The 56,037-nt window shown below is 70.2% G+C and carries 53 protein-coding genes, 4 tRNA genes and 1 riboswitch (2 of these 58 only partly in view); of the genes, 41 read left to right on the top strand and 16 right to left on the bottom strand.

Translation table 11 applies throughout. The annotated features are described in order from the left end of the window. Window positions 1-264 carry the beginning of a fumarylacetoacetase gene (gene fahA / locus ABZ823_RS04680; RefSeq protein ID WP_361653588.1) on the bottom strand. It extends 951 nt beyond the left edge of the window, so the window shows 264 of its 1,215 coding nt (coding positions 1-264); it begins with the start codon at window positions 262-264; its stop codon lies off the left edge, out of view. Between the two features lie 222 nt (window positions 265-486). Between fahA and ABZ823_RS04675 the strand changes: the two genes are divergently transcribed. From ABZ823_RS04675 to ABZ823_RS04665, 3 genes are all read left to right on the top strand, one after another. After that, window positions 487-1,749, top strand: a complete 1,263-nt coding sequence (locus tag ABZ823_RS04675; RefSeq protein WP_361653586.1) for an ATP-grasp domain-containing protein — start codon at window positions 487-489, stop codon at window positions 1,747-1,749. A 52-nt stretch (window positions 1,750-1,801) separates the two neighbouring features. Beyond that, a complete protein-coding gene (locus tag ABZ823_RS04670) occupies window positions 1,802-3,004 on the top strand; it encodes an FAD-dependent oxidoreductase (RefSeq protein WP_361653584.1) in 1,203 nt (400 codons plus the stop codon). A gap of 385 nt (window positions 3,005-3,389) precedes the next feature. Beyond that, window positions 3,390-4,244, top strand: a complete 855-nt coding sequence (locus ABZ823_RS04665) for an HAD family hydrolase (protein WP_361653582.1) — start codon at window positions 3,390-3,392, stop codon at window positions 4,242-4,244. On the opposite strand, the gene ABZ823_RS04660 is transcribed toward ABZ823_RS04665, so the two are convergent. Then, window positions 4,241-4,765, bottom strand: a complete 525-nt coding sequence (locus tag ABZ823_RS04660) for a transglycosylase SLT domain-containing protein (protein WP_361653580.1) — start codon at window positions 4,763-4,765, stop codon at window positions 4,241-4,243. The two genes, ABZ823_RS04665 and ABZ823_RS04660, sit on opposite strands and share 4 nt — an antisense overlap. A gap of 4 nt (window positions 4,766-4,769) precedes the next feature. Then, a riboswitch (cyclic di-AMP (ydaO/yuaA leader) is annotated at window positions 4,770-4,968 on the bottom strand. Between the two features lie 757 nt (window positions 4,969-5,725). Here ABZ823_RS04660 and ABZ823_RS04655 point away from each other — a divergent pair. From ABZ823_RS04655 to ABZ823_RS04635, 5 genes are all read left to right on the top strand, one after another. Next, window positions 5,726-6,736 (top strand): polyprenyl synthetase family protein, encoded by a 1,011-nt coding sequence (locus tag ABZ823_RS04655; RefSeq protein WP_361653578.1) that lies wholly within the window; start codon window positions 5,726-5,728, stop codon window positions 6,734-6,736. Window positions 6,737-7,190: 454 nt separating this feature from the next. Further along, window positions 7,191-8,453 carry a DUF2092 domain-containing protein gene (locus ABZ823_RS04650; protein ID WP_361653576.1) on the top strand — a complete coding sequence of 421 codons (1,263 nt, stop codon included), beginning with the start codon at window positions 7,191-7,193 and terminating at the stop codon, window positions 8,451-8,453. Between the two features lie 37 nt (window positions 8,454-8,490). Further along, a complete protein-coding gene (locus ABZ823_RS04645) occupies window positions 8,491-9,486 on the top strand; it encodes an ABC transporter ATP-binding protein (protein ID WP_361653574.1) in 996 nt (331 codons plus the stop codon). Continuing rightward, on the top strand, window positions 9,473-10,363 hold the full coding sequence (locus tag ABZ823_RS04640; protein ID WP_361653572.1) for an ABC transporter permease: 891 nt from the start codon (window positions 9,473-9,475) through the stop codon (window positions 10,361-10,363). The genes ABZ823_RS04645 and ABZ823_RS04640 overlap by 14 nt, the downstream gene beginning before the upstream one ends. A gap of 365 nt (window positions 10,364-10,728) precedes the next feature. Then, window positions 10,729-12,003: a hypothetical protein gene (locus tag ABZ823_RS04635; protein ID WP_361653570.1), complete on the top strand. Its 1,275-nt coding sequence runs from the start codon at window positions 10,729-10,731 to the stop codon at window positions 12,001-12,003. Window positions 12,004-12,032: 29 nt separating this feature from the next. Here ABZ823_RS04635 and rarD read toward each other — a convergent pair whose 3' ends face one another. Then, complete coding sequence (gene rarD, locus ABZ823_RS04630; RefSeq protein ID WP_361653568.1) at window positions 12,033-13,049, bottom strand: EamA family transporter RarD; 1,017 nt, start codon at window positions 13,047-13,049, stop codon at window positions 12,033-12,035. A 138-nt stretch (window positions 13,050-13,187) separates the two neighbouring features. Further along, window positions 13,188-14,042, bottom strand: coding sequence for an SDR family oxidoreductase (locus ABZ823_RS04625; RefSeq protein ID WP_361653566.1), 855 nt, complete (start codon window positions 14,040-14,042; stop codon window positions 13,188-13,190). Between the two features lie 89 nt (window positions 14,043-14,131). On the opposite strand from ABZ823_RS04625, the gene ABZ823_RS04620 reads away from it, so the two are divergent. After that, window positions 14,132-14,572, top strand: a complete 441-nt coding sequence (locus ABZ823_RS04620; RefSeq protein ID WP_361653564.1) for a helix-turn-helix domain-containing protein — start codon at window positions 14,132-14,134, stop codon at window positions 14,570-14,572. A gap of 87 nt (window positions 14,573-14,659) precedes the next feature. Here the strand turns inward: ABZ823_RS04620 and ABZ823_RS04615 are convergent, their stop codons facing one another. From ABZ823_RS04615 to ABZ823_RS04595, 5 genes are all read right to left on the bottom strand, one after another. Then, window positions 14,660-15,739: a 2-oxoacid:ferredoxin oxidoreductase subunit beta gene (locus ABZ823_RS04615; RefSeq protein WP_361653562.1), complete on the bottom strand. Its 1,080-nt coding sequence runs from the start codon at window positions 15,737-15,739 to the stop codon at window positions 14,660-14,662. Continuing rightward, the gene (locus ABZ823_RS04610; RefSeq protein WP_361653560.1) at window positions 15,732-17,660 is read right to left on the bottom strand and encodes a 2-oxoacid:acceptor oxidoreductase subunit alpha; all 1,929 of its coding nucleotides are present in this window, start codon (window positions 17,658-17,660) and stop codon (window positions 15,732-15,734) included. The genes ABZ823_RS04615 and ABZ823_RS04610 overlap by 8 nt, the downstream gene beginning before the upstream one ends. A 312-nt stretch (window positions 17,661-17,972) precedes the next feature. After that, window positions 17,973-18,632: a response regulator transcription factor gene (locus ABZ823_RS04605; RefSeq protein WP_361653692.1), complete on the bottom strand. Its 660-nt coding sequence runs from the start codon at window positions 18,630-18,632 to the stop codon at window positions 17,973-17,975. Between the two features lie 430 nt (window positions 18,633-19,062). Continuing rightward, window positions 19,063-20,463: a sensor domain-containing protein gene (locus ABZ823_RS04600; protein ID WP_361653558.1), complete on the bottom strand. Its 1,401-nt coding sequence runs from the start codon at window positions 20,461-20,463 to the stop codon at window positions 19,063-19,065. Between the two features lie 257 nt (window positions 20,464-20,720). After that, window positions 20,721-21,905 carry a sensor domain-containing protein gene (locus ABZ823_RS04595; protein WP_361653556.1) on the bottom strand — a complete coding sequence of 395 codons (1,185 nt, stop codon included), beginning with the start codon at window positions 21,903-21,905 and terminating at the stop codon, window positions 20,721-20,723. Between the two features lie 562 nt (window positions 21,906-22,467). Here ABZ823_RS04595 and ABZ823_RS04590 point away from each other — a divergent pair. The 12 genes from ABZ823_RS04590 to ABZ823_RS04535 all read left to right on the top strand — a co-directional run bounded on the left by ABZ823_RS04590 (window position 22,468) and on the right by ABZ823_RS04535 (window position 34,177). Then, on the top strand, window positions 22,468-22,881 hold the full coding sequence (locus tag ABZ823_RS04590) for an NADH-quinone oxidoreductase subunit A (RefSeq protein ID WP_234513543.1): 414 nt from the start codon (window positions 22,468-22,470) through the stop codon (window positions 22,879-22,881). After that, window positions 22,872-23,540 carry an NADH-quinone oxidoreductase subunit B family protein gene (locus ABZ823_RS04585; RefSeq protein ID WP_361653554.1) on the top strand — a complete coding sequence of 223 codons (669 nt, stop codon included), beginning with the start codon at window positions 22,872-22,874 and terminating at the stop codon, window positions 23,538-23,540. Before ABZ823_RS04590 ends, ABZ823_RS04585 begins: the two co-directional genes overlap by 10 nt. Then, window positions 23,537-24,991: an NADH-quinone oxidoreductase subunit C gene (locus tag ABZ823_RS04580; protein WP_361653552.1), complete on the top strand. Its 1,455-nt coding sequence runs from the start codon at window positions 23,537-23,539 to the stop codon at window positions 24,989-24,991. The genes ABZ823_RS04585 and ABZ823_RS04580 overlap by 4 nt, the downstream gene beginning before the upstream one ends. After that, window positions 24,988-25,956, top strand: a complete 969-nt coding sequence (locus tag ABZ823_RS04575; RefSeq protein ID WP_361653550.1) for a complex I subunit 1 family protein — start codon at window positions 24,988-24,990, stop codon at window positions 25,954-25,956. The genes ABZ823_RS04580 and ABZ823_RS04575 overlap by 4 nt, the downstream gene beginning before the upstream one ends. 113 nt (window positions 25,957-26,069) lie before the next feature. Further along, complete coding sequence (locus ABZ823_RS04570; RefSeq protein WP_361653689.1) at window positions 26,070-26,600, top strand: 4Fe-4S binding protein; 531 nt, start codon at window positions 26,070-26,072, stop codon at window positions 26,598-26,600. 23 nt (window positions 26,601-26,623) lie between these two features. Continuing rightward, window positions 26,624-27,229: an NADH-quinone oxidoreductase subunit J gene (locus ABZ823_RS04565; RefSeq protein WP_361653687.1), complete on the top strand. Its 606-nt coding sequence runs from the start codon at window positions 26,624-26,626 to the stop codon at window positions 27,227-27,229. Then, the gene (nuoK, locus tag ABZ823_RS04560; protein ID WP_361653548.1) at window positions 27,229-27,594 is read left to right on the top strand and encodes an NADH-quinone oxidoreductase subunit NuoK; all 366 of its coding nucleotides are present in this window, start codon (window positions 27,229-27,231) and stop codon (window positions 27,592-27,594) included. Before ABZ823_RS04565 ends, nuoK begins: the two co-directional genes overlap by 1 nt. Further along, complete coding sequence (locus ABZ823_RS04555; protein WP_361653546.1) at window positions 27,591-29,582, top strand: NADH-quinone oxidoreductase subunit L; 1,992 nt, start codon at window positions 27,591-27,593, stop codon at window positions 29,580-29,582. The genes nuoK and ABZ823_RS04555 overlap by 4 nt, the downstream gene beginning before the upstream one ends. A gap of 6 nt (window positions 29,583-29,588) precedes the next feature. Further along, window positions 29,589-31,217 carry an NADH-quinone oxidoreductase subunit M gene (locus ABZ823_RS04550; protein ID WP_361653544.1) on the top strand — a complete coding sequence of 543 codons (1,629 nt, stop codon included), beginning with the start codon at window positions 29,589-29,591 and terminating at the stop codon, window positions 31,215-31,217. Further along, a complete protein-coding gene (locus ABZ823_RS04545) occupies window positions 31,214-32,713 on the top strand; it encodes an NADH-quinone oxidoreductase subunit N (protein WP_361653542.1) in 1,500 nt (499 codons plus the stop codon). Before ABZ823_RS04550 ends, ABZ823_RS04545 begins: the two co-directional genes overlap by 4 nt. 211 nt (window positions 32,714-32,924) lie before the next feature. Then, complete coding sequence (gene htpX, locus ABZ823_RS04540; RefSeq protein ID WP_361653540.1) at window positions 32,925-33,788, top strand: zinc metalloprotease HtpX; 864 nt, start codon at window positions 32,925-32,927, stop codon at window positions 33,786-33,788. Then, window positions 33,785-34,177: a YccF domain-containing protein gene (locus tag ABZ823_RS04535; protein ID WP_361653538.1), complete on the top strand. Its 393-nt coding sequence runs from the start codon at window positions 33,785-33,787 to the stop codon at window positions 34,175-34,177. Before htpX ends, ABZ823_RS04535 begins: the two co-directional genes overlap by 4 nt. 538 nt (window positions 34,178-34,715) lie before the next feature. Here the strand turns inward: ABZ823_RS04535 and ABZ823_RS04530 are convergent. Then, window positions 34,716-35,978: an APC family permease gene (locus ABZ823_RS04530; RefSeq protein ID WP_361653536.1), complete on the bottom strand. Its 1,263-nt coding sequence runs from the start codon at window positions 35,976-35,978 to the stop codon at window positions 34,716-34,718. Between the two features lie 175 nt (window positions 35,979-36,153). Between ABZ823_RS04530 and ABZ823_RS04525 the strand changes: the two genes are divergently transcribed. Beyond that, window positions 36,154-36,420 carry a GlsB/YeaQ/YmgE family stress response membrane protein gene (locus ABZ823_RS04525; RefSeq protein ID WP_361653534.1) on the top strand — a complete coding sequence of 89 codons (267 nt, stop codon included), beginning with the start codon at window positions 36,154-36,156 and terminating at the stop codon, window positions 36,418-36,420. Window positions 36,421-36,511: 91 nt separating this feature from the next. Here ABZ823_RS04525 and ABZ823_RS04520 read toward each other — a convergent pair whose 3' ends face one another. After that, complete coding sequence (locus tag ABZ823_RS04520; protein WP_361653532.1) at window positions 36,512-37,000, bottom strand: YajQ family cyclic di-GMP-binding protein; 489 nt, start codon at window positions 36,998-37,000, stop codon at window positions 36,512-36,514. A 226-nt stretch (window positions 37,001-37,226) separates the two neighbouring features. On the opposite strand from ABZ823_RS04520, the gene ABZ823_RS04515 reads away from it, so the two are divergent. Then, a tRNA-Tyr gene (locus ABZ823_RS04515) sits at window positions 37,227-37,308 on the top strand. 367 nt (window positions 37,309-37,675) lie between these two features. After that, window positions 37,676-37,888 carry a hypothetical protein gene (locus tag ABZ823_RS04510; protein ID WP_361653530.1) on the top strand — a complete coding sequence of 71 codons (213 nt, stop codon included), beginning with the start codon at window positions 37,676-37,678 and terminating at the stop codon, window positions 37,886-37,888. Between the two features lie 60 nt (window positions 37,889-37,948). Here ABZ823_RS04510 and ABZ823_RS04505 read toward each other — a convergent pair whose 3' ends face one another. Both ABZ823_RS04505 and ABZ823_RS04500 read right to left on the bottom strand, forming a co-directional pair. Further along, window positions 37,949-38,605: an SDR family oxidoreductase gene (locus ABZ823_RS04505; RefSeq protein ID WP_361653528.1), complete on the bottom strand. Its 657-nt coding sequence runs from the start codon at window positions 38,603-38,605 to the stop codon at window positions 37,949-37,951. Window positions 38,606-38,775: 170 nt separating this feature from the next. Beyond that, on the bottom strand, window positions 38,776-40,023 hold the full coding sequence (locus ABZ823_RS04500; RefSeq protein WP_361653526.1) for an amidohydrolase family protein: 1,248 nt from the start codon (window positions 40,021-40,023) through the stop codon (window positions 38,776-38,778). Window positions 40,024-40,234: 211 nt separating this feature from the next. Here ABZ823_RS04500 and ABZ823_RS04495 point away from each other — a divergent pair. The 6 genes from ABZ823_RS04495 to ABZ823_RS04470 all read left to right on the top strand — a co-directional run bounded on the left by ABZ823_RS04495 (window position 40,235) and on the right by ABZ823_RS04470 (window position 43,007). Next, window positions 40,235-40,307: transfer RNA gene (locus tag ABZ823_RS04495), tRNA-Thr, on the top strand. A gap of 46 nt (window positions 40,308-40,353) precedes the next feature. Then, window positions 40,354-40,426, top strand: a tRNA-Met gene (locus ABZ823_RS04490). An 88-nt stretch (window positions 40,427-40,514) separates the two neighbouring features. Next, window positions 40,515-40,679 carry a 50S ribosomal protein L33 gene (gene rpmG, locus ABZ823_RS04485; protein ID WP_003948671.1) on the top strand — a complete coding sequence of 55 codons (165 nt, stop codon included), beginning with the start codon at window positions 40,515-40,517 and terminating at the stop codon, window positions 40,677-40,679. Between the two features lie 288 nt (window positions 40,680-40,967). Continuing rightward, window positions 40,968-41,423 carry a MaoC family dehydratase N-terminal domain-containing protein gene (locus ABZ823_RS04480; protein WP_361653524.1) on the top strand — a complete coding sequence of 152 codons (456 nt, stop codon included), beginning with the start codon at window positions 40,968-40,970 and terminating at the stop codon, window positions 41,421-41,423. 5 nt (window positions 41,424-41,428) lie between these two features. After that, window positions 41,429-41,857 (top strand): MaoC family dehydratase, encoded by a 429-nt coding sequence (locus ABZ823_RS04475; RefSeq protein ID WP_361653685.1) that lies wholly within the window; start codon window positions 41,429-41,431, stop codon window positions 41,855-41,857. Window positions 41,858-41,951: 94 nt separating this feature from the next. Next, a complete protein-coding gene (locus tag ABZ823_RS04470; RefSeq protein WP_361653522.1) occupies window positions 41,952-43,007 on the top strand; it encodes a UDP-N-acetylmuramate dehydrogenase in 1,056 nt (351 codons plus the stop codon). Window positions 43,008-43,062: 55 nt separating this feature from the next. Here ABZ823_RS04470 and ABZ823_RS04465 read toward each other — a convergent pair whose 3' ends face one another. Next, window positions 43,063-43,695, bottom strand: coding sequence for an NAD(P)H-binding protein (locus ABZ823_RS04465; RefSeq protein WP_361653520.1), 633 nt, complete (start codon window positions 43,693-43,695; stop codon window positions 43,063-43,065). 113 nt (window positions 43,696-43,808) lie between these two features. On the opposite strand from ABZ823_RS04465, the gene ABZ823_RS04460 reads away from it, so the two are divergent. After that, a complete protein-coding gene (locus tag ABZ823_RS04460; RefSeq protein ID WP_361653518.1) occupies window positions 43,809-44,444 on the top strand; it encodes a TetR/AcrR family transcriptional regulator in 636 nt (211 codons plus the stop codon). A gap of 46 nt (window positions 44,445-44,490) precedes the next feature. Here ABZ823_RS04460 and ABZ823_RS04455 read toward each other — a convergent pair whose 3' ends face one another. Next, complete coding sequence (locus tag ABZ823_RS04455; protein WP_361653516.1) at window positions 44,491-45,531, bottom strand: adenosine deaminase; 1,041 nt, start codon at window positions 45,529-45,531, stop codon at window positions 44,491-44,493. Between the two features lie 133 nt (window positions 45,532-45,664). Next, window positions 45,665-46,891: a pyridoxal phosphate-dependent aminotransferase gene (locus ABZ823_RS04450; RefSeq protein WP_361653514.1), complete on the bottom strand. Its 1,227-nt coding sequence runs from the start codon at window positions 46,889-46,891 to the stop codon at window positions 45,665-45,667. A gap of 262 nt (window positions 46,892-47,153) precedes the next feature. Between ABZ823_RS04450 and ABZ823_RS04445 the strand changes: the two genes are divergently transcribed. From ABZ823_RS04445 to rpoB, 10 genes are all read left to right on the top strand, one after another. Next, window positions 47,154-47,226 (top strand) — tRNA-Trp (locus ABZ823_RS04445). Window positions 47,227-47,336: 110 nt separating this feature from the next. After that, on the top strand, window positions 47,337-47,624 hold the full coding sequence (secE, locus tag ABZ823_RS04440) for a preprotein translocase subunit SecE (protein WP_361653512.1): 288 nt from the start codon (window positions 47,337-47,339) through the stop codon (window positions 47,622-47,624). Window positions 47,625-47,704: 80 nt separating this feature from the next. Next, window positions 47,705-48,529: a transcription termination/antitermination protein NusG gene (nusG, locus tag ABZ823_RS04435; RefSeq protein ID WP_361653510.1), complete on the top strand. Its 825-nt coding sequence runs from the start codon at window positions 47,705-47,707 to the stop codon at window positions 48,527-48,529. Window positions 48,530-48,697: 168 nt separating this feature from the next. Continuing rightward, window positions 48,698-49,132, top strand: coding sequence for a 50S ribosomal protein L11 (gene rplK / locus ABZ823_RS04430; protein WP_316750050.1), 435 nt, complete (start codon window positions 48,698-48,700; stop codon window positions 49,130-49,132). Window positions 49,133-49,227: 95 nt separating this feature from the next. Then, on the top strand, window positions 49,228-49,953 hold the full coding sequence (rplA, locus tag ABZ823_RS04425; protein ID WP_361653508.1) for a 50S ribosomal protein L1: 726 nt from the start codon (window positions 49,228-49,230) through the stop codon (window positions 49,951-49,953). 193 nt (window positions 49,954-50,146) lie between these two features. Then, complete coding sequence (locus ABZ823_RS04420; protein WP_361653506.1) at window positions 50,147-51,028, top strand: hypothetical protein; 882 nt, start codon at window positions 50,147-50,149, stop codon at window positions 51,026-51,028. Window positions 51,029-51,160: 132 nt separating this feature from the next. After that, window positions 51,161-52,027 carry a DUF1396 domain-containing protein gene (locus tag ABZ823_RS04415; protein ID WP_361653504.1) on the top strand — a complete coding sequence of 289 codons (867 nt, stop codon included), beginning with the start codon at window positions 51,161-51,163 and terminating at the stop codon, window positions 52,025-52,027. Between the two features lie 290 nt (window positions 52,028-52,317). Next, window positions 52,318-52,848, top strand: coding sequence for a 50S ribosomal protein L10 (gene rplJ / locus ABZ823_RS04410; RefSeq protein WP_361653502.1), 531 nt, complete (start codon window positions 52,318-52,320; stop codon window positions 52,846-52,848). Between the two features lie 111 nt (window positions 52,849-52,959). Continuing rightward, complete coding sequence (rplL, locus tag ABZ823_RS04405; RefSeq protein WP_361653500.1) at window positions 52,960-53,349, top strand: 50S ribosomal protein L7/L12; 390 nt, start codon at window positions 52,960-52,962, stop codon at window positions 53,347-53,349. Window positions 53,350-54,076: 727 nt separating this feature from the next. Beyond that, on the top strand, window positions 54,077-56,037 hold the 5' portion of the coding sequence (gene rpoB, locus ABZ823_RS04400) for a DNA-directed RNA polymerase subunit beta (protein WP_361653498.1). Its footprint extends 1,525 nt past the window's final position; only the first 1,961 of its 3,486 coding nucleotides appear in the window; the start codon lies at window positions 54,077-54,079; its stop codon lies beyond the right edge, outside the window.

The raw sequence follows: 56,037 nt of genomic DNA, 5'->3' as shown, positions 1-56,037 counted from the left end.
GGGCACCGTCACCCACGCCGTCAGCGCCCGGCGCACGTCCGACCAGGCGGTGCGGCCGGCGGCCAGCAGGGGCCCCAGGGAGGGCCGTGCCAGCAGGGTGGCGTACGGCGAGCCGAGCGCCTGGGCGGCCGCGCCCGCGTCGAGCACATGGCCGCCCAGGCGGACGCCGACCCTCCGCTCGACAGAGCCGATCGGCGAGAACACGCCGTAGGGGAGGTTGTGCGGTCCGAAGGGGTCGCCCTCGGGGACGTCGAAGGGGGGCATGGGATGCTGCCTCGCTTTCGTGCACGTCAGGTATGCCGTGCATGGGGGTGCGTTCCATGTGGTCGCCGCACACGTTACGGGTGAGTTCCCTGTCTTGGGCAGTGTCTAAAGAGTTCGCAATGTCCGAATAGGCCTTGTCGGAGTACCCAATTCCGGCTTAGCGTCCTTTGGGGACACGGACGGGGTGGGTCCGGTCCGTAGGGGGGACACGTGGGGGGACCCGTGGCCAGGAGCACCGTCGCGCCGCTCGACGCGGACCGTGAGGTGCCTGGGCTCATCGTGAAATTCGGCGACTATCCACTGCACCACGGCGGGGTGGGTGCCATCCGCAGTCTCGGCCGGCTCGGCATACCGATGTATGCGATCACCGAGGACCGTTACACGCCGGCCGCGGCCTCCCGCTATCTGCGGCGGGCCTTCGTGTGGCCGACCACCGGGACGGAGGAGCCGGAACGGCTCGTGGAGGGTCTGCGGCGCATCGGACGCCGTATCGGCCGGCCGACGGTGCTCATCCCCACCGACGAGGAGGCCGCCGTCCTGATCGCCGAGCACCAGGACGTCCTCGCCGGCCCTTTCCTGTTCCCGAAGGTGGACACCAAGCTCCCGCGCCGCCTCGCCAGCAAGCAGGGCCTGCACGAGCTGTGCGTGGAGCACGGCGTCCCGAGCCCGCAGGCCGCCTTCCCGCAGTCGTACGACGACATCGTGCGCTTCGCCGAGAAGGCCCGCTTCCCGCTGGTGGCCAAGAACCGCGAGGCGTTCGTACGCCGCGAGAGGCCCGCCGTGAACGGCACGACCCGGATCACCACCCCCGAGGGGCTGCTCACCCTGGCCCGCGACTGGGGCGAGCGTCCCGGTGTGATCCTCCAGGAGTATCTGCCGCGGGAGGAGGCCGAGGACTGGATCGTGCACGCCTACTTCGACCAGGACTCCGCCCCGCTCGCCCTCTTCACCGGCGTCAAGGTCCGCTCGTGGCCGCCGCACGCGGGCATGACGGCGAACGCGTACGTCGTCGACAACCCGGAACTCGCCGACCTCGCCGCACGTTTCATCAAACAGATCGGCTTCACCGGCATCATCGATCTGGATCTGCGCTTCGACCGCCGCGACGGCCGGTACAAACTGCTCGACTTCAACCCACGCGTGGGCGCCCAGTTCCGCCTCTTCGAGAACGAGGCGGGGGTGGACGTCGTCCGCGCCATGCATATGGACCTGACCGACCGCACGGTTCCGGAGGGGGAACAGCGCGCCGGTCACCGGTACATCGTGGAGAACATCGACCTGCCGGCCCTGCTCGCCTACCGGCGCAGCGGCTACACGACACCGCACGCACCGGCCCACGCGAGCGGTACGGAGCTGGCCTGGTTCGCGGGTGACGACCCGTGGCCGTTCTTCACGATGATCGCGCGCTTCGTGCGGCCGGGCGCGAAGCACCTTTATCAGCTGTGGCGGACCAACCGCCGCGGCTCCACCACCGGTACGCGCTAGCGCGTACGGCTCCACCACGAAGTAGGCATGTCGCGTCCTGGGGAGGGACTTCGTGATTCAACCGGTAGCAGTCATCGGTGCCGGGCCGTTCGGTCTGTCCACCGCCGCCCATCTAAGGGTGCGCGGTATTCCGGTACGCGTCTTCGGCGAGCCCATGGTGAGCTGGCGCGACCACATGCCCACGGGCATGCTCCTGAAGTCGACCCCCGTCGCCTCGAACATCGACGCGCCCCAGCGCGGCCACACCCTGGTCGACTACTGCGATGCGGCGGGCATCGCCCGCCTGGTAACCGACGAGGACATCATCCCGATCGAGACGTTCATCGCCTACGGCGAGTGGTTCCAGCAGAAACTGGTGCCCGAGCTGGAGCGGGTCAGGGTCGTCTCCGTGGACCGCCGTAAGGGCGGCGGCTTCGAACTGAAGCTGGACTCCGGCGAGCAGTTCGCGGCGCGGGCGGTCGTGGTGGCCACCGGCCTGTCGGGCCTCGCCCACGTCCCGCCGGAACTGGCCGCCGCCGCGACGGACGGCCCCACCCCCACGGGGCCGGTCTCCCACAGCTCCCAGCACCATGACCTGACCCGTTTCTCCGGCAAGGAGCTGCTGGTCATCGGCGCGGGGCAGTCCGCGCTGGAGACGGCGGTGCTCGCGGCCGAGGCGGGCGCGCGGGTGCGGGTGATCTCACGCGGCCAGGGCAAGGTGGCCTTCGGCGCGCCCCCGTGGGACCAGCCGAGGTTCCGCCCCGAATCGCCCTTCGGACGGGCCTGGTCCCTGTGGGCGCTCAGCTACTATCCGCACCCGTACCGGCTCCTCCCGGCCCAGACCCGTCACTACCTGGTCCGCCGGGTTCTCGGTCCGCTCGGCGCGTGGTGGCTGCGCGAGCGCTTCCTGAGCAAGGTGCAGGTGCGCGATGTCGTCGCCGTGGTCGGCGCGTCCGCGGCGGGCGGCAGCCCCGTCCTCACGGTCCGGACGCACACGGGTGGCACGGAGGAACTCACCGCGGACCATGTGATCGCCGCCACCGGGTACCGCGTGGACATCGCGGCGATGGACTTCCTGGGCCACGAGCTGCGGACGGAACTGGCGGTGAGCCGGGGCACTCCGAGGCTCGGCGCGGGTTATGTGTCCTCCGTGCCGGGCCTGTACTTCACGGGCCTGCCCGCGGCGGCCTCGTACGGCCCGGTGATGCGCTTCGTGTGCGGCACGGAGTTCGCCTCACCCAGGCTGGCGAAGCATCTGGCGGCGGCACACGGCTGAGGACGGCGGGGCCAGGTCCTCCGGCCGGGGGTCACGGGTCAGGCGATCACGGGCACGAGGACACACAGCACGAGTTCGCGGGGCACGCGTTCGCGGGACGCGAGGTCGCGTCGCGCGAGGTCACGGGGCACGGAGGGGGCGCGGCGCCGTCGCGCCCCAGGGGCCCTGGGGGCCTGGGGCCGGGTCGTGGGGAGGGGCAGGTTCGTCGGGGCGTGGCCGTACGCCGTCATGCCGGGGACCTGCGTGACGGGGCCGTACGCCTGCGTGTTTCGGGAAGCGCGCGGCAACTCGGGTTCTGTCATACGGGAGTTCGGTGGGCGCGGGATACCGGACGTCGTCCGGTTCGCGCCGAGTCGCCGGGGCGTTCCATCCGTATTCTCTGATCATGGCCGCACCCCTCGCATATTCACTCATCGCCACTGACCTGGACGGAACGCTGTTGCGTGACGACGACACGCTCTCCGACCGGTCAAGGGCCGCCCTGGCGCGCGCCTCGGCGGCAGGCGCACAGCACCTCGTCGTGACGGGGCGCCCGGCGCCCAGGGTGCGGCCGTTGCTCGACGACCTCGGAAGTAGGGGGCTCGCGGTGTGCGGGCAGGGCGCGCAGGTGTACGACGCCGGCGCGAACCGGCTCCTCTTCTCCGTCACCCTGGACCGGGAGTTGGCCGAGACCGCACTCGGCAAGATCGAGGCCGAGGTGGGGCAGGTGTACGCGGCCGTCGACCAGGACGGGGTGGACGGCCTCACGCTCATCGAACCCGGCTACCGGATGCCGCACCCCACCCTGCCGGCGGTGCGGGTCGAGCGGCGGGACGACCTGTGGTGCGAGCCGATCAGCAAGGTGTTGCTGCGCCATCACGCCCTGTCGGACGACGAGTTGGCGTCGGCGGCCCGCGCGTCCGTCGGTTCCCTCGCGACGGTCACCATGTCCGGGCCCGGCACCGTCGAACTCCAGCCGTGCGGCATCACCAAGGCGACGGGGCTCGCACTGGCCGCCGCCCATCTGGGCCTGGGGCCGTCGGAGACCATCGCCTTCGGTGACATGCCCAATGACATCCCGATGTTCGACTGGGCCGCGCATGGGGTGGCCATGGCCAACGCCCACCCCGAACTCAAGGCCGTGGCGGACGAGGTCACCATGTCGAACGAGCACGACGGCATCGCCGTCGTGCTCGAACGACTCCTCGGGGGCCACCGGAGGCCGGCCGACAGCGCCGGCCGGCGGTCCGTCGGCTATTAGTACGCGCTGTTGACGTTGTCGATCGAGCCGTACCGGTGGGCGGCGTAGTTGCACGCGGCCGTGATGTTCGCCACCGGGTCGTACGGGTCGAACGCCGTGCCGGGCACGTGGTACGCGGCGAAGGTCGGGTCGATGATCTGGAGCAGACCCTTCGACGGGATGCCCTTACGGGCGTTCGAGTCCCACAGGTTGATCGCCTTGGGGTTGCCGGACGACTCGCGCATCACGTTGCGGTAGATGCCGTTGTACGTACCGGGGATGCCGTGCTGGGCCATGACCTCCAGCGACTGACGGATCCAGCTGTCCAGGGTGGTGCCGCGGGTCGTCACGGCCTTGGCGGTGGTCGTGGCGGTCACGGTGGCCGTCGCCGGCTTACCGGTCGCGGCGGAAGCGCTGGTCGCTCCCATGACCGGCAGGGCGAGAACGGCGGCACCCGACCCCGCGAGTGCGAGGGCACGGGTGATACGGGCGGCCTTGGAGCCGCGGTCCCGTCGGCGTGCGGGCAGGGCGAAAGCGGGCATGTCGCATTCCTCTCCGGCGCCTGCGAGGTGAGCTGTCGGGTTCGGGCGGGGAGGTGCCCGGCCGTGTCCTCGATGTCGAGGGCACGGCTTCACCCCTAGCCGTTCCGGCGGGTGTCCGGATCGGCGGCCTACCTGGGTCCCCCGCTCCTGCCGTCGTGGTCGATGGGCTCCCGAGCGGCGGCAGGATTCGGCGTTCCGCTCGGATCGAGGGGAAGGTATGCGAGAGCACATGTCCGGAACAAGCTTGCAAGTCACACTCCTTCCGAATTGACCTTGAAATGGGGGAATAAGGTCGGTGATCCAGTTTGTCGAGCGGAGTTCAAGTTGCCATTCGCAAAGGGGTAGTTGGTGACACGCCCTTAATGCCCCGTCTGCCGCGGACGTGAGCTATTTCACTCTGGTCTTCGCGGTCGTCATCGATGGTTAATTACATAGGGGGTTTATTGGGGTAAAACGGTCACATGTCGTGTGTCTTGAGTGGAGCGTTTCGGGTGGGTGAGTGCCCTTCGTCCGGACTTGACTCCGTTGCCCGGCAAGGAGGTTCCCGGGCGAGGGGGGTGGGCGTGGCCGCGAGGCCGACTCGAATGCCTGGCCGGTGTATGCGGCGCGCGGGGGCGGGCAGCCGTAGAGGGAACGGGGGTGACGTCCGCAGGGGAGGGCGGGGGGTGCCCGGGCGTAAGGAGGTCGGTTCCGGCGTGAGGGGTGATTGTCGGGTATGTGGGGGAATATCTGTTCCTATCAGATGATCAGGCACATTCCGTTCGTGATCCGATACCGCCCGGCCTGGAACAGTGGGCGCTCGTGGTGATCGAAACGTGACCGGATACGCTGACTTGAGTGATGGCGACGACAGATCGACAACTCGATGAGCGCGTCGACGGGCGACGCCATCGAGCAAGTGGCCGTCCTTGAGACCGACCGTGTGATCGTCAGCAGACGTCAGCAGACAGGAGACCCCACGTGACCGTCGTCGGGCCGTTCGGGCTGAGCGTGCGGGAGCAGGCTCTGGAGGTCGATGTCCAGGCCGGATTGGCCGCTGTCGAGGAGGGGCTGCTCGAGGCCACCAAGAGTGAGGTGCCCTTCATCACAGAGGCCGCGCAGCACCTGGTGCGTGCGGGCGGGAAGCGGTTCCGGCCGCTGCTTGTGATGCTCGCGGCGCAGTTCGGCGACCCGTACGCGCCCGGAGTCGTGCCCTCGGCCGTGGTCGTGGAGCTGACCCACCTCGCCACGCTGTACCACGACGACGTGATGGACGAGGCCGAGGTGCGGCGCGGGGTGGACAGCGCGAACACCCGCTGGGGCAACTCGGTCGCGGTCCTCACGGGTGACTTCCTGTTCGCGAGGGCCTCGCACATCCTGGCCGATCTCGGCCCGGAGGCGGTCCGGATCCAGGCGGAGGCGTTCGAGCGCCTGGTCACGGGCCAGATCCTGGAGACGGCGGGCCCCCGGGACGGCCGTGACCCGGTCGAGCACTACCTCGACGTCCTCGGCGGCAAGACCGGCTCGCTGGTGGCGGTGGCGTGCCGCTTCGGGGCGATGATGTCGGGTGCCGACGAGACGGTCGTGGACGTGCTCACGCAGTACGGCGAGCGGCTGGGCGTGGCGTTCCAGCTGGCCGACGACGTCCTGGACATCGCGTCGGACTCGCACGAGTCCGGGAAGACGCCCGGGACGGACCTGCGCGAGGGCATCCCCACCCTCCCGATCCTGCGCCTGCGTGAGCGCGCGGAGCGCATGGGGCTGCCCGAGGACATCGCCCTGTGCGAGCTCCTCGGCTCCGATCTCACGGACGACGCCCGGCATGCCGAGGCCCTCGCCCGCCTGCGCGCTCACCCGGCCCTGGAGCAGGCGCGCCGCGACACGGTCCGGTATGTGGAGGACGCCCGCTCGGGCCTGGCTCCGCTGCCGGAGTGCGGTGCGAAGGCGGCCCTGATGGAACTGTGCGACGCGGTGGTGCACCGGGCCGGCTGACGCCCCTCGCTCGATCCGCGCTCTCGATCACCGAGGGCTGTCCGTGACTGTGGCCCGCGCCACACGGTTGGCGATCACGCGGACGGATGCCACGTTCGCGAAGCGCCGCACCGCCCTCATCACCACCGGGGCCGCCATGACCGGGGCGGCCCCGCTCGGCGGCCGCGTCCCGCGCTCCTCGGTCCAGCCGGGCTCCGATGCGCCGCAGTGGGTCGCCGCCCAGGGCCCAGGGGGCCCAGCGCCCGAGGGACCCCTACGGGTTCGGAGCAGTCGCCGCCCCGCGATGTCATACCCCAGGATTACGCGGAGTTGGGTCCGCGGTCTGACGCTTGTTCCCGGCCGATTTGGTCAGATGGACAACACCACCTCACAGGAGTTCGGGTGAAAATGGCGGCACAGGGGTGGACCAGGGCAGGGACGGTAGGCCGCCGCCGATGACGGAGGTAAGGCACACATGGCACCGTACGAATCCGACGGCAGCACGCCCGCCGGCGAGGCCGAGGACGTACGCGACGGGCGGCGCACGGCCGCGCGGTACGTCGTCCCGGTCGCAGTGGTGGGAGTGGCGGCCGCGACCATCGGGCTCGTTCCGGCGTTCGCCGGATCCGGGGACCCCGACCTTCCGAAGATCAGCGCCCAGCAGCTCATCGAGAAGATCGCAAAGTCGGACGTCCAGCAGATGTCCGGCACGGTGAAGGTCAGCACGGACCTGGGGCTGCCCAACCTGGGCGGTCTGGAGAGCAGCCTCGCTTCGGGCGCGCTCTCGCAGGGCGCGGGCGACAAGGGGGGCTCGGCCGCGGACCCGACCTCCAAGCTGCTGGAGCTGGCCTCCGGCACGCACACCCTGCGCGTCGCCGCCGACGGCCAGGACAAGCAGAAGGTCTCCCTGATCGAGAAGGCCGCCGAGTACAGCGTCATCCGCAACGGCGACCAGGTGTGGGCCTACGACAGCGCGTCGAACGAGGCGTACCACGCGACCGGGGCGGGCGACCACAAGGGTGCGAAGGCGGCGCCCGAGGACGTGCCGACCACGCCGAAGGACTTCGCCGAGGAGGCTCTGAAGGCCGCCGACAAGACGACGTCGGTGACGGTCGACGGCACCGCGCAGGTCGCGGGCCGGGACGCCTACAAGCTGCTCATCAAGCCCAAGCAGTCGGGCACGACGGTCGGCGCCATCAGCATCGCGGTCGACGCCACTACCGGGCTGCCGCTGAAGTTCACCCTTACCCCGGCGTCCGGTGGAGCGGCCGTCGTCGACGCGGGCTTCACCCAGGTGTCGTTCACCAAGCCGGCCGCGTCGACGTTCGACTTCACGCCGCCCAAGGGCACGAAGGTCACCCAGGGCGACGACCTCAAGGACGAGGGCAAGGCGCGTGCCGAAGGCACCGAGAAGTCGGCGCGGGGCGCCGAGAAGCGGGCGCAGGAAGGCGACAAGGCGGCCCCCGGCGCCGAGCCCAGGACCATCGGTGAGGGCTGGAACGCGGTCGTCGTCTTCGACACCGGCAGCAAGGGTGGCGTGCCCTCGGACGCCTCGTCCAAGGACGGCGCGGTCGCCGGCTTCCTGGGCTCCCTCGGCGACCAGGTCAAGGGCAAGTTCGGCTCGGGCACGGTGTTCTCCACCCGCCTGGTCAACGCCCTGATGACGGACGACGGCAAGGTGTACGCGGGCGCGGTCACCAAGGACGCGCTGGTGAAGGCGGCCGACGCGGGCAAGTAGACCCCGTACGGCACGGACGGCTGGAGCAGGAGAGTCCATGGACGAACTGTCCGCCGCGGAAGCGGAGTCGCAGGACTCCGGGGCGGCGGTGAGCGACCCGGAAGCCCCGGTCATCGCCACCCGCGCCCTCACCAAGCGCTACCGCGGCGGGCAACTCGCCGTGGACGGACTCGACCTGACCGTCCCGGTGGGCAGCGTCTTCGGCTTCCTCGGGCCGAACGGCTCGGGCAAGACCACCACCATTCGGATGCTGATGGGCCTCATCGAGCCCACTTCGGGCACGGCGCGTGTGCTGGGGCGGCCCATGCCCCGCGCCTCGCGCGCCGTGCTTCCGCAGGTCGGCGCCCTCATCGAGGGCCCGGCGCTCTACGGATTCCTCTCAGGCCGCGACAACCTCGTGCGCTACGACGCCGCCGACCCCACCGCCGACCCGCGCACCCGGGGTGCGCGGGTCGGGGCCGCGCTGGAGCGGGTGGGTCTGACAGCGGCGGCCGGCAAGAAGGCGAAGGCGTACTCCCTGGGGATGAAGCAGCGTCTCGGTCTTGCGGCCGCCCTGCTCCAGCCCCGTCGGCTCCTCGTCCTGGACGAGCCGACCAATGGTCTCGACCCGCAGGGCATGCGCGAGATCCGTTCACTCGTCAGGGAACTGGCGTCCGACGGCACGACCGTCTTCCTCTCCTCCCACCTGCTCGACGAGATCGAACAGGTCTGCACGCACGCCGCCGTGATGGCGCAGGGACGACTGATCGCGCAGGGCGCGGTGGCGGACCTGGCGGCCGGGGCACGCGGGCGTCTGGTCGTGACCACCCCGGACGTGACGGAGGCGGCCCGCGTACTGAAGGAACAGGGCGTCGCCGACGTGGTCATCGGGGAGGACCGGGTAGCGGGCGAACCACCGGAGGGCGAACCGGCGGACCTGAACGCCGCGCTGGTCACCGCCGGAGTCCGCGTCCGCGGTTTCGGCGTCGAACGAGGCTCCCTGGAGGACGCGTTCGTGGCGCTGACAGGAGAGGGCTTCGATGTCGCAGGCTGAGTGGGCGGAACCGGGCCGGACTTCGGCTCCACGGAAGCAGAACCCGCTGTGGACCTTGGGGCTGCTGCGCAGTGAGCTGGTGACCACCCTGCGGCGGTGGCGTACGCTCGCGCTGCTGGCCGTTCTGGCGGCTGTGCCGATCCTGGTCGGGATCGCCGTCAAGATGGAGACGGGCGACGGTTCCGGCGGCGGGCGAGGCGGCGACGGTCCCGCGTTCATCACACAGATCACCAACAACGGCCTTTTCCTGGTCTTCACGGCGCTCGCCGTGACACTCCCGTTCTTCCTGCCGATGGCGGTCGGTGTCATCGCGGGCGACGCCATCGCGGGCGAGGCCGGCTCCGGCACCCTGCGCTACCTTCTGGTCGCGCCCGCGGGGCGCACTCGTCTCCTCCTCGTCAAGTACGCGACCACCATGGCCTTCTGCCTCCTCGCCACCCTGGTCGTCGCGGTCTCGGCGCTCGCGGTGGGCGCCCTGCTCTTCCCGCTGGGCGACCTGACGACGATCTCGGGCACCCGTATCGGCCTCGCCGACGGACTGGGCCGTGCCCTGCTCATCGCGCTGGTCGTCGCCGCGTCCCTGACCGGCCTGGCGGCCCTGGGACTGTTCGTCTCCACCCTCACCAACAGCGGGATCGCGGCGATGGCGACCATGGTCGGCCTGGTGATCACCGTGCAGATCCTGGACCAGATCCCGCAACTGCACGCGCTCCAGCCGTACTTCTTCCCGCACTACTGGCTGTCGTTCGCGGACCTGATGCGTGACCCGGTGTACTGGGACGACCTGGTCCGCAACCTCGGCCTCCAGGCCCTGTACGCGGCGGTCTTCGGCTCGGCGGCCTGGGCGCGCTTCTCGACCAAGGACGTCACGGCCTGAGGGGCACCGATCGGTGTCGAGGCCGGGCATGCGCAACCAGCCCGACCAGTGATCCGGGTAGCGCTCGCTGTGGGCACCTGGGACAGGCCTGTGACGCGGCGGTGACGCCGGAAGCGTATGGCGGCCGGAGACTTCAAGGAGGCGATCCGGTTCGGTCGCCGGGCTGCGGCGAGGAGGGGAAGGATGACGCGTACGGCGCATATGGCGGGTGCGAGGCGTATATCGCTTCTGCCGGGCACTTCCACTGGCAGCCTTTCCTCGACCGGCCGACCCGAGTGAGGGGAACGATGTCCCGACTCAGCCATGCACACGAGCGAGGACGCTCCGCCGCCGGGGTCGTCTCCACGGAGGAAACGGGGGCCGGGATGACGCCTATCGAGGTTCATGTGCCGGCGTGCGCGCGGGACGGAGGTGCGGGCGTCGGTGCCGATACCGGGGCCGGGGCCACCGTCGGCGGAATGCCGGTGGTCGCGGCATCGGGGGAGTCGGTCCAGCAGGCCGTCCTGAACCACCTCCACCGTCTCGCCCTGGCCGCGGGTCACCCTGTCCTCGCGGCCGTCCGTGACGAGCGGATCGGGTATGTGGTGTCGGTACGGGTGCTGGTGGACGGGTCGAGCGAGTTCACGGGGGAGCCGATGCGGGCGGGCTCGCCCGAGGCACCGGCGCACCGAACCCCGGTGGCCCCGCCCTCCGCCCCGGCCAGGCGGCCAGAGCCGGGGCCTGGCTTCCCTCCCGCCGCCGTGGACGCCCCCATACCTCCTGGAGGTGCCGTCGAGGCCTTCATGGTGCGGGCGGTGTCCGAGCAGGCGCCGTTGATCAGCGCGACCTCGGGGCCGGCGCAGGTGCTGCCGAGGGCCGGTGCCGTACCTCCGGGTATGGTCCAGCCCCCCACGGGCACCTTCGGCCCCCCACCGGTGACCCCCGCGACCGCTCCCGTGTGGCCGGCCCCGGCGGCCGGGCCGGACGAGCCGCACACGCCAGGACCTCCCGGCTTCGGGCTCGGGCCGTACTCCGCGCCCGAGGGGAAGCCCACCCCGGCGCCGCGGACCGTTCCTACCGCCAGGGCCGCGGAGGAGGCCAAGGAGCCGCCGGTGCACGAGTTCGCCATCGCCGAGACCGTGCTCGCGCCGGACTCGGGGCCCGTACCGGCGGGCCGCCCGGAGGGTCCCCTCGCCGAGCCCCTGGCGCTGATCAACGAGGCCGTGAAGGAGGGACGGATCACGGAGGCGGACGGGATGGCCGAGCGGACCGTCGCCGAAGCCTCCCGCACCCTCGGTGCCGACCACCCGGACGTCCTGCGCCTGCGGGAGCTCACCGCGTACATCGCCTACCTGGCCGACGACCCGCTGCGCTCGTTCCGCCTCTCGCTCGACCTGGCCCGGCTCCACCACCGCGTGCGCGAGCCGCGCGGCGCATACGGCCATGTGCAGAGCGCGGCCGCCGCCTGGCGTGCCGTCCGTGATCCGCTTCAGGGCCTGCACCTCGGCCGGGACCTCATCGATCTTTGGGGTGAACTCGCCGCCGTCCCCGGCCCCGCCGCCGACGACCTCGAGCAACTGGAGCGCGCCCGTACCCGGATGGGCCGCCTCGCCGAACGCGCCCGCGCCGCCACCGCCGGAGAGCCGCCCAACGCCCGGTGACCACAGGCGGACGGCCGACGTCCGCGGGATTACGGCCTGACGTCCACCGGATCGGGACCGGCCGTCACGCCGTCCGGCTTCCGTGACGGGTTCACCGTCCCGGCGGGCGGGAGGCCTGCGCCCGGCGCGACGGCCGCGCTCCTGAGCGCGCGCGCCGCCGCGTGGGCCGTGCGCAGGGCGTCCCCGGTCAGCAGCGCCAGCGCGAGCCAGACCAGCGCGAAGCCCGCCCACCGCTCGGGCGGCATCGCCTCATGGAAGTAGAGGATGCCGAGCAGGAACTGGAAGACCGGCGCCAGGTACTGCAACAGACCGAGCGTCGACAGCGGCACGCGTATCGCGGCCGCGCCGAAGCAGACGAGGGGAAGCGCGGTGACCACGCCTGTGGCGGCGAGCAGCGCCGCGTGCCCGGCGCCGTGGGAGGCGAACGTCGCCTCACCCCGCGCCGACAGCCACAGCAGATACGCCAGCGCGGGCACGAACTGCACGGCGGTCTCCGCGGCCAGCGACTCCATACCGCCCAGGCCGATCTTCTTCTTCACCAGCCCGTAGGTGGCGAAGGAGAAGGCGAGACACAGTGAGATCCACGGCGGGCGGCCGTAGCCGATCGTCAGCACGAGCACGGCCGCGAAACCGACCGCGACCGCCGCCCACTGGACGGCCCGCAGCCTCTCCTTCAGCAGCAGCACGCCCATCGCGATGGTGACGAGCGGGTTGATGAAGTAGCCGAGTGAGGCCTCCACCACATGGCCGCTGTTCACGGCCCAGATGTACACACCCCAGTTGACGGTGATGACCGCCGCCGCGACCGTGACCAGCCCCAGCTTGCCGGGCTGGCGCAGCAGCTGCCCCGCCCAGGCCCAGCGCCGCATCACCAGCAGCGCCAGGATGACCAGGGCCAGGGACCACACCATCCTGTGGGCGAGGATCTCCATCGCCCCGGCGGGTTTCAGCAGCGGCCAGAAGAGGGGGACGAGCCCCCACATCCCGTACGCCGCGAAGCCGTTCAGCAGACCTGTCCGCCGTTCACCCTTCGACTTCTCGGCCACGGGCCCCTCCTTGTTCGCGTGACTGCTCCCATGCGGCATCCATGAAGGTAACGCGAGCGCCCCCGCCCGTCATACCCGTATCGCCATACGGTCATGACAGCCGGGGGTGCCGTGGTGGCCGGGGGCCGTCGGGCCTGTTCAGCCCTTGAGCGCGAGCCTGATCGACTCGGCGACCGGGGTGGTCGGGCGGCCGGCCAGGCGGGAGAGGTCGCCGGTGGTGACGGCCAGCTCGCCCTTCTCGATGGAGACATCCACGCCGGCCAGGATCGAGGCGAGGGGCCCCGGCACCCCGGCGCCGGTCAGGATCCCGGTGTAGGTGTCCAGTGGGACGGCGTTGTACGCGATCTCCTTGCCGGCCTGCTTGCCCACCTCGGCGGCGTATTCGGCGAAGCTCCACGCGGTGTCGCCGCTCAGCTCGTACGTGGCGTTCTCGTGGCCTTCACCGGTCAGCACCGCGACGGCGGCGGCCGCGTAGTCGGCGCGGGAGGCGGAGGCGACCCGGCCCTCACCCGCGGCCTGGACGACCGCGCCGTGCTCCAGGACGGGGGCGAGGTTCTCGGTGTAGTTCTCGTGGTACCAGCCGTTGCGCAGCAGCGCGTAGGGCACGCCCGACTCCAGGATCAGCCGCTCGGTGGCCCGGTGGTCGTCGGCCAGGGCGGCCGTCAGGCTTCCGAGGGCGCTGGTGTAGGCGAACAGGGCGACCCCGGCCGCCTTGGCGGCGTCGAGGACGACCTTGTGCTGACCGACCCGGCCCTTGTCGAACTCGTTGCCGGAGATCAGCAGCATCCTGTCGCCGGCGGCGAAGAGGTTTTCGAAGGTTTCGGGGGCGTTGTAGTCGGCGACCGCGATTCGCACACCGCGGTCCGCGAAGTCGGCGGCCTTCTCGGGGCTGCGGACGACCGCGGTGATCCGGTCGGCCGGAACCTTCTCCAGGAGCTGCTCCACGACGTGACGGCCGAGGTGTCCGGTGGCTCCGGTGACGACAATGCTCATGACGGAAACTCCTTGTGGGGTGGTCTGGCACTAACCCTAGGAGCGGTACTAACTATTGGAAAGTACCCACTTTGAAGTAAGGTACTGGCATGACGGTAAGTGCCTCGAATGCCTCCCCTGTCCCGGCGGCCCGTGGGAGGGACGCCGAGGCCGCGCTGTGCCCCCATCGCCTGGTCCTGGAGCACGTCACCAGCCGCTGGGGCGTCCTCGTCCTGATCGAGCTGCTCGACCGCCCCCACCGCTTCAGCGAGTTGCGCCGGGCGATCGGGCGGGTGGGCCGCGTCAGCGAGAAGATGCTCACCCAGACGCTTCAGACCCTGGAACGCGACGGCCTCGTCCACCGCGACGCCAAACCGGTGATCCCGCCGAGGGTCGACTACTCCCTGACCGACCTGGGCCGCGAGGCGGCCGCCCAGGTGCGCGCGCTGGCGCTGTGGACGCAGGAGCGCATGCCCGATGTGGAGCGCGCCCGTCGGGCATACGACGAGGCCCGGACGCAGAGCGCCCAGGCCTCGTCGAACCGCACATGAGTCGATGCGAGGACCCGCACCCGTCCCGGGGCCCCGGGGCTCTGGAGATGAGCCGCCAGGCAACCCTCAGGCGAGTCGCCCGGACTCCTAGCCGACCACCGTCCAGGTGTCCCCGCCCGCCAGCAGTGCGGCCAGGTCGCCCTTGCCGTTCTGCTCGATCGCGGTGTCGAGCTGGTCTGCCATCTGCGTGTCGTAGACGGGCCGGTCCACGGAGCGGAAGACGCCGATCGGGGTGTTGTGCAGGGTCTCCGGATCCGCCAGCCGGGACAGCGCGAACGCCGTCGTGGGGGAGGCGGCATGGGCGTCGTGGACGAGTACCTCCGCCTCGTTCTCCGGAGTGACGGCGACCACCTTCAGATCACCGGTCCGCAAGTCCCGGACGACCCCCCGCGAACCCTCCGGCCCGAACCGGATCGGCTTCCCGTGCTCCAGCCGGATCACCGCCTCCTCGGCGGTCTGCTTGTCCTTGAGGGCGTCGAAGGCGCCGTCGTTGAAGATGTTGCAGTTCTGGTAGATCTCCACCAGCGCGGTGCCCGGGTGGGCGGCGGCCTGGCGCAGCACCTCGGTCAGGTGCTTGCGGTCGGAGTCGACCGTCCGGGCCACGAAGGACGCCTCGGCGCCGATCGCCAGGGACACCGGATTGAAGGGCGCGTCCAGCGAGCCCATCGGCGTCGACTTGGTGATCTTGCCAACCTCGGAGGTGGGCGAGTACTGGCCCTTGGTCAGCCCGTAGATCCGGTTGTTGAACAGCAGGATCTTCAGGTTGACGTTGCGGCGCAGGGCGTGGATGAGGTGGTTGCCGCCGATGGACAGCGCGTCGCCGTCACCGGTGACCACCCACACCGACAGATCGCGGCGCGAGGAGGCGAGCCCGGTCGCGATCGCGGGGGCACGGCCGTGGATGGAGTGCATCCCATAGGTGTTCATGTAGTACGGGAAGCGCGACGAACAGCCGATGCCCGAGACGAAGACGACGTTCTCCCTGGCCAGGCCCAGTTCCGGCATGAAGCCCTGGACGGCGGCAAGGATCGCGTAGTCACCGCAGCCGGGGCACCAGCGCACTTCCTGATCGGACTTGAAGTCCTTCATGGACTGCTTGGCCACTGCCTTGGGAACGAGGGAAAGCGCCTCGATCGTGTCCGTGCCTTCCGTGGTCGTCTCAGCCATCGATGGCCTCCTTGAGAGCCGCGGCGAGCTGCTCGGCCTTGAACGGCATACCGTTCACCTGGTTGTACGAATGGGCGTTCACCAGGTACTTCGCCCGGATGAGTGTGGCGAGCTGGCCGAGGTTCATCTCGGGGATCACCACCTTGTCATAACGATTCAGGACCGGGCCGAGATTCCGCGGGAACGGGTTGAGGTGCCGCAGATGCGCCTGCGCGATCGACTCGCCGGCCACGCGCAGCCGCCGCACCGCCGCGGTGATCGGGCCGTAGGTCGATCCCCAGCCGAGGACGAGGGTCCGCGCCCCGTGCGGGTCGTCCACCTCCAGGTCGGGCACCACCATTCCGTCGACCTTCGCCTGGCGCGTGCGCACCATGAAGTCGTGGTTGGCCGGGTCGTAGGAGATGTTGCCCGTGCCGTCCTGCTTCTCGATGCCGCCGATGCGGTGCTCCAGGCCGGGCGTGCCCGGGATGGCCCAGGGGCGGGCGAGGGTCTGCGGGTCGCGCTTGTAGGGCCAGAACACCTCGGTGCCGTCGTCCAGCGTGTGGTTCGGGCCCTGGGCGAACTGCACCCGGAGGTCAGGCAGCTCGTCCAGCTCCGGGATGCGCCAGGGCTCCGAGCCGTTCGCCAGATAGCCGTCGGACAGCAGGAACACCGGTGTTCGGTAGGTCAGCGCGATCCGGGTCGCCTCCAGGGCCGCGTCGAAGCAGTCGGCCGGGGTGCGCGGGGCGATCACCGGAACCGGCGCCTCGCCGTTGCGCCCATACATCGCCTGGAGCAGGTCGGCCTGCTCGGTCTTGGTCGGCAGGCCCGTGGACGGCCCACCGCGCTGGATGTCGACGACCAGCAGCGGCAGCTCGAGGGAGACCGCGAGCCCGATGGTCTCGCTCTTGAGGGCCACACCGGGCCCGGAGGTCGTGGTGACCGCCAGGGAACCGCCGAACGCCGCACCCAGCGCCGCGCCGATGCCCGCGATCTCGTCCTCTGCCTGGAAGGTCCGCACGCCGAAGTTCTTGTGCTTGGACAGCTCGTGCAGGATGTCCGAGGCCGGGGTGATCGGGTAGGAGCCCAGGAACAGCGGCAGGTCCGCCTGGCGGGAGGCGGCGATCAGGCCGTACGACAGGGCGAGGTTCCCGGAGATGTTGCGGTACGTGCCGACCGGGAAGGCCTTGGCGGCCGGTGCGACCTCGTACGAGACCGCGAAGTCCTCCGTCGTCTCGCCGAAGTTCCAGCCCGCGCGGAAGGCGGCGATGTTGGCGGCCGCGATGTCCGGCTTCTTCGCGAACTTCGATCTCAGGAACCTCTCGGTGCCCTCGGTCGGCCGGTGGTACATCCAGGACAGCAGGCCCAGCGCGAACATGTTCTTGCTGCGCTCGGCCTCCTTGCGGCTGAGGTCGAACTCCTTGAGCGCCTCGACGGTCAGGGTCGTCAGCGGCACCGGGTGGACGCTGTAGCCGTCCAGAGAGCCGTCCTCCAGGGGGCTGGCCGCGTAGCCGACCTTCTGCATCGCCCGCTTGGTGAACTCGTCCGTGTTGACGATGATCTCCGCGCCGCGCGGCAGATCGCCGACGTTGGCCTTCAGGGCGGCCGGGTTCATCGCCACCAGTACGTTCGGCGCGTCACCCGGAGTGAGGATGTCGTGATCGGCGAAGTGCAGCTGGAACGACGAGACGCCCGGCAGGGTGCCGGCAGGGGCGCGGATCTCGGCGGGGAAGTTCGGCAGAGTGGACAGGTCGTTGCCGAAGGACGCCGTCTCCGAAGTGAAGCGGTCGCCGGTGAGCTGCATTCCGTCACCGGAGTCGCCCGCGAAACGGATGATCACCCGGTCGAGCTTGCGCACGTCCTTCGTGCTCGCCGGTTTGCGCTGCTCTCCTACGACGGCTCCGTCGGCCTGTTCCGCTGTCCTGCTGACCTGGCTGGTCACTGAACTGGACCTCCTTCGAGGCGACTGTCTGGGAGTGGCCGTCCCGCCGGCCTCCCCGGAATCAACCCTACGTCGGTAAGGGTCGCCTTCCCCCGGTAGTTCGCATGATGGACACGACCGCGAGACAGTCCGACGCCCTGATTTGTCATGGTTTATCCGCCTCCCGGCGCTGCTTTCGAAGACGCTCCCTGCTCAGCCTTTGGTGCTGGTACTTCCGGGGGACTGCTGCGGCGCGGGGGTCGTGCCGACGCCCGGCCCGGCGGACCGTCGGGTCCGCGCACGCTTCCCGTCGACTGACACAGTGTCAGTCGATCAGGAGTTGAGGTAGGTGAGCACGGCCAGAACACGCCGGTGATCCGCGTCGCTCTGCGCCAGGCCGAGTTTCAGGAAGATATTGCTGACGTGCTTCTCCACCGCCCCGTCGCTCACGACCAGCTGTCGGGCGATCGCGGAATTCGTCCGCCCTTCGGCCATCAGGCCTAGGACCTCCCGCTCGCGCGGAGTGAGCGCGGCGAGCACATCCTGTTTGCGGCTGCGTCCGAGCAGCTGTGCGACCACTTCCGGGTCCAGCGCGGTGCCTCCCTGGGCCACCCGCACCACGGCGTCCACGAACTCGCGCACCTCGGCGACCCGGTCCTTGAGCAGATAGCCCACACCGCGACTGGAACCGGCCAGCAGCTCGGTTGCGTACCGCTCCTCGACGTACTGCGACAGCACCAGCACGCCGAGCCCGGGATGCGCCTTGCGCAACTCGACCGCGGCCCGGACGCCCTCGTCCGTATGGGTCGGCGGCATCCGGACATCGGCCACGACAACGTCGGGCAGCTCCCCGCGGTCCGCCAACTCGGTGACGGTCTTGATCAGCGCGCCCCCGTCCCCGACCCCGGCGACGACGTCATGCCCGCGGTCGGTCAGCAGCCGGGTCAGGCCCTCTCTGAGCAGCACTGAATCCTCGGCGATGACCACCCGCACCCTGTCCTCCACGATCCTCGGCCCCCCGTGCCCATCGTCTTCGGCCGTGCGTCTGCGCGGCCGGCGGTTGTCCTGGACCTCCGATGCCCAGGGCATCCTTCGGCACCTCAGTATCGCGCGATCCACAGTTCCACACCGGGCCTGTGGAAAAGCTGCCGCGGCCGTGTTGTGGGGCGTTTTCGCGCCAGGTGGGGAGTGGTCGATACCACTAGCCGGAGACAGCCAGCCACGGCTTGGTCCAGGGCCTCAGGCACCTCGGGCCGGGGCGAACATGGGCCAGGCGTTCGGGCGTCCCCAGCAGGACTCGGGCATCCCGGCCGGGCGTTCGGGCGTTAGTGGTAGGGGCTCGGGCATCCTGGGCAGGCGTTCAGGAGTCTGTAGTAGGGCTCCGCCGTCCTGGGCCAGGCGTCCAGGTGTCTTGGGTCGGGGCTTACGCGTCCGTCGCCGGGTGCTCGGGGGATCGGGGTGGGGCGTTCCGGGCGGACGATCGCCACGGCAGTTCGGCGGTGATCCGGGTCGGGCCGCCGGGCGGCGAATCCACCACCAGGATGCCGTCCACCGCGTCGAGCCGTCCCGCCAGCCCGGCCAGCCCCGATCCGCCGGATGCGTCCGCACCTCCCACCCCGTCATCCGCCACCTGGAGCAGCAATCTGTCCTCCACCCGCCACACATCAACCGTCGCCCGCGTCGCTTGTGCGTGCTTGCTGACGTTCTGCAGCAGCTCCGACACGGTGAAGTAGGCGATCCCCTCGATCGCCGGCGCCGGCCGTGACGGCAGGTCCACCTCCACCCGCACCGGCACGGTGCACCGGGAGGCCACCGCCGACAGCGCCGCGTCCAGTCCCCGGTCCGTCAGTACCGCCGGGTGGATTCCGCGCGCCAGGTCCCGCAGCTCCTGCAATGCCGTCTTGACCTCTCCGTGCGCCTCCTCCACCATCCGCGCGGCCGCCCGAGGGTCCTGCGCCAGCTTTTCCTTGGCCAGCCCCAGGTCCATGGCCAAGGTCACCAGCCGGGCCTGCGCTCCGTCATGCAGGTCCCGCTCGATGCGCCGCAGGTCCGCGGCCGCCGCGTCGACCACCACCCCCCGGTCCGACTCCAGCTGCACCACCCGGGTGGCCAGCCGCGACGGTCCCAGCAGCCCGTGCACCAGCAGCCGGTCCACGGTCGTCAGCCCCCGGACGATCCATGGTGAGGCCAGCGTGATCAACAGTCCCACCAGCGTGGTCACCGTGATCTCGAACGGATTGTCGAGATAGATGCCGTGTGTCTCGTCGCCGTAGAGCTGAAGCCCGCCCTGACCGCCGTACATGGGGAACACCCAGAACCACAGTGGGTACGTGAGCAGCGCCCACCCGCACGTCCAGAAAGTGACCCCCACGATGAACGAGAAGACCGCCCAGGGGAACTGAAGCACCGTGTACAGCATGTGCCGCCACGACACCCCGCTCTTGAGCATCGCCCCGATCCAGGCCATCGGCCCTCGCCGATTCGCCGCCAGATGCTCGGGATCGGCCACCTCCAGCCGCAGCAGCCCCCGGGCCCGCGCCCGCTCCAGCGCACCGAAGCCGCGGCAACCTGCGAGCGCCGCCGCGAGCACCGGTATCCCCAGGAAGGTCACCAGCAGGCCGGCGCCGAGCGAGAACATCGTGACGCTGTACGTGAACATCAGGATCCCGAGGGGCAGGCTCAGCAGCAGGTAGCAGAACTCGCTCCAGCTGCGCGCCTCGACCGGCGCCCGCAGCGCGACCGGAATCCGGTGCGGCCGCCTTCCGTCGCGCTGGGTCCCCGAGCCGTCCCACTCTCCGTATCCCTGCCCGTACTGCGTGGCCATCGGTGTCTTCCGTTCTCCTCGTCGTCCACCCGATACCGTCGGCCTGCTCGGCCCTCTCCGGGTTCGTACCTCCACAGTGCTGGTCCCGCGCCCTTCGGACCATGGAGCCGGTCGGCGTCTTGGAGCGGGGGTTTTCCCCACCCCGTACCGCACGACCCCTGCGGCAGTCCCAGGCACCCACGCCTCCGCGGTATGCGGAGGCGGTCGCACGCTCTCGCGTACGACCGCTTTCCCGCCCCCACAGTGCCCGCGTGCTGCTACCGCCCGCGTACCTCGTCCGCCCGGTCCCGCCAGGGCAGCTCCGCCGTGATCGTCGTCGGGCCGCCCGTCGGAGACTCCACGACGAACAGGCCGTCGACCGCGCCCAGCCGCTCCGCGAGCCCCGCCATGCCGGTGCCGCCGTCAAGGCGGGCGCCGCCGCGACCGTCGTCCCCTACCTGGATGAGCAGCCGCTCCTCGGCCCGCCACACATCGACGGAGGCCGACTTAGCCCCGCTGTGCTTGCTGACGTTCTGCAACAGCTCGGAGACCGTGAAGTAGGCGATGCCCTCGATCGCCGCGGCCGGTCTGCTGTCCAGGTCCACGGTCACCTTCACCGGCACTGTGCAGCGTGCCGCGACCGCCGACAGCGCCGCGTCCAGTCCCCGGTCGGTGAGCACCGCCGGATGAATGCCCCGCGCGAGGTCCCGCAGCTCCTGCAACGCCAGCTTCACCTCGCCGTGGGCCTCCTCGACCATCGCCGCCGCCGAGTCCGGATCCTCCAGCAACTTCTCCTTGGCCAGTCCGAGCCCCATCGCCAGGTTCACCAGCCGGGCCTGTGCTCCGTCGTGCAGATCGCGCTCGATGCGCCGCAGGTCGGCGGCCGCCGTGTCCACGACCACCCCCCGGTCGGACTCCAGCTCGGCGATGCGTCGCTCCAGATCGTCGGAGGGGGACAGCAGGCCCCGCACCATCGCCCGGTCCACGTTCGTCAGCCCGCGTGCCAGGAACGGCAGCACCGGCCACAGCAGGAACAGCGACACGAACGTCACCGTGAAGGTCAGGATCCCCCAGGGCAGCCGGATGAAGTCGTACAGGATCGTCCGCCAGCCCACGGGATCCTTCAGTGCCAGCCACAGACGCTGGAACAGTCCGCCTCCTCTCAGCAGGGGCAACGGCGTCGGCTCCTCCACCCGCACCCCGAGCAGCGCCCTGGCCCGAGCCCGCTCCAGCTTGCCGAGCTGCCGCGCGCCCACCAGACCCGCCGCCAGCACCGGGAAACCGATCACGGTCACCGTCAGCCCCGCACCCGTGGAAAGCACCGTCACCACATAGGCGAACCCGACCAGTGACATCGGCAGGTTCGCGAGCAGATACACGATTTCCCGCCAGGTGTACCCGTCCAGGGCGAAGCGCGGGGGTGGCGGCCGCTGGTCGCTGTCCCGGACGCCGTGGGTCGTCATGCGTTCGCTCATATCTGCCGGCCTCGTTCGGTCATGTCGCTCAGCCTGCCGCGCCGCCCGCCGACACACCATGAGGCGGGCCGCCGCGTGCCGGTGGGGGAAACCCCACCTTCCCGGGCCCGTAGGAGTTCCCTGGGTCCCCCTGAGGCGCGTGACCAGGATCCCGTCAGGCGTGGTGCCGCGGTCCCGTGCGGCGCACTTCCGGGTTCCGTGCGGCGGGCTTCCCGGGTCCCGTGCGGCGGGCTTCCCGGGTCCCGTCAGGCGGGCTTCCCGGGTTCCGTCAGGCGGGCTTCCCGGGTCCCGTGCGGCGGGCTACCCGGGTCCCGTGAGGCGCGGTTCCGGGGTTCCATGCGGCGTGAGCGCTGTCGCACCGGGGGTACGTGATCGGAGCACAGGGGAGTATCGGCGTATCCCGAGGTGTGACGGGCTGCTTACCCTCTCTTTAGCAGGGCCTAGACTCCCGTGCGTACAGATCGTCGAACACAACGTTCGCAAGGTTCACCAGGGTCACGAGGTCAGGGAGCGAGGGGCTGACGTGCCGGATCCGACCGCCGTCGCTGTCATGGCGGAGACCGGGAGCGCGGGGACCGCCGGAAACGTCATCGCGGCGGGCTACTTCCACTCCTACTCCGTCGTCGGGCTGCTCGCCGCCGTCGGCGTGCTCTTCGTCGCCGTCGCCTTCGGCGCGGGCCGCCTGCTGCGCCCCGTCGTGCCCACCCCGGAGAAGCTCCTGACGTACGAGTGCGGCGTCGACCCCGTCGGGGAGGGCTGGGCCCACACACAGGTCCGCTACTACGTCTACGCCTTCCTGTACGTGATCTTCGCGGTCGACTCGATCTTCCTGTTTCCCTGGGCGACGGTCTTCGCCGCCCCCGGCTACGGCGCGGCGACGCTGGTGGAGATGTTCATCTTCCTCGGCTTCCTGGCCGTGGGCCTGCTGTACGCATACAAGAAGGGCGTCCTGACATGGACGTGAACCCCTCGGCTACCTCGGCCTCCTCGGCTCCGGAGCCCGTGCTCCTGCCCGAGCCGAAGCGGCTCGGCGCGCTGGCCCGCCTCGCCCCCGAGCCGATGAAGGTGGTCCTGAACTGGGGTCGCCGCTACTCACTCTGGGTCTTCAACTTCGGTCTCGCCTGCTGCGCGATCGAGTTCATCGCCGCATCGATGGCCCGGCACGACTTCATCCGCCTCGGGGTGATCCCGTTCGCGCCCGGGCCGCGCCAGGCCGACCTGATGGTGGTGTCCGGCACGGTCACGGACAAGATGGCTCCGGCGGTCAAGCGTCTGTACGAACAGATGCCTGAGCCGAAGTACGTCATCTCCTTCGGGGCCTGCTCCAACTGCGGCGGCCCCTACTGGGACTCGTACTCGGTCACGAAGGGCGTCGACCAGATCATCCCGGTGGACGTGTACGTGCCCGGCTGCCCGCCGCGCCCCGAGGCGCTGCTCCAGGGCATCCTCAAGCTCCAGGAGAAGATCGCGCGCGAGTCGCTGGGGGAGCGGTACGGCACCTCGACGCCGTCCACCGCCGCGCTGCAGAGCGGGCTGGTCCAGCCGCCGTCGGCCACTCCGACCGCGGTCTCGGATTCCGGTACGGGCCCGGAGGCGGGTGCGGGTTCCGGGGTGGCGCGATGACCGCCATCGGCTGGCTGCCCGCGTCCGTCGAGGACCTCTTCGGCCCAGAGGCCACGGCCGAGGAGTCGTACGAGGTCCTGACGGTCGACGTGCCGCCCGCGGCCTGGACGGCGGCACTGCGGGTCGCGCGCGACGAACTGGGCTGCACCTATTTCGACTGGCTGAGCGCGGTCGACGAACCCGGCACCGGTCTGCGGGTCGCGGCACATGTGGTGGCCCTGTCACCGGTCCGCCGTCTCCTCGTCCGGACCACGATCCCGCACGAGACCCCCGTCCTGCCCTCGGCCGTGGAGGTCTACGCGGGTGCCGCCTGGCACGAACGCGAGACCCACGAGATGTTCGGCATCACCTTCGAGGGCCACCCGGCGCTGGACCACCTGCTCCTGCCCGAGGGTTTCGAGGGCCATCCCCTGCGCAAGGACTTCGTCCTGGCGGCCCGGGTCGCCAAGGCCTGGCCCGGCGCGAAGGAACCGGGGGAGTCCGACCACGGCGGCCCCAAGCGCCGGCAGATGCTGCCCCCGGGCGTCCCCGACCCGAACGAGTGGGGCCCTCTCGAGGGGCAGCTGCCCCCGGCCCCCGCCCGCCCCGCCCGAGCCGCGGGCCGTGCGGCGGGCGATCGCCCGGTACGCCGCACCCGCACGACAGCCGAAGGCTCGGCGAGCCAGGCCCCGGCGGGCGCCGAACCCGCGGAGACCGCGCCCGCAGCCCGCCGCGCCCGCACCGCCTCGGAGGGTTCGGTATCGCAGCGCGGCGCGGAGCCGGCCACGGAACCTGCGGCCCCTGCGGGTCCCCGCCGCGCCCGCACCGCCTCGGAAGGCTCCGCCTCGCAACGCGCCGAGGGTGACACCGGGGCGACGGCTGCTCCTGCCGCCCCGGCCGGTCCCCGCCGTACGCGCAGCGCGTCGCAGGGCTCGGCCTCGCAGCGCACGGCGGAGGGCGCGGAACCCATCGCCCCGCCCGCTCCTCCTTCCGGCCGTCGCTCGCGCAGCGCCTCCGAAGGCTCCGTCTCGCAAAGCGCGGACGCCGCCGAGTCGACGGGCACAGGCCGCGGGACCCCCGCCGCCCCGCGCAGCGCCGACGCCCCGTGGCACCACGCCCGCCCGGCTTTCGACGAGACCGAGTCGACCGCCCCGGAGCCTCCCGTGAAGCCGGAGAGCGCGGCAGAGCCTTCGGCGGCCGAGACCGGGACGGGGCCTTCCGCGGAACCCGAGCCCCCGGCCGCGCAACGGGACGTCCGGCCCGCAGCACAACCCGAAGCAACCGAGGAGCCCGAAGCAAACGAGGAGCCCGAAGCAAACGACCGGACAGCCCGCCCCGGCGACACCGGCTCCGGCGAAGCACGCCCCGGCGACAGGGGCGCTGCTGAAGTCCGCTCCGGCGACGCGAGTCCCCCCAAGCCCCCCACCCCAGACCAGACCACCCCCGACGACCCCTCCGGAGGCACGCAGTGAACGGCGCTCTCGACGTCGCCCTGCGACTCCTCGTCGTGTTCGTCGTCTTCCTCACCTTCCCCCTGATCGTCGGCCAGACCGAACACAAGGTCATGGCCCATATGCAGGGGCGCCTCGGCCCGATGTACGCCGGCGGGTTCCACGGCTGGGCCCAGCTTGTGGCGGACGGCGTGAAGTTCGCCCAGAAGGAGGACGTGGTCCCGGCGGGTGCCGACCGCCGTATCTTCCAGCTCGCCCCCGCCGTCGCCCTGCTGCCCTACCTCCTCGTGCTCCTCGTCATCCCGATCGGGCCGAGCGAGGGCGCGGTCGGCGAGGTCATCGACGCGGGCATCTTCTTCGTCCTCGCCGTCATGGGCGTCGGCGTCCTCGGCTCCCTCATGGCCGGCTGGGCGTCCGCGAACAAGTTCTCCCTCCTCGGTGGCCTCCGAACCGCAGCCCAGCTCCTCTCCTACGAACTCCCCATGCTGCTCGCCGCGGCCTCGGTGGCCATGGCGGCGGGCACCGTCTCGCTGCCCGGCATCGTCGACGCCTTCCGGTGGTGGTGGCTGCCCTGGCAGATCGTCGGCGCGATCGTCTTCTTCGTCTCCGGCCTCGCCGAGCTGCAGCGCCCGCCGTTCGACATGCCCATCGCCGACTCGGAGATCATCTTCGGCGCGTACACCGAGTACACCGGTCTGCGTTTCGCCCTCTTCCTTCTTGCCGAGTACGCCGGAATCGTCGTCCTGTGCGGGCTGACCACCGTCCTCTTCCTGGGCGGATGGCACGGTCCCTGGGGTGCCGACGGCCTCGGCTGGCTCTGGACTCTGCTGAAGACCGCGATCCTGGCCTTCGTGGTCATCTGGCTCCGCGTCACCTACCCCCGGCTGCGCGAGGACCAGCTCCAGAAGTTCTCCTGGACCTTCCTCGTCCCCCTTTCCCTCGCCCAGATCGCCCTCACCGGCATCGTCAAGGTGGTGATCTCCTAACCATGTCCCGCCCGTCCCCCAACCACCACCACTCGACGACGCCCTCCGGGCGGCCCCGCCTGTCGATCCCCGGCTCCGGCCTCGCCAAGGGTCTGGCCGTCACCCTGCGCACGATGACGAGGAAGTCCGTCACCGAGCAGTACCCGGAGGTCCGGCCCGCCCTTCCGCCGCGCAGCCGCGGCGTCATCGGCCTGTTCGAGGAGAACTGCACCGTCTGCATGCTGTGCGCCCGCGAGTGCCCGGACTGGTGCATCTACATCGACTCCCACAAGGAGACGGTCCCGCCCGCCGCCCCTGGCGGCCGTGAGCGCAGCCGTAACGTCCTGGACCGCTTCGCCATCGACTTCTCCCTCTGCATGTACTGCGGTATCTGCATCGAGGTCTGCCCCTTCGACGCCCTGTTCTGGTCCCCGGAGTTCGAGTACGCCGAGACCGACATCCGTGACCTCACCCATGAGCGCGACAAGCTCCGCGAGTGGATGTGGACCGTGCCGGCCCCGCCCGCCCTCGACCCCGCCGCCGAGGAGCCCAAGGAGATCGCCGCCGCCCGCAAGACCGCCGAGAAGCTTGCCGCAGCCCAGGCCGAGCCCGCCGAGCCCGCCGGGCCGGCCGAGCCCGCCGATCCGCAGGAAGGAGCGTCGTGAGCCTCGCCTCCGCGACGGCGGCCATGGCCGCCGCCCCCACGCACGGCTTCCTCTCGCCGACCGGGGTGGAAGTCGCCTTCCTCCTCTTCGGCCTGGCCACCTTCGGCGCCGCGCTCGTCACCGTGACCAGCCGGCAGCTGGTGCACGCCGCCCTGTGGCTCGTGGCGACCCTCGGCGGGCTCGCCGTCGAGTACCTCCTGCTCACCGCCGAGTTCATCGCCTGGATGCAGGTGCTCATCTACGTCGGTTCCGTCGTCGTCCTCCTCCTGTTCGGTCTGATGCTCACCAAGGCACCCATCGGCCGCTCGCCGGACGCGGACTCCGGCAACCGCTGGGCCGCCCTCACCGTGGCCGTCGCCGCCGCGGCCGCGCTGGTGTGGGTGGTCGTCGATGCCTTCCGCACGACCTGGGTCGACCTCGACGGCGTCGCCTCAGGCTCCACCAGGGTCACGGGCGCGAGTCTGTTCCAGAACTGGGTCCTCCCCTTCGAGGCACTCTCCGTCCTCCTTCTCGCCGCCCTGGTCGGCGCGATCGTCCTGTCCCGCAAGGCCAGGACGAACGCGGCGAACGCCACCGCGAGCACCCCGGCCGTCCCGGGCAGCCCGAGCGGGAAGGAAGGCGGCCGCTGATGCATCTCGTCTATCCCGCCGTACTCTCCGCCCTCCTCTTCTGCACCGGCCTGTACGGCGTCCTCGCCCGCCGCAACGCGATCCTCGTCCTGATGTCGGTCGAGCTGATGCTCAACGCCGTCAACCTCAACCTCGTCGCCTTCGACGTCTGGCTGAGCAGGGCAGCCCGCGAGACGCTGCACTCCGGCCAGGCCCTGACCCTGTTCACCATCGCCATCGCCGCCGCGGAGATCGGCATCGGTCTGGCGATCGTCCTCGCCGTCTACCGCAACCGCGGCACCTCGGACATCGACCGGCTCCGCGACACGGCCGAGAGCCACGACGGCGACACCCCTGCGGCCGAGAAGGCTGAGGCCACCGCGTGACCACGACCACCCTCGCCGTCCTCGTCCCCCTTCTTCCGTTTCTCGGCGCCGCGGCCGGCCTGCTGCTCGGCCGCACGGCCCCCGGGTTCGTCCGTCCGCTCGCCGTCCTGCCGACCCTTGCCTCGCTGGTGCTGGCGGTGCTGGTGGCCGCACGCCAGGGCGGCGGCCGGGCCCTGGACTCCGCGACCGAGCTCACGCCCACCGGCTCGGTCCCCATCGAACTGGCTCTGCACATCGACGGCTTCGCCGCCCTCGTCGCCGTCCTGGTCGGCGTCGTCGCCACCTGTGTGCAGATCTACTCGACGGGCTATCTGCGCGAGGACCCGCGCTACCCCTCGTACGCCGCTCTCGTCTCCCTGTTCACCTCCGCGATGCTCCTGGTCGTCTACTCGGGCGACCTGATCGTCCTGCTGGTCGGCTGGGAGGTCATGGGCATCTGCTCCTACTTCCTGGTCGGCCACTACTGGGAAACCCCGGAGGCCCGCGCAGCCTCCATCAAGGCGTTCCTGGTCACCAAGCTCGGCGACATCCCGTTCCTCATCGGACTGTTCGCGCTCGGCACCGACGCCGGCTCCTTCCGTATCACCAAGGTCCTCGGCACCGTCGCGAGCGGCGGACTACATCACCCCACCCTGGTCGCCCTGCTGCTCCTGGCCGGCGTGGCGGGCAAGTCGGCGCAGTTCCCGCTGCACACCTGGCTCCCCGACGCGATGGCGGGCCCCACCCCCGTCTCCGCGCTGATCCACGCCGCGACCATGGTCGCCGCCGGTGTCTACTTCATCGCCCGTCTCCTCCCGGTCTTCGAGGCATCATCGGCCGCGATGGTGGGTCTTGCCGTGATGGCCGCCGTGACGATGGCCGGATCGGCGCTCGCCGCGCTCGCCCAGGACGACATCAAACGCGTGCTCGCCTATTCGACGATCGGCCAGCTCGGCTACATGACCGGCGCCCTCGCCGTCGGTGACCGCGGTGCCGCCGTCTTCCACCTCCTGTCGCACGGTGCCTTCAAGGCGCTGCTGTTCCTCGCCGCCGGCGTGATCATCCACGCCGCCGGCACCAACTCGCTGGCCACCATGTCCCGTATGAGGGACCTGCGGGCTCGGGTGCCCGACGCCTACTGGACGATGACCGTGGCGCTGCTGTCCCTCGCCGCGATCCCGCCCTTCGCGGGCTTCTTCTCCAAGGAGTCCGTCCTCGGCGCCGCTGAGCACGTCGCCACCGGCCACACCGAGCACGCCCCCGGCGCCGCGGGATGGATCGTCCTCGTCACCGGTCTGGTCACGGCCCTGCTCACCGCCGCCTACGCGACCCGTCTTTGGTTGCTCGCCTTCCGCGGCCATGGCACCGAGGCGCCCGACCACGGCAAGCAGCCCCTCACCATGAACGCGGTGCTTTGGGTGCTCGCCGTCCCGTCGCTCGCGTTCGGCCTCGCCTACGGCGTCCTGCCCACGTGGTTCGACGGCCGCTCCCTCACGCCGACGCTCGCCACCTCGGTCCTCGGCACCGGACTCGCCCTTGTCGGCGGACTCGTCACCTACGGGGCCTGGCGTCACACCACCGCCCTCGCGGCCCGCGTCCCGCTGGGTGCGGTAGCGGCCCACCCCGAGGGGGACGCCGGTCTGGTCGAGGCCGAGGCCATCGCCAGCCACGCTCCCGCGTACGGAAATGTGGCCTCGGCGCCCGACCCGGCAGACCCGGGCCGTCTGCTGCTCGGCCCGCTGCACCGCCACGCGGCCGTCGGCTTCCACCTGGACGCCGTGTACGACGCGCTCTTCGTCCGGCCGGTCAGGGCCGGGGCGAGTCTCGTCAGGTTCCTCGACCGCGAGGTCGTCGAAACCTACGTAAGCGGTGCGGGCGCCCTGCCACGCCTGCTCGGTGCCGCCGTGCGGCGAGCCCAGACCGGCAATGTGCAGACCTATGTGAGCGCGCTGCTCGCCGGCACCGTCGTCCTGGCGGTGGCCGCCCTCCTCGTCGCCACGGGAGTGTGAGCAGACGTGATCGATATCAGCGAGTCCGTGATGCAGTTCCTTCTGGCATTCATCGTCGTCGTGCCGCTTATCGGCGCGCTCGCCGCCCTCCTGCCGGCCCCGCCCGGACTGAAGGGGAAGTCCCCCGAGCAGGCCGTGCTGCGGCACGGTGTCACCGTCACCGGCGCCGTCCTCATCGCCGCGATCGTCCTCGCGCTCGGCTTCGACCACGACCACCCGTCGAAGATGCAGGCCACGACCGACATCAGCTGGATCCCCGCACTCGACGTGCGGATCCACCTCGGCATGGACGGCATCTCTCTCCCCCTTCTGGTCCTGACCGCGCTGCTGACCTTCCTCTGCGCGCTCTACTCGTACTTCAAGCTGCCCGCGGGCCCGTCCCCGAAGGCCTTCGTCGCCCTGCTGCTCGTCCTCGAGTCCGGCACCCTTGCCACCTTCGCCGTCCTCGACCTGCTGCTGTTCTTCCTCGCGTTCGAGATGGTCCTCATCCCGATGTACTTCCTCATCGCCCGCTGGGGCGGCGAGGGGCGGACGCGGGCCGCGTGGAGATTCATCCTTTTCACGCTGCTCGGCTCCGTCGTCATGCTGCTCGGCCTGCTCCTGATCGGACTCAAGGCAGGCACGTTCGACATGGTGGCACTCGCCACTGACAACGGCCGCTCGCTCACCACATCCGTGCAGGTCATCGCCGTACTGGCGATCGGAATCGGGCTCGCGGTCAAGACGCCGATGTGGCCGCTGCACAGCTGGCTGCCCGATGCCCACACCGCGGCACCCACCGTCGGCTCGGTCCTGCTGGCCGGCGTTCTACTGAAGATGGGCACGTACGGATTCGTCCGCATCCTCCTGCCGGTTGCCCCGGCCGGGTTCCACACCTTCGCGCCCTACCTCGCCGCCTTCGCCGTCGTCGGGATCATCTACGGATCCCTGGCCTGCCTCGCTCTCACCAAGCGGGGCGCGAAAGGCGACCTCAAGCGGCTCATCGCCTACTCCTCCGTCGGCCACATGGGCTTCGTCCTGCTCGGCATCGCGACGACCACCCCCACCGGAGTGAACGGCGCGCTGTTCGCCAACATCGCCCACGGCCTGATCACCGGCTTGCTCTTCTTCCTCGTCGGCGCGCTGAAGGACCGCACGGGCACCACCGACCTCGACACCCTCTCCCTCACGCCGCCCGACCACCACCCCGCAACGAGCGGCTCCGCCGTGCCGGATCATTCCGAGACCGGCGCCGCGCTCTACGGCAAGGCACCCCGGCTCGGCGGCCTGCTCGCCTTCGCGGCCGTCGCCTCGCTCGGCCTGCCGGGTCTGGCGGGATTCTGGGGTGAGATGCTCGCGATGTTCGCCGCCTTCAAACCCGCGGCAGACCTCAGCCGTCCGGCCTTCCTCACCTTCATGGCGATCGCCGCGTTCGGCACGCTGCTCACCGCCGCGTACATGCTCATCGTGGTCCGGCGGGTGTGTATGGGTGCCGTCCCGCAGGGGGCCCCCAAACTCGCCGACGTCCACACCTACGAGTTCGCGGCCTGGACGCCGCTCGTCGTCCTCACCGTCGTCGCCGGCCTGTGGCCCAGGGCCCTCCTCGGCCTGACCGACCCGGCCGTGCAGCAGCTCCTCACAGGAGGCACCCGATGAGCTCCCTCGTCCAGTCCGTCGACTGGTTGGCGATCGCGCCGCCCACCATCACGGCGGTCGTCGGACTCGTCGTCCTCGTCGCCGACCTCTTCGTCGGCGAGCGGAGAAAGGCCCTCCTCGGCTGGGGCTCCGTCGCCGGACTCGCCGCCGCGGCGCTCATGCTGCTGCCCCTCCTGGACGGCGACCGCGCCACCTTCTGCCTGACGGGCGATCCGCACCTGTGCAGCTACACGGCGGACCGTTTCACCCTCGTCATCCAGCTCCTCGTCCTCCTCGGCGCCCTCCTCGCGGCCCTGCTGTCCGTCACCGCCCTGAAGGACGCCCGCAGGGAAGTCCCCGAAGGGGAGTTCTGGTTCCTGCTGCTCTCCTCCGCGGCCGGAGCCGCCCTGCTGCCCGCCTCCCGCGACCTGGCGACCCTCGTCGTCGCCCTGGAGGTCGCGTCCCTGCCGGCCTTCGCCCTCGTCGGCATCCGGCACGGCGAGAAGAGGTCCTCCGAAGCGGCCCTGAAGTTCTTCCTGTCGTCCGTCACCGCCACCGCGGTGAGCCTCATGGGCATCAGCTTCGTCTACGCGTCCACGGGCACCCTGTACCTCGCCCGGACCGCCGACAGGATCCAGCACGCTGACGGTCAGCTGCACACGCTCGCCCAGGCGGGCGTCGTCATCACCCTCGTCGGCTTCGCCTTCAAGACGGCCGCGGTCCCGTTCCACTTCTGGGTGCCCGACACCTACGTGGGCGCGCCCCTGCCGGTGGCCGCCTACCTGTCCGTCGTCGGCAAGGCGGTCGGCTTCTCCGGCCTGATCCTCGTCACCGTCGTGGCCTTCCCGTCGTACTCCGATGTATGGGGCCCGGCCCTCGCCGCGCTGGCGGCTCTCACCATGACCGTCGGCAACGTGGGCGCCCTGCGGCAGCAGGCCACGCGCGCGTACAGCGCCGTGCGCCTGCTCGCCTGGTCCTCCGTCGGCCAGGCCGGATACCTCCTGGTGCCTATCGCGGCTGCCGCCTACTCCAGGGACGCCCAGAAGTCGATCGGCTCCACCGTGGCGTACGCCCTCATGTACGGCGCGGTGAATCTCGGCGCCTTCGCCGTGGCCGCGCTCGTGGGCAGGGTGAGGGCCCTGAACCGGATCATGGACTACCGCGGCCTGTACGCATCCCACCCCCTCGCGGCCCTGCTGATGGCGTTCTTCCTGCTCTGCCTGGCGGGCCTCCCACCGGGCATCATCGGTCTCTTCGCGAAGGTCACCGTCTTCTCCGCGGCCGTCGACGCCGGGCTCGGCTGGCTCGCCGTGGTCATGGCGTTCAACGTGGTGATCGCGCTCTTCTACTACCTCCAGTGGACGGCTCTGCTCTTCCGCGCCCCCGAGGGAGAGCCCGAGAAACACCGTGTCCCGGCTCCGCTCACGGCCGCCATCGCCCTGACCGCCGTCCTGGGCATCGCCCTGTCCGGAGCACCGCAGCTGGTGCTGCGCTTCTCGGCCACCGCCCTCTTCTGACCGACGCCCTCACCGCGCGGGGCACTCGAGACTCGGCAGGCGCGCGTGGGGGCACTGCCTCACCCGGACGGCCTACACGCCCCGGTCCCTGCGCAAGGGAACTCGCGCTCCTCGCCTGGCGTTGACCAGTGCGGGAGGGTCCACTGAGAAGTGGAGTCAGCAGCATCCGCAGGCAAAGGGTTCCCCTGCCGCACCACTTGGAGGGCGTACCGTGCACCGCCGGCACAACGGGCTCAGGACCGCAGTACTCCTCGGGGGACTGTCCGCACTCATCATCGTCATCGGCAGCTTCTTCGGGCGTACGGGTCTTATCGTCGCGGTCGTCGTCGCACTCGGCACCAACGCGTATGCGTACTGGAACAGCGACAAACTGGCTCTACGCGCGATGCGTGCACGCCCGGTGAGCGAATTCGAGGCACCGGGGCTCTACCGCATGGTCCGCGAGCTCTCCAACCAGGCCCGCCAGCCCATGCCCCGCCTCTACATCTCGCCGACGGAGGCACCGAACGCGTTCGCGACGGGCCGCAATCCGCGCAACGCGGCCGTGTGCTGCACCGAAGGCATCCTGCGTCTCCTCGACGAGCGGGAACTGCGCGGCGTCATCGGCCATGAGCTGAGCCACGTGTACAACCGCGACATCCTGATCTCGTCGGTCGCAGCGGCCCTCGCCTCAGTGATCATGTTCCTGGTGAACTTCGCCTGGCTGATCCCCGTCGGCCGCTCGGACGACGACGAAGGTCCCGGCCTCCTCGGCATGCTGCTGATCCTGATTCTGGGTCCGCTCGCCGCGTCCGTAATCCAGCTCGCCATCAGCCGCTCCAGGGAGTACGAGGCAGACGCCTCCGGCGCACAGTTGACAGGCGACCCCCTCGCGCTCGCGAGCGCCCTGCGCAAGCTGGAGGTGGGCACCAAACAGCGCCCGCTGCCGCCCGAGCCGCGCATCGAGACCGCGAGCCACATGATGATCGCGAACCCTTTCGGTCCTGGCCAGGGACTCGCCAAGATGTTCTCCACGCACCCGCCGATGGCGGAGCGCATCGCCCGGCTCGAGCAGATGGCAGGTCGCCACCGGTGAAGACAGTCCTGAACGGCATATGGCTCGTGCTGAGCGGCTTCTGGCTGTTCCTCGGCTACCTGCTCGCGGGTGTGCTGCTGTGCGTCACGATCATCGGGATACCGTTCGGCATCGCTGCCTTCCGTATCGGTGTCTACGCCTTGTGGCCCTTCGGCTACACGACGGTCGAGCGCGGTGACGCCGGCGCGCCCTCCTGCATCGGCAACGTCCTGTGGCTGATCCTGGCGGGCTGGTGGCTGGCCCTCGCCCATATCGTCACGGGCATCGCCCTGTGCCTCACGATCATCGGCATTCCGTTCGGCATCGCCAACTTCAAGCTCATCCCGGTCTCGCTGCTGCCTCTCGGGCGCGAAATCGTGCGCTCCGACGAGCCGTTCGCGACGCGTTGACGGTCAGGGCGGAGGGGGCGGCGGAGTCCGCCGGGTCCGCCCTTCCCATGACCTACGCCTCCTCCGCGCCGTACGCCGCCCCGCCGGAAGGCTGTCGCTCGGTCGGCGGTCCCGCGTCGCGTAGAGGCGGGAGGGGTTATCCACAGGCCGCCCCATTGTCAGGGGCTCCCGGCATCATGAACCCATGACCGAGATCGAGCAGTTGCTGGACAGGGTTGCGGACCAGGGCCGCACCCTCCGCCGGTGGGGCCGACGTTCAGGTGTCCGGGCCCGTGCAGAAGGGGACACCGGCACGCACGAGCAGGCCCTGGGCTTTTCCCTGCCGCCGTTGCCCGCGGAGATGTACCTGCGGATAGGGGACGGCGGGGTTCGGCCCCGGCTACGGCCTGTTGCCCCTGCTCGGCGGCCTTCCGTCCAGTGAGCCTGCCGCGCCTACGCCACCACCGGAGTTCCCGCGCCGCCCGTGCCGAAGGCTCCCCGTACCGTCACCGCCGGAGACTCCCGCCACCGTCGGGCCATCTCCTCCCGCGGACGATGGCTACCGCGCGGCCCCCCACCGCCGTACGCCGTACGCCACCACGCCCACAACCAGCACCCCCGCGCCCACACCCACCGACACGGCGGGCAGCGCGAACGCCAGAGTGACGCAGCCGACCAGCCCGACCGCCGGTACGACGCGCGAAGCCGGCGACGGATTCAGTGTCCACGCGGACGCATTGGCGATCGCGTAGTACGCCAGCACCCCGAAGGAGGAGAAACCGATCGCGCCCCGGACGTCCACCGTCGCGGCGAGCGCGGCCACCACGGCACCGACGGCCAGCTCGGCCCGGTGCGGTACGTGGTAGCGCGGGTGCACCACCGCCAGGCCGCCTGGCAGATGCCGGTCCCGGGCCATGGCCAGTGTCGTCCGCGAGACGCCCAGGATCAGCGCAAGGAGCGAGCCCAGCGCGGCCACCGCGGCGCCCACCCGCACCACCGGGACGAGGCCGGGCACGCCCGCCGCCCGCACCGCGTCCGCCAGCGGCGCCGCCGTGTGACCCAGCCCATCCGGACCCAGCACGGAAAGGACGGCGACAGCAACTGCCGCGTACACCACCAGCGCGATGCCCAGGGCCAGCGGGATCGCGCGCGGGATGGTGCGCTGCGGATGCCGGACCTCCTCGCCGAGGGTGGCGATCCGCGCGTACCCGGCGAAGGCGAAGAACAGCAGCCCGGCCGCCTGGAGCACCCCGGCGGCGCCGCCCGAGCGGCCCACGTCGAGCCGCGACGCGTCGGCCGCCCCGGCACCGAGACACACGACGACCACGGAAGTGAGGACAGCCAGGACCAGCGCCACGATCACCCGTGTCAGGAGAGCCGACTTCTGCATGCCGCCGTAGTTCACCGCGGTGAGCGCCACCACGGCCGCCACCGCCACGGCGTGCGCCTGGCCGGGCCAGACGTAGGCGCCCACGGTGAGTGCCATGGCCGCACAGGAGGCGGTTTTCCCGACGACGAACGACCAGCCCGCCAGGTACCCCCAGAACGCGCCGAGCCGCTCCCGCCCGTACACATAGGTGCCGCCCGAGGCTGGATACAGGGCGGCCAGCCGTGCAGAGGACGTCGCGTTGCAGTAGGCGACCACGGCCGCGAGGGCCAGCCCGAGCAGCAGCCCGGACCCGGCCGCGTGCGCCGCCGGGGCGAGGGCGGCGAAGATCCCGGCCCCGACCATCGACCCGAGCCCGATGACGACGGCGTCACCGAGCCCGAGGGTTCGGCGCAGCGCCGCGCCACCAGGCGATTGCCCCTCCGACTGCGTCATGGACGGCACCATACTGACCCGCAACCACGGGCACTCCGGGGGCGTCCTCCCCGATGAGAGGCACGATCGCGGGAAACAGCGCGACCAGCAGCATCAGGTGGCGTCAACGCATGCACACGGCCTGGCCGGAGCAGGAGCACAGCACAGGCACAGCGTGGAGAGGCAGGGTCAGGGCATGAGCATCGTCGGCTGGATCATTCTGGGGCTGTTGGCGGGGGCCATCGCGAAGTTCCTGCTACCGGGCAAGGACCCCGGTGGCTTCTTCGGCACGACCCTCATCGGTATCGCGGGTGCCTTCATCGGCGGCTGGATCTCCGCCCGCTGGCTCCACCACCCGATCACCAAGCACTTCTACGACGGCGCGACCTGGGCGGCCGCGATCGGCGGCTCTCTGGTGCTGCTGATCCTCTACCGCGTTCTGTTCGGTGACTCACGGCGCTGACCGGGCACCTGAAGCCGCAGTCGGCAGCGAAGAAGGGTGGGCGCCCCGGCTCGGGGCGCCCACCCTCCTCGTACCGCTGGGCCCAACGGGCCTACCGGTAGTTCACGAACTGCAGCGCGAAGTCGAAGTCCTGGCCCTTCAGCAGGGCGATCACGGCTTGCAGGTCGTCGCGGCTCTTGGAGCTGACGCGCAGCTCGTCGCCCTGCACCTGCGCCTTGACGCCCTTCGGGCCCTCGTCACGGATGATCTTCGCCACCTTTTTCGCGTTCTCCTGGGAGATGCCCTCCTCGATCGACGCGAAGATCTTGTACTCCTTACCGGAGAGCTGCGGCTCACCGGCGTCCAGCGACTTCAGGGAGACCCCGCGCTTGACCAGCTTCGACTCGAAGACGTCGAGGATGGCCTTCACCCGGTCCTCGGAGTTGGCCTGCATCAGGATCTTGTCGCCGGACCAGGTGATCGAGGCTCCGACGTTCTTGAAGTCGTAGCGCTGAGAGATCTCCTTGGCGGCCTGGTTGAGGGCGTTGTCGACCTCCTGCCGCTCGACCTTCGAGACGATGTCGAAACTGGAGTCGGCCATGTCCTGTGGCTCCTTGTATCGGGATGGATCGGGTGCGTTTCGGCGTGCGGGAGCGCGGCCGCCTGGCCCGGCTTCGACCCCGGGCCGCATCCGCTTAAGCGTAGTCATCCCGTCCCGCTCGGACTGCCGATCTATTGGGTGGCGGAGCACCCCTGCGCATCAGGTATCGTTTACGTCGTTGCCAGGGAGCACCGCGGAAAAAAGCGGCTCCACGGCAGCAATCCCCGGCGGTGTGCCCGAGCGGCCAAAGGGAGCAGACTGTAAATCTGTCGGCTAAGCCTACCCAGGTTCGAATCCTGGCGCCGCCACTCTGGGGTAAACCCCCTCCGACCTGCGGAAACGTGGATCGGAGGGGGTTTCTTCATTGCTGGGTGCCTGGGTGCCTGGGTGCCTGGGTGCTGGGTGGCGGTTGAGGTGGCAGCCGGGTGAGTAGTCTCACTCACCGCCGTCCGCGCCCGTCCACGCCCGTCCACGCCGTCGCCACCGGCGGTTGCGGATCGAGCACGCGACGGACGACAACCGGCACGCTCCCTACCTCGGCTGACCCGCTGCGCCCTTCCACCGGCCGGGCCGCCGCCCCCTCCGCCGACTGGCCCGTCCGTCCTCTTCATCGGCGGGCCTGTCGGTCCCTTTCGCCGACTGACCTTGTCCCGCCGGTTCTCGTACGCTGAGGGCATGTCGTCGCCGCGCAGGAGTTGCCCCGAGTGCCGTCGGGAAATCGCCATCGTGGCGGGGCGGTTCGCGCGGCACGACCCGCCGGGGGCGCGCGCAGACGGGGCGCTCGTCTCCTGCCCGGGGTCCCGCCGGCTCGCGCACGCGGATGCAGCCCAGCCCACCCTGGACGGCTACGTCGTACCGGAGTTCCCCGGTCAGCTGCCGCTCTTCTGAGAGGTGACGTTGCGTCGCGGACGTCCCACGCGCCGTCAGCAGCCCTGAGTGATCGGGGAGTCAGTTTCCCGCCACGGACTTCACGGCCACCGACACGGGGGTCGAGCCGCTGATCAGTTCCAGGGTCAGACCGGCCGTCGCGGGCGTGTCGACGAGTTCCGCGAGGACCGCCGCCACGTCGTCCCGCGGGATCGTGCCACGGCCGGTGTGTGCCTCCAGACGTACGAGGCCCTTGCCCGCGTCGTTCGTCAGGGAGCCGGGGCGCAGGATCGTCCAGTCCAGGGACTTGTGGGCGCGCACGTACGCGTCGGCTTCGCCCTTGGCACGCAGGTACACGTCGAAGACCTCGTCACCCGGGTGCTCCGGGTCCGCGCCCATCGAGGAGACGATGATGAAACGGCGTACGCCCGCCCGTTCCGCCGCGTCCGCGAACTTGATGGCCGCGTCCCGGTCCACCGTGTACTTGCGGGCCGCGCCACTGCCCGGGCCCGCACCGGCCGCGAAGATGGCCGCATCGGCACCCTCCAGGTGCGCGGCGATCTCCTCCACCGACGCCGATTCCAGGTCGCAGACGATCGGTTCGGCGCCCGCTGCCCGCAGATCGTCGGCCTGTTCCGCGCGGCGGATGATGCCCGCGACCTCGTCACCACGCGCGGCGAGCAACCGCTCCAGCCGCAGCGCGATCTGACCATGACCACCAGCGATGACAATGCGCATGTCTTCGACCGTACGCCCGGAGGGGCTCCTTTGCCGCACGACCTCACGCACGGCTCACCACCGGGGTTCCTCCACGGCTCGGCACCAGGGTGCATCGACATGGCTCGACACACGGATCGACGCGCCTCCACACGGATCTGACGAGGCGCATCCATGGCCGGGGCCGGATGTCAGGACGGCTGGACCCGCCCCTGACGCGGCAGATCCAGGGCCACCGCCGCCGAGCCGCAGTACTCCCGCACCGCGCTCGTGCGAGCGACCACGCGCCCCCGGTGCACCACGATCCGGCTGTACGCGAGCGACAGCGCCCCCGCCAGCTGTGCGCCGCGCACGGCGAGCAGCTCCGCCGGGAAGCCCGCCTCGACGCGTACCTCCGGCAGCCCGAGTGCGGCCCGCGCCGACGCGCTCACCATCTCGTACGCGTCCTCGGGACGGAGTCCGTACCGCGAGGCCAGCAGATACGCGGCCTCCAGCGGGTCCCCGCGCCCCACCGGGTTCGACACATCCCTGAGGGCCCCGCTGCCCGCCGCCACCCGCACTCCGGCCGACCGCAGCAGCCGTACCGGAGCGGTGTCGCGCCGGTCGACGCCGCCGCAGCCGCCCTGGGGCAGGCAGACCACCGTGACCCCGGCGGCGGCGAGCCGGTCCGCGGCGCGGGCGGCCGCGCCCGCGGGGAGCCGCCCGAGACCGCCGCACGGGCCCAGTGCGACCCCGGGGCGCAATCCGCCCGCCATCGCCGCGATCCGGGCGAGACGCGCCGGGTCGTCGGCGTCCGTGTGCAGGTCGACCGGGCAGCCGTACTCGGAGGCCAGTTCGAGGACGGTCTCCACGTATCCCGTCGGATCGGGGTCCGTGTCCGGGCAGCCGCCCACCACCGCCGCGCCCATCTTGACCGCGTCCCGCAGCATCGCGAGCCCGTCCGCTCCGGCGGCCCCTGTCAGCACCCGGGGCATCGCCACTGTCGTCAGCTCGGCGAGCCCGCTCAGAGAGCGCCGCGCACGCAGGACCGCCGCCAGCCCTTCGAGCCCCTGGACATCGCCGATGTGCACGTGTGAGCGCAGGGCCGTGGCCCCGTGCCCGAGCTGGAGCAGCGCGGCCTCGGTGGCACGGCGTTGGACTTCCTCGGGGTCGTACGACACCGGCCCGTCACCGTCCGCGGACAGGGCCGTGTCCCCGTGCGTGTGGGGTTCGGCGGGAGCCGGCAGGAGCAGGTAGCCGCGGAGGTCGACGCGGGCGCCGGCCGCCCCCACCGCCAGGCTGCCCGCGGTACCGACGGCCTCGATGCGCCCGCCGCCCAGCCGCACGTCCACGGTCCGCCCGTCGGTGAGCCGCGCTCCGCAGAGCAGCAGGGGGTTCGGGTCGGCCGGTCCCGACGGCGAGGGCGAGGAGTGGGGCGGCTGCGATCGGCTGTCGGGCATCGCGCTCCTGTGGCTCGGGGCGTCTGCGCACCGGGGGGCAAGATCACGGAGAGTGAGTCGAGCCTAGGGTGACGACCCGGCCAGGACGGGGAGGAGCGCAATAGTCGTACCGGTGTGGTGCTTGCCGGTACGGGGCTCCTGGGGCTGCCGAGGGGTGCCGCGCAATGGATTTGGGCGAACGGCGGGCGACCGTGTAATGTCTTCATCGCTCGCCCCAATAGCTCAGTCGGCAGAGCGTCTCCATGGTAAGGAGAAGGTCAACGGTTCGATTCCGTTTTGGGGCTCTGGTGTGGGAGGTTTCCGCCGCAAGGCGGATCCCGATCGCATCGAAGCGGTGTAGCTCAGTCGGTAGAGCAAGCGGCTCATAATCGCTGTGTCACCGGTTCAAGTCCGGTCACCGCTACTCACAGTAGCCGATTGTGGGGTCGGTCCTTCGATCGGCTACTCTTTCTTGCGTTATTTTGTCCACCCGTTCGTCAAGGAGCACTCACGTGGCTGCCACCGACGTCCGCCCGAAGATCACGCTGGCCTGCGTGGAGTGCAAGGAGCGGAACTACATCACCAAGAAGAACCGGCGTAACAACCCGGATCGTCTTGAAATGAAGAAGCACTGCCCGCGTTGCAACGCGCACACCGCGCACCGCGAGACGCGATAAATCAGGCTCGTACGCGAGGCCGTCCCCACAGTGTGGGGACGGCCTCGCGGCGTTGCGGCGGCCGAAGCCGCCTTCCCACCGGCCGGAGCCACGGTTCACCGGCCGGACGTCTGACCGGCCGCCGTGACCCAGCACAGGGGCCGCCGCCCGTGTCGACCGGGAAGTGGGGCTCGGCCGTGTCGTCCGGGCGCCAGAATGGGCCTCACCGGCCGAACGCAGAACCGGCCGCAACGGCGTCGGCTGCCTCGGTGAGGCCAGATCCGCAGAACAACAGGAGGTGCCGAGTCCATGGCGCTCGACCAGTCCTTCGTGGGGCGGTCCTACCCGCCCACCGACCCCTACGAGGTGGGGCGGGAGAAGATCCGCGAGTTCGCGGAGGCGATCGGGGACGCCAACCCGGCCTATACCGACCCGGAGGCCGCCAAGGAACTCGGCCACTCCGATGTGATCGCCCCCCCGACCTTCGTCTTCGCGATCACGTTCAAGGCCGCGGGCCAGGTCGTCCAGGATCCCCAACTCGGCCTCGACTACAGCCGGGTCGTGCACGGTGACCAGAAGTTCGCCTACAACCGTCCGGTGCGCGCCGGTGACCGGCTGAGTGTGACCTCGACCATCGAGTCGATCAAGTCGCTGGCCGGCAACGACGTCCTGGACATCCGCGGCGAGGTCCACGACGAGGCCGGTGAGCATGTGGTGACCGCCTGGACCAAGCTCGTGGCCCGGGCGGCGGACGAGGAGGCATGACGCACATGACCGCGAAGATCGCGTACGACACCGTCGAGGTCGGCACGGAGCTGCCGACGCAGACCTTCCCCGTCACCCGCGCCACGCTCGTGCAGTACGCGGGAGCCTCCGGGGACTTCAACCCGATCCACTGGAACGAGAAGTTCGCCAAGGAGGTCGGCCTGCCGGACGTCATCGCGCACGGCATGTTCACCATGGCCGAGGCCATCCGTGTGGTGACCGACTGGGTCGGCGACCCGGGCGCGGTCGTCGAGTACGGGGTCCGCTTCACCCGGCCCGTCGTCGTCCCCAACGACGACCAGGGCGCCGTCATCGAGGTCAGCGGAAAGGTCGCGGCCAAGCTCGACGACCAGACCGTCCGCGTCGACCTCACGGCGACCAGCGCGGGCCAGAAGGTTCTGGGCATGTCCCGGGCGGTCGTACGACTGGCCTGACGGCCGAGGCCGCGCGTCCGACACTCCGCGCACCCGTACGCGGACCGCGTACGGGTGTGCGGGGGCTGTCGGCGCCGTCTCGTAGTCTTGGCGCGTGCAGGAACTCCATGACGCCCCGCTCGCCCCGCTGACCACCTTCCGGCTGGGCGGCCCCGCGACCCGCCTGATCACCGCCACCACGGACGCCGAGGTGATCGACGCAGTCCGCGAGGCCGACGGCTCCGGCACCCCGCTGCTGATCGTCGGCGGCGGATCCAACCTGGTCATCGGCGACAAGGGCTTCGACGGCACCGCCCTGCGCATCGCCACGAAGGGCTTCTCCCTCGACGGCACGGCGCTGGAGCTGGCCGCCGGCGAGGTATGGACCGACGCCGTCGCCCGTACCGTCGAGGCAGGACTCGCCGGAGTCGAGTGCCTCGCCGGAATCCCCGGCTCCGCGGGTGCGACCCCGATTCAGAACGTGGGGGCGTACGGCCAGGAGGTCTCCGCCACGATCACCGAGGTGATCGCGTACGACCGCACGGCGGGCGAGACGGTCACGCTCCGGAACGCCGAATGCGCGTTCTCCTACCGCCACAGCCGCTTCAAGGCAGACCCCGAGCGCTATGTCGTCCTGCGCGTCCGCTTCGCACTGGAAGACGCGCAGGGGCTGTCCGGTCCGGTCAAGTACGCCGAGACGGCCCGCGCCCTCGGTGTGGAGCCGGGCGAGCGCGTGCCGCTGGCCGCCGCCAGGGAGACGGTCCTGAAGCTGCGTGCGGGGAAGGGGATGGTGCTGGACCCCGAGGACCACGACACCTGGTCGGCGGGCTCCTTCTTCACCAATCCGATCCTCACGGACGAGGAGTTCGCCGCCTTTCAGGCGCGCGTGAAGGAGCGACTCGGCGAGGGCGTGGAGCCGCCCGCGTACGTGGCGGGTGACGGCCACACCAAGACCTCCGCGGCCTGGCTCATCGACAAGGCGGGCTTCACCAAGGGCTACGGCACCGGGCCCGCCCGTATCTCCACCAAGCACACGCTGGCCCTCACCAACCGCGGCGGCGCGACCACCGAGGATCTGCTGGCCCTCGCGCGCGAGGTCGTCGCCGGTGTCCGCGAGGCCTTCGGGATCACCCTGGTCAACGAGCCGGTGACGGTGGGCGTGAGCCTCTGAGCCGCCCCAGGGGGAACCAGGCCGCCCCAGCGGTAACCAGCTGCCCAAGTAGTGCCTAGTAGGCCACCCCCACCCCCTGCTTCACCGTCCCCGGGTCGTCCGTCATCGCCAGCATCGCGTGGGCCACGTCGGCGCGGGCGATGAAGCGGCCGGCGCGCGGGAAGCCGCCGACGACCGTGCGGTAGGTGCCGGTGAGCGGCTTGTTCTGAAGGCGGGGCGGGCGCACGACCGTCCAGTCCGTGGCGCTGCGGGCCAGCTCGGCCTCCATCTCCCTGAGATCGGCGTAGACGTCCTTGAGCACCGCCGAGACAAGACCGCGCAGGGTGCGGTCCAGCATCCCGTCCCCCTCGGGCTCGGGGCCGACCGGAGCGGCGCTGACCACGAGCAGCCGGCGCACTTCCTCGGCCTCCACGGCACCCAGCACCGTGCGGGTCAGCCGGGCGGCGACCCCGGCGTCCTTGCGGCTGCGCGCGCCGAGCCCGGACAGCACCGCGTCCCGGCCGGCGACGGCGGGGCGGAGCGCCTCCGGGGTGGACAGGTCGGCGCGGAAGACCGTCAGGTTCGTCCCCGTCGCGGTGAGCCGCGCCGGGTCCCGGACCACCGCGGTGACCTCGTGTCCCGCGTCCAGCGCCTGCCGCACGATTTCCTGGCCGATGCCGCCGGTGGCACCGAAAACGGTGAGCTTCATGGGTACTCCCGTACGCCGTACTTGGATGGGAAGGGGTGGGTGAGTGTTTACTCACCGCTTCGCCTCCTAGAGTGGGTAAGTACTCACCCACCCGTCAAGCCCTGGGAGCGGCCATGGAATCCTTGGTGCCCATGCAGCAGACGCAGCCGAAGCCTGCCCGGGTCCGCATCCTCGACGCCGCACACGACCTGATGCTCAGCGTCGGGCTCGCCCGGGCCACCACCAAGGAGATCGCCAAGGCGGCCGGCTGCTCGGAAGCGGCGCTTTACAAGTACTTCCCGAGCAAAGAGGAACTGTTCATCCAGGTCCTGCACGAGCGCCTGCCGCGGCTCACCCCGCTGCTGCGCAGCCTCGCCGCCGAGCCCGGACGGCGCACCCTGGAGGAGAACCTCACCGACATCGCCCGCCAGGCGGCCCTCTTCTACGAGCAGAGCTTCCCGATCGCGGCCTCGCTGTACGCGGAGACCCAGCTCAAGCGGCGGCACGACGAGGCGATGCGGGAGATGGGGGCGGGCCCGCACGTGCCCATCGAAGGTGTCGCCGCCTATCTGGGGGCCGAGCAGGCCGCCGGGCGCATCCATGCCGACGCGGACACCTTCGCGGCCGCGTCCCTCCTCCTCGGCGCCTGCGCGCAGCGCGCGTTCGCCTACGACGCGACCGAGACGGGTGCGCGGCCGCCCGTGGACGACTTCGCACGCCGCCTCGCGCGGACCCTGCTGAGCGGGATCCGCGTCGCCGGGAGCCCGTAGCGGCCGGGTCCGACGTCCCTGCCTGCCGCGCCGAGGGCCGCACCCGTCACACGGCTGGTGTGTCGAGCCAGGAGTCCACCCCCGCCAGCAGCTTCGCCTTCACGTCGGCCGGGGCCGCGGACGCGCGCAGCGACTGCCGCGCGAGCTCCGCCAGTTCCGCGTCCGTGAAGCCATGGTCGCGGCGGGCGATCTCGTACTGGGCGGCGAGGCGCGAGCCGAACAGCAGCGGGTCGTCCGCGCCCAGTGCCATCGGGACGCCCGCCTCGAACAGTTTCCGCAGGGGGACGTCCTCGGGCTTCTCGTAGACGCCCAGCGCGACGTTGGACGCCGGGCACACCTCGCATGTCACCCCGCGCTCCGCCAGGCGCCTGAGCAATCGCGGGTCCTCCGCCGCGCGCACGCCGTGGCCCACCCGGTCGGCGTGCAGGTCGTCCAGGCAGTCGCGCACCGACGACGGCCCCGTCAGCTCTCCGCCGTGCGGCGCCGACAGCAGGCCGCCGTCGCGGGCGATGGCGAAGGCGCGGTCGAAGTCCCGGGCCAGGCCGCGGCGTTCGTCGTTCGACAGACCGAAGCCCACCACGCCGCGGTCGCGGAAGCGCACCGCCAGGCGCGCCAGGGTGCGGGCGTCCAGGGGGTGCTTCATGCGGTTCGCCGCGACCAGGACGCGCATCCCGAGCCCGGTCTCCCGCATCGCCATGTCAACCGCGTCGAGGATGATCTCCAGCGCCGGGATGAGACCGCCCAGGCGGGGCGCGTACGACGTCGGGTCGACCTGGATCTCCAGCCATCCCGACCCGTCCTTGATGTCCTCCTCCGCGGCCTCCCGCACCAGCCGCCGGATGTCCTCCGGCTCTCTCAGGCACGAGCGCGCCGCGTCGTACAGCCGCTGGAAGCGGAACCAGCCCCGCTCGTCCGTCGCCCGCAGCTTGGGCGGCTCCCCGCTGACCAGCGCCTCGGTCAGGGTCTCGGGCAGCCGTACGCCGTACTTGTCGGCCAGTTCCAGGAGGGTGGCGGGCCGCATCGACCCGGTGAAGTGCAGATGGAGATGGGCCTTCGGCAGCTCAGAGACATCACGTACGTGCTCCATCCCAGGATCCTGCCGCATGGGTCGGGGGTCCCGGAAGCGGTTTCCCCGTACGTGGTCTTGCTCGCACAAACGAAGGGGGCGCGGTGGGTGCATGCACCCACCGCGCCCCCTTGAGGCGTGAGCCCCTGAGACGTCAGTCCCGGGCCTCCGCCAGCAGCTTCTGGATCCGGCTCACGCCCTCGACCAGGTCCTCGTCACCGAGGGCGTAGGACAGCCGCAGATAGCCGGGGGTGCCGAATGCCTCGCCGGGTACGACGGCGACCTCGGCCTCCTCCAGGATCAGCGCGGCGAGCTCCACCGTGTTCCGCGGGCGCTTGCCGCGGATCTCCTTGCCGACCAGCGCCTTCACCGACGGATACGCGTAGAAGGCGCCCTCGGGCTCCGGGCAGACGACGCCGTCGATCTCGTTCAGCATCCGCACGACGGTCTTGCGGCGCCGGTCGAAGGCCTCGCGCATCGCCGCGACCGCCTCGAGGTCGCCCGACACGGCCGCCAGGGCGGCCACCTGGGCGACGTTCGACACATTGGACGTCGCGTGCGACTGGAGGTTCGTCGCCGCCTTCACCACGTCCTTGGGGCCGATGATCCAGCCCACGCGCCAGCCCGTCATCGCGTACGTCTTGGCGACGCCGTTGACCACGATGCACTTGTCGCGCAGCTCGGGGAGGATCGCGGGCAGCGAGGTGAACGTGGCGTTGCCGTAGACCAGGTGCTCGTAGATCTCGTCCGTCAGCACCCACAGGCCGTGCTCGACCGCCCAGCGGCCGATCGCCTCGGCCTCGGCCTCGCTGTAGACCGCGCCGGTCGGGTTCGAGGGGGAGACGAAGAGGACGACCTTCGTCTTCTCCGTGCGGGCCGCCTCCAGCTGCTCGACGGAGACGCGGTAACCGGTGGTCTCGTCCGCGACGACCTCCACCGGGACACCGCCGGCCAGCCGGATCGACTCCGGGTACGTCGTCCAGTACGGCGCCGGGACGATCACCTCGTCGCCCGGGTCGAGGATGGCCGCGAAGGCCTCGTAGATGGCCTGCTTGCCGCCGTTGGTGACCAGCACCTGGGAGGCGTCGACCTCGTAGCCGGAGTCGCGCAGCGTCTTCGCGGCGATCGCGGTCTTCAGCTCGGGCAGGCCACCGGCCGGCGTGTAGCGGTGGTACTTCGGGTTCTTGCAGGCCTCGACGGCCGCCTCGACGATGTAGTCCGGCGTCGGGAAGTCGGGCTCACCGGCGCCGAAGCCGATCACCGGGCGCCCGGCGGCCTTGAGGGCCTTGGCCTTGGCGTCCACGGCGAGGGTGGCGGACTCGGAGATCGCGCCGATCCGGGTGGAGACCCGACGCTCGGTGGGAGGGATTGCAGCGCTCATGGAACCCATCGTTTCAGACGCGAAACGCCCGCGGCACGGGGGTTTCACAGACTGAACCGCACGGGGCCCGCGAATGGACACCAGTGCGGATCCGGGCGATGGCCTGGCCGATCTTCGACGGGCAAGGCCCGTACGGGTACTTTCTGTTCGACGACCGGCCGTGGAGCACGTACACTCTCACCTCGTTGGCCTCCAGCGGCGGCGACCGTGCCGGTGTACACCGAGCACCCGGCCGGATGCGGTACGTTGGGGTACACAACAAAGGGTCGTAGCTCAATTGGTAGAGCACTGGTCTCCAAAACCAGCGGTTGGGGGTTCAAGTCCCTCCGGCCCTGCTACACACTCCCCGACCAGGAAGTGTGCGCACAGTACTGTATGTATTGCACTCGCCGTGCGGCTCCACCGGGCGCGGCACGGCCACGACCCGGGAATCAGGTGAGGACGAGTGACGGACGCCGTGGGCTCCATCGACATGCCTGACGCCCAGGACGAGGTGCAGGAGTCGAAGAAGAAGTCCCGCAAGGGCGGTAAGCGAGCCAAGAAGGGCCCGCTGAAGCGCCTTGCCCTCTTCTACCGCCAGATCGTCGCGGAGCTCCGCAAGGTCGTCTGGCCGACGAGGAACCAGCTGACGTCGTACACCACCGTGGTGATCTTCTTCGTCGCGATCATGATCGCCCTGGTGACTCTGATTGACTATGGGCTCAACCACGCCGCCAAGTACGTCTTCGGCTGAGCCGAGAGCGAAGGACGCCGAGGTGCCCGGCGTCCCTTTCGCGTGTTCCACCCCTATGTATCCAGGAAGAAGCAGCCACCGTGTCTGACCCGAACCTGAACGACGCCATCGAGCCGGACGAGTCCGTGGATGACGAGCTCGACATCGTCGAGGGCGCGGACGAGCAGGACGAGTTCGAGGCTGCCGAAGCCGAGGCGGGTGAGCCGGCCGAGAAGGCCGCCGTGCGCGTCGTGGACGAGGACGAGGTCACCGAGCAGGACGAGGCCGCCGACGAGGAGGCCGCGCCGGTCGACCCCGTCGAAGCCCTCCGCGAGGAGCTGCGCTCGCTGCCCGGCGAGTGGTACGTGATCCACACGTACGCCGGCTACGAGAACCGCGTGAAGACCAACCTCGAGCAGCGTGCCGTCTCGCTGAACGTCGAGGACTACATCTTCCAGGCCGAGGTGCCGCAGGAAGAGGTCGTCCAGATCAAGAACGGCGACCGCAAGACCATCCGCCAGAACAAGCTCCCGGGCTATGTCCTGGTGCGCATGGACCTGACGAACGAGTCCTGGGGCGTCGTCCGCAACACGCCCGGCGTCACCGGCTTCGTGGGCAACGCCTACGACCCGTACCCGCTGACCCTGGACGAGATCGTCAAGATGCTCGCCCCGGAGGCCGAGGAGAAGGCCGCCCGCGAGGCCGCCGAGGCCGAGGGCAAGCCCGCTCCGCAGCGCAAGGTCGAGGTCCAGGTGCTGGACTTCGAGGTCGGCGACTCGGTCACCGTCACCGACGGCCCGTTCGCCACGCTCCAGGCGACCATCAACGAGATCAACGCCGACTCCAAGAAGGTCAAGGGCCTCGTGGAGATCTTCGGCCGCGAGACGCCGGTCGAGCTGAGCTTCGACCAGATCCAGAAGAACTAGTTCCGCTGGTACGAGTACTTCCGAACAGGTCAGGCAGGCTGAGATAGCCGGTCTGACCTGCTCGGTTTTTGGCCGCGCACCGGTACCCGTTATCGTTGTGCGGTATGCCTCCATCCGGATGATCCGGATGGATGGCGGAAAACTCTCACTAAGGACCCGGAGAGAGCAATGCCTCCCAAGAAGAAGAAGGTCACGGGGCTTATCAAGCTCCAGATCCAGGCCGGTGCCGCCAACCCGGCCCCGCCGGTCGGTCCGGCGCTGGGCCAGCACGGCGTCAACATCATGGAGTTCTGCAAGGCCTACAACGCCGCGACCGAGTCGCAGCGCGGTTGGGTCATCCCGGTGGAGATCACGGTCTACGAGGACCGTTCCTTCACCTTCGTCACCAAGACGCCGCCGGCCGCCAAGATGATCCTCAAGGCCGCGGGCATCGAGAAGGGCTCCGGCGAGCCGCACAAGACCAAGGTCGCCAAGATCACCGAGGCGCAGGTCCGCGAGATCGCCCAGACCAAGCTGCCCGACCTCAACGCCAACGACCTGGACGCGGCGGCGAAGATCATCGCCGGTACCGCGCGTTCCATGGGCGTCACGGTCGAGGGCTGACCCCCACCTTCGTAGATCACGCGGCCCGAGGGCCGCACGTGGCAGGGCCTGCTCGGCCCGTACCACGACTCCTTTCAGAACACACAGGAGCAGTTGTGAGCAAGCGCAGCAAGGCTCTCCGCGCTGCGGACGCCAAGATCGACCGGGAGAAGCTGTACGCCCCGCTCGAGGCCGTCCGTCTCGCCAAGGAGACCTCCACGACCAAGTTCGACGGCACCGTCGAGGTCGCCTTCCGTCTGGGTGTCGACCCGCGCAAGGCCGACCAGATGGTCCGTGGCACCGTGAACCTCCCGCACGGCACCGGTAAGACCGCCCGGGTCCTGGTCTTCGCGACCGGTGACCGTGCCGAGGCCGCTCGTGCCGCGGGCGCCGACATCGTCGGCGCCGACGAGCTGATCGACGAGGTGTCGAAGGGCCGTCTGGACTTCGACGCCGTCGTCGCCACCCCGGACCTCATGGGCAAGGTCGGCCGCCTCGGCCGTGTGCTCGGTCCCCGTGGTCTGATGCCGAACCCCAAGACCGGCACCGTGACCCCGGACGTGACGAAGGCCGTCACGGACATCAAGGGCGGCAAGATCGAGTTCCGCGTCGACAAGCACTCGAACCTGCACTTCATCATCGGCAAGGTGTCCTTCGACGACACCAAGCTGGTGGAGAACTACGGCGCCGCGCTGGAGGAGATCCTCCGTCTGAAGCCGTCCGCCGCCAAGGGTCGCTACATCAAGAAGGCCGCCATCACCACCACGATGGGCCCCGGCGTTCCGGTCGACCCGAACCGCACCCGCAACCTCCTCGTCGAGGAGGACCCGGCCGCCGTCTGATCCTGACGGCAGCCGCGGGCACGCGCAGCTGACGCCGGGCCCCGCACCTCGAAGGTGCGGGGCCCGGCGTCTTTTGTGCTCGTCGCCCCCGGGAGGGCGGCAAAGAGGCACATGCCGTTTCGGGGGACGTGCGGGCCGAATTCCCCGGGTCGGGGTTAGCGTGAAGATCACGGAGCGCGCGAGGGGGGAACGGATGAGGGACAGGATCTTCAGGCGCGGGATCCTCCCGATCGCGGTGGTGGCCGCGCTGTCCGCCGTGGCGGGGTGCAGCGCCTCCGGCGACACCGACTCCCCCAAGGGTTCCGCGGCGCCCTCCGGCAGCCGGGCCGGTCGGGTCGACCCCAGGTCCGCCGCTGCCCTGCGCGCCGTCGAGCAGGCCACCGTCAGGGCCGGTTCCGCCCGGATCGAGTCCTCCACCGCCATGGGCGGGATGCTCTCCCTGAAGACGGACGGCGCGCTCGGCTGGTCCGGCGATCAGGTCGGCACCCTCCGCATCACCTACACCGGCGGACAGCTCGCCGCCACCATGCGCGCCCTGAGCGGTGCGTCCATGGAGGCGCGGCTGCTGCCCGACGCCTACTACGCGAAGGTCGGCGACACATTCGCCCGCCGCCTGAACGGCCGGCACTGGATCCGCTACGGGTACGGCGATCTGGCGACCCTGCCGGGCGGCTCGGGGGCGTATCTCACGGACCAGCTGCGCACCACGGCGCCGCTCCAGCCGGTCAGGCTGCTGCGGGCCTGCGGGGACGTGCGCAGGGTGGGCGAGGAGACGGTACGCGGCCGCCGCACCACGCACTACTCGGGCACGGTCACCCCGGCGGCCCTCACCGGCGAGGACGCCGCCGGGCTGAGGAAGCAGCTGGAGCAGGCCGGAGTCGCCACGGAGACCGTCGACATCTGGGTCGACGACCGCGGCCTGCTGGTCAAGAAGGCCGAGCAGGGGGAGCTGGTCGGCGGCCGGATGTCCGCCACGGCCTACTACCGCGACTACGGCGTGCAGGTGTCCGCCGCTCGGCCCCCGGCGGCGGACACCGCCGACTTCAAGGAACTGATGAGCACCCGGGGTTCGTAGGACACCGCTTCCGCCGCCTGCCGAAGCCGCCGGCCCAGGGGGTGCGGCAGGGATACCGCGAGCCACTGTCGGCGCTTCGGTATAAGCTCGCGGTCTTGCTATGGATCATCCATGAGTTCTCTGGGGGGAATCATGAAGTTTGCTATGCGTGGCCGGGTGGAGCGCGGAGCGGCCGGTGCGGTGCTGGCGGCCCTGGTCCTGGGTGGCGGAGCGGTCGCCTGTTCGAAGGGCGCCGAGGAGAAGTCGCCGGAGATGACGCCCGCCGCGGCCGTCGCCAAGGCCGCGAAGGCCACCGAGCAGATCACGTCCCTGCACTACCGGATGACCGGCAAGGTGCCGGGCGCGGGCCAGGTGCAGGCCGAGGCGCGGATGAGCATGAAGCCCCTCGCCATGAGCATGAAGATGACGGCGACGGAGCAGAAGACCGAGGGCCCGGTCGAGATCCGGCTCGTCGACAAGGCGATGTACATCGGCGGGGGCGCCGGGGCCGCCAAGGTGATGGACGGCAAGCACTGGATCAAGTTCGACCTGGCCGCGATGGGCGCGGACAAGCAGCTGAACATGGACCAGATGGGCGCCGGACAGGCGGGTCAGAACCCGGCCCAGGACTCCACGTTCCTCACCAGCTCCAAGCATGTGACGAAGGTCGGCTCCGAGACCGTCGACGGCGTGAAGACGACGCACTACAAGGGCGACCTCACCCTTGCGGACATGCGCGCGTACCTGAAGACGCAGAAGCTGGACAAGGCCACCCTGGAGCGGCGCGAGAAGAGCCTCGACCAGTACGCCAAGATGGGCGCCGACAAGATGACCATGGACATGTGGATCGACGGCAGCGACCACACCAAGCAGTTCCGGATGCGTGGCGACGCCGCCAAGGGCCCGCTGGACATGACCATCACCTTCCTCGACTACAACAAGCCGGTGACGGTGACGGCCCCGCCCGCCAAGGACACGGCCGACCTCGCTGCCCTGATGAAGGGCGCCCAGCAGGGCTGAGCCCAGCCGAGCCGGGGAGCGGATTTGCTTGTCGGCGATCCGTTCCCGTACTCTCCTGCTGAAGCCAAAGACCGCTGGTCGTTGCCGTGTGCTCGGATGAGGGCGCGGTGGCCGAAGGATCCGCTGAACTGCGGACGACCCGCGCAGGTGACAGTGGAAGAACTCCCGGAGTACGCGCCTCATCCGCGCGTGCGACCGGTCGAGTCCGCCCCGTGCGCCTGCGCCGGGGCGTTTCGTTTTGCCAGCCCCTTCCGAGCGGTCCTCATCACCCGGAAGGAGGCCGACGCTCTATGGCAAGGCCCGACAAGGCTGCCGCGGTAGCCGAGCTCGCGGAGCAGTTCCGCAGCTCGAACGCCGCCGTGCTGACCGAGTACCGGGGTCTCACCGTGGCGCAGCTCAAGACGCTGCGCCGTTCGCTCGGTGAGAACGCCCAGTACGCCGTGGTGAAGAACACGCTGACCAAGATTGCGGCCAACGAGGCCGGGATCACGACGCTCGACGACCTGTTCAACGGTCCGACGGCGGTCGCCTTCGTCACCGGTGACCCGGTGGAGTCGGCGAAGGGTCTTCGTGACTTCGCCAAGGACAACCCGAACCTCGTCATCAAGGGCGGTGTCCTTGAAGGCAAGGCGCTGTCCGCCGACGAGATCAAGAAGCTTGCGGACCTCGAGTCCCGCGAGGTTCTGCTCAGCAAGCTGGCCGGTGCTCTGAAGGGCAAGCAGTCCCAGGCTGCCTCTGTCTTCCAGGCGCTGCCGTCGAAGCTCGTCCGCACCCTGGACGCTCTTCGCGCCAAGCAGGCCGAGCAGGGCGGTGCCGAGTAATTCGGCTCGCGCACTGACCGCCGCCTGAGGCGACGGTCGTAGCGGGCCGAACGTACGCCCGCCACACATGTACATCCGGCACCAGCCGACTTATTGGAAGGATCGCCCATCATGGCGAAGCTCAGCCAGGAAGACCTGCTCGCGCAGTTCGAGGAGATGACCCTCATCGAGCTCTCCGAGTTCGTGAAGGCCTTCGAGGAGAAGTTCGACGTCACCGCCGCCGCTGCCGCGCCGGTCGTGGTCGCCGGCGGTGCCGCCGGTGGCGCCGAGGCCGCTGCCGAGGAGGAGAAGGACGAGTTCGACGTCATCCTCACCGGCGCCGGCGACAAGAAGATCCAGGTCATCAAGGTCGTGCGTGAGCTGACCTCCCTGGGCCTGAAGGAGGCCAAGGACCTCGTGGACGGCGCTCCGAAGCCCGTCCTGGAGAAGGTCGCCAAGGACGCCGCCGAGAAGGCCGCCGAGGCCCTCAAGGGCGCCGGCGCCTCCGTCGAGGTCAAGTAACACCTCCTCGGGTCCCGCAGGGACCCTCGGGCCCGCACAGGGCTCACCGGGCCCGTCCAGGGCTCACCGGGCCGTACGGGGCTTCGCTCCGTACGGCCCTTTCGCGTGTGCCCGCCACGGTTCACTCGAACGCCGCAGCCGGTGCCCTGGGGATCCGGTCGCGGCTCACCCGCAGGGCTGTAACGCGAACGCTGGGAAGGGCGATCATCCATCCGGGTGGTCGCTCTTCGGCGTTCAGGGGGGTCCGGTGGCGGCTGCCTTGCGCCCGTCGCCGCGGGGAGTATGGTGATCTTCGTCGTGCCTCCCGAGGGTCCCGGTGACAGTTGCAAGTGACGATGGCAGCACCCGGTTCGGCCATGGGGGGCCTTGACGAACTGCACGCAGCGCGCAATTCTCAGGACGCGTCGTCACAACGATCCGGATCCGAGGCATGGATCGACGACGAAGAGGGCAGTATCGATGTGCATCGAGGGCGTGGCTTGCCGCAGGTGTTGAGGGACAACGAGGGCCTCCGTGGTGAGCCCGCAAACCCGCACTGGACATCAGTGTGCCAAGTGGCTACACTGACCCTTTGCGCTGCCTGTTAGCTGTCTCCTGCCCGTCACCAGGAGCATGCCCTCGCTTGAGCACCGACGATAAAGAGTCTCTGACCTGAGGCTTTCCATCTCTGTGCCCGGTGGGAACCGGTACGCGCGTAGTGAGTCCGAGCCCTCGGAAGGACCCCCTCTTGGCCGCCTCGCGCACTGCCTCGACCGCGAATACGAACAACGGCGCCAGCACCGCCCCGCTGCGCATCTCCTTTGCAAAGATCAAGGAGCCCCTCGAGGTTCCGAACCTTCTCGCGCTGCAAACCGAGAGCTTCGACTGGCTGCTCGGCAACGACGCGTGGAAGGCTCGCGTCGAGGAGGCTCTCGAGAACGGTCAGGACGTTCCCACCAAGTCCGGCCTCGAGGAGATCTTCGAGGAGATCTCCCCGATCGAGGACTTCTCGGGGTCGATGTCGCTGACCTTCCGCGACCACCGCTTCGAGCCGCCGAAGAACTCCATCGACGAGTGCAAGGAGCGCGACTTCACCTACGCCGCGCCCCTCTTCGTGACGGCCGAGTTCACGAACAACGAGACCGGCGAGATCAAGTCCCAGACCGTCTTCATGGGCGACTTCCCGCTCATGACGAACAAGGGCACCTTCGTCATCAACGGCACCGAGCGTGTCGTCGTGTCGCAGCTGGTCCGTTCGCCGGGTGTCTACTTCGACTCCACCATCGACAAGACGTCCGACAAGGACATCTTCTCCGCCAAGATCATCCCGTCCCGGGGTGCCTGGCTCGAGATGGAGATCGACAAGCGCGACATGGTCGGTGTACGCATCGACCGCAAGCGCAAGCAGTCCGTGACCGTCCTCCTGAAGGCGCTCGGCTGGACGACCGAGCGGATCCTCGAGGAGTTCGGCGACTACGAGTCCATGCGCGCCACCCTGGAGAAGGACCACACCCAGGGCCAGGACGACGCGCTGCTCGACATCTACCGCAAGCTGCGTCCGGGCGAGCCCCCCACCCGTGAGGCCGCGCAGACTCTCCTGGAGAACCTGTACTTCAACCCGAAGCGCTACGACCTCGCCAAGGTCGGCCGCTACAAGGTCAACAAGAAGCTGGGTACGGACACCCCGCTGGACGCGGGCATCCTGACCGTCGAGGACATCATCGCGACGATCAAGTACCTGGTGAAGCTGCACGCGGGCGAGACCGAGACGGTCGGCGAAACCGGCCAGAAGGTCGTCGTCGAGACCGACGACATCGACCACTTCGGCAACCGCCGCCTGCGCAGCGTCGGCGAGCTCATCCAGAACCAGGTCCGCACGGGTCTGGCGCGTATGGAGCGCGTCGTGCGTGAGCGCATGACCACCCAGGACGTCGAGGCGATCACGCCGCAGACCCTGATCAACATCCGGCCGGTCGTCGCCTCCATCAAGGAGTTCTTCGGCACCAGCCAGCTGTCCCAGTTCATGGACCAGAACAACCCGCTGTCCGGGCTGACGCACAAGCGTCGTCTGTCCGCGCTCGGCCCGGGTGGTCTCTCCCGTGAGCGGGCCGGCTTCGAGGTGCGTGACGTTCACCCGTCGCACTACGGCCGTATGTGCCCGATCGAGACGCCGGAAGGCCCGAACATCGGTCTGATCGGCTCGCTGGCCTCCTACGGCCGGGTCAACGCGTTCGGTTTCGTCGAGACGCCGTACCGCAAGGTCGTCGAGGGCCAGGTCACCGACGAGGTCGACTACCTGACCGCCGACGAGGAGGACCGCTTCGTCATCGCGCAGGCCAACGCCACGCTCAACGAGGACATGCGGTTCGCGGAGGCCCGCGTCCTGGTCCGCCGCCGTGGCGGCGAGGTCGACTACGTCGCCGGTGACGACGTGGACTACATGGACGTCTCGCCGCGCCAGATGGTGTCGGTCGCGACCGCCATGATCCCGTTCCTCGAGCACGACGACGCCAACCGTGCCCTCATGGGCGCGAACATGATGCGCCAGGCCGTTCCGCTGATCCAGTCGGAGGCCCCGCTCGTCGGCACCGGCATGGAGTACCGCTCCGCCGTCGACGCCGGCGACGTCGTCAAGGCCGAGAAGGCCGGTGTGGTCCAGGAGATCTCCGCGGACTACATCACCACCGCCAACGACGACGGCACGTACAT

The organism is Streptomyces sp. NPDC047079, assembly GCF_040643755.1.
Lineage (GTDB): Bacteria > Actinomycetota > Actinomycetes > Streptomycetales > Streptomycetaceae > Streptomyces.
This window is presented reverse-complemented; position numbering and strand designations above follow the sequence as displayed.

What these genes read in the sequence shown, in the direction of transcription:
- rplJ (WP_361653502.1), top strand. Translation starts at nt 52,318, where the DNA reads ATGGCAAGGCCCGACAAGGCTGCCGCGGTAGCCGAGCTCGCGGAGCAG.
- ABZ823_RS04465 (WP_361653520.1), bottom strand. Translation starts at nt 43,695, where the DNA reads ATGAAGCTCACCGTTTTCGGTGCCACCGGCGGCATCGGCCAGGAAATC.
- rplL (WP_361653500.1), top strand. Translation starts at nt 52,960, where the DNA reads ATGGCGAAGCTCAGCCAGGAAGACCTGCTCGCGCAGTTCGAGGAGATG.
- ABZ823_RS04545 (WP_361653542.1), top strand. Translation starts at nt 31,214, where the DNA reads ATGAGCTCCCTCGTCCAGTCCGTCGACTGGTTGGCGATCGCGCCGCCC.
- ABZ823_RS04530 (WP_361653536.1), bottom strand. Translation starts at nt 35,978, where the DNA reads ATGACGCAGTCGGAGGGGCAATCGCCTGGTGGCGCGGCGCTGCGCCGA.
- ABZ823_RS04640 (WP_361653572.1), top strand. Translation starts at nt 9,473, where the DNA reads ATGTCGCAGGCTGAGTGGGCGGAACCGGGCCGGACTTCGGCTCCACGG.
- rplK (WP_316750050.1), top strand. Translation starts at nt 48,698, where the DNA reads ATGCCTCCCAAGAAGAAGAAGGTCACGGGGCTTATCAAGCTCCAGATC.
- ABZ823_RS04645 (WP_361653574.1), top strand. Translation starts at nt 8,491, where the DNA reads ATGGACGAACTGTCCGCCGCGGAAGCGGAGTCGCAGGACTCCGGGGCG.
- ABZ823_RS04580 (WP_361653552.1), top strand. Translation starts at nt 23,537, where the DNA reads ATGACCGCCATCGGCTGGCTGCCCGCGTCCGTCGAGGACCTCTTCGGC.
- ABZ823_RS04620 (WP_361653564.1), top strand. Translation starts at nt 14,132, where the DNA reads ATGACGGTAAGTGCCTCGAATGCCTCCCCTGTCCCGGCGGCCCGTGGG.
- ABZ823_RS04650 (WP_361653576.1), top strand. Translation starts at nt 7,191, where the DNA reads ATGGCACCGTACGAATCCGACGGCAGCACGCCCGCCGGCGAGGCCGAG.
- ABZ823_RS04595 (WP_361653556.1), bottom strand. Translation starts at nt 21,905, where the DNA reads ATGACGACCCACGGCGTCCGGGACAGCGACCAGCGGCCGCCACCCCCG.
- ABZ823_RS04460 (WP_361653518.1), top strand. Translation starts at nt 43,809, where the DNA reads ATGGAATCCTTGGTGCCCATGCAGCAGACGCAGCCGAAGCCTGCCCGG.
- ABZ823_RS04625 (WP_361653566.1), bottom strand. Translation starts at nt 14,042, where the DNA reads ATGAGCATTGTCGTCACCGGAGCCACCGGACACCTCGGCCGTCACGTC.
- ABZ823_RS04635 (WP_361653570.1), top strand. Translation starts at nt 10,729, where the DNA reads ATGACGCCTATCGAGGTTCATGTGCCGGCGTGCGCGCGGGACGGAGGT.
- ABZ823_RS04475 (WP_361653685.1), top strand. Translation starts at nt 41,429, where the DNA reads ATGACCGCGAAGATCGCGTACGACACCGTCGAGGTCGGCACGGAGCTG.
- ABZ823_RS04600 (WP_361653558.1), bottom strand. Translation starts at nt 20,463, where the DNA reads ATGGCCACGCAGTACGGGCAGGGATACGGAGAGTGGGACGGCTCGGGG.
- ABZ823_RS04520 (WP_361653532.1), bottom strand. Translation starts at nt 37,000, where the DNA reads ATGGCCGACTCCAGTTTCGACATCGTCTCGAAGGTCGAGCGGCAGGAG.
- ABZ823_RS04615 (WP_361653562.1), bottom strand. Translation starts at nt 15,739, where the DNA reads ATGGCTGAGACGACCACGGAAGGCACGGACACGATCGAGGCGCTTTCC.
- ABZ823_RS04420 (WP_361653506.1), top strand. Translation starts at nt 50,147, where the DNA reads ATGAGGGACAGGATCTTCAGGCGCGGGATCCTCCCGATCGCGGTGGTG.
- ABZ823_RS04665 (WP_361653582.1), top strand. Translation starts at nt 3,390, where the DNA reads ATGGCCGCACCCCTCGCATATTCACTCATCGCCACTGACCTGGACGGA.
- ABZ823_RS04415 (WP_361653504.1), top strand. Translation starts at nt 51,161, where the DNA reads ATGAAGTTTGCTATGCGTGGCCGGGTGGAGCGCGGAGCGGCCGGTGCG.
- ABZ823_RS04660 (WP_361653580.1), bottom strand. Translation starts at nt 4,765, where the DNA reads ATGCCCGCTTTCGCCCTGCCCGCACGCCGACGGGACCGCGGCTCCAAG.
- ABZ823_RS04585 (WP_361653554.1), top strand. Translation starts at nt 22,872, where the DNA reads ATGGACGTGAACCCCTCGGCTACCTCGGCCTCCTCGGCTCCGGAGCCC.
- ABZ823_RS04500 (WP_361653526.1), bottom strand. Translation starts at nt 40,023, where the DNA reads ATGCCCGACAGCCGATCGCAGCCGCCCCACTCCTCGCCCTCGCCGTCG.
- ABZ823_RS04450 (WP_361653514.1), bottom strand. Translation starts at nt 46,891, where the DNA reads ATGAGCGCTGCAATCCCTCCCACCGAGCGTCGGGTCTCCACCCGGATC.
- ABZ823_RS04525 (WP_361653534.1), top strand. Translation starts at nt 36,154, where the DNA reads ATGAGCATCGTCGGCTGGATCATTCTGGGGCTGTTGGCGGGGGCCATC.
- nuoK (WP_361653548.1), top strand. Translation starts at nt 27,229, where the DNA reads ATGCATCTCGTCTATCCCGCCGTACTCTCCGCCCTCCTCTTCTGCACC.
- ABZ823_RS04565 (WP_361653687.1), top strand. Translation starts at nt 26,624, where the DNA reads ATGGCCGCCGCCCCCACGCACGGCTTCCTCTCGCCGACCGGGGTGGAA.
- ABZ823_RS04455 (WP_361653516.1), bottom strand. Translation starts at nt 45,531, where the DNA reads ATGGAGCACGTACGTGATGTCTCTGAGCTGCCGAAGGCCCATCTCCAT.
- ABZ823_RS04590 (WP_234513543.1), top strand. Translation starts at nt 22,468, where the DNA reads ATGGCGGAGACCGGGAGCGCGGGGACCGCCGGAAACGTCATCGCGGCG.
- ABZ823_RS04570 (WP_361653689.1), top strand. Translation starts at nt 26,070, where the DNA reads ATGACGAGGAAGTCCGTCACCGAGCAGTACCCGGAGGTCCGGCCCGCC.
- ABZ823_RS04480 (WP_361653524.1), top strand. Translation starts at nt 40,968, where the DNA reads ATGGCGCTCGACCAGTCCTTCGTGGGGCGGTCCTACCCGCCCACCGAC.
- ABZ823_RS04505 (WP_361653528.1), bottom strand. Translation starts at nt 38,605, where the DNA reads ATGCGCATTGTCATCGCTGGTGGTCATGGTCAGATCGCGCTGCGGCTG.
- ABZ823_RS04510 (WP_361653530.1), top strand. Translation starts at nt 37,676, where the DNA reads ATGTCGTCGCCGCGCAGGAGTTGCCCCGAGTGCCGTCGGGAAATCGCC.